A 43,708-nucleotide genomic window follows, 5' to 3' on the forward strand; every position below is an offset into this window, starting at 1 on the left:
AGGTCTCACCGGCGCTGTCGATCACCGGGCGACCGTCGCCGTCTCTGGCCTCAATGAATTGATCGGCATTCAGGGCGGCCTGAGCTCCCGCCGCAAGCTGCAGCAGCGCCGCGCCGCCGATCAGCAGCATGCGGCGCTTGCTGACGCGCGCCGGCGTCGCCGTGACGGACGCCCTGGCCGGGATTGTTCTTGATGCGGACTGCTTCATAACGATATTGTCCCTGTTACTTTGAGTACGGTTACCAGTCAGGTAACCCATTTTGGTGGCGTCGCCGCATGTGATGGCCGGCCGCAGGACTGGTGTTGAACTTGCCCCGATACGAGTATCTGACCGGATATCAGTTACTAAGGCGAAAACCCTTACGGCTGGCAGTCCAACAGATGACGGCATCGTTGCCTACGCATCCGATCGCGGTTTGCGTGCCGGCCGATCACTTCACGATTGCTAACGAAAAATTAGGCACTAAATGGGCCAATGTCAAGCCGGCGGGCCGAAGCAGGGCGGAAAGATCTCTATCGCGGTCACCATTGATCTCTTGGGCGCGGTGGGCCAGGGCCCGTAGGTTCTGAAGTCGCAGGCCAATCCAACAATGGAGAGCGATCTAGGCAGGCGCATTGCCGAAGCGAAAACACGTAATGTTTTTCTCACGCGCAGGACAAAACGACAACATTGGGAAAAAAAACGGCTAGTCGAAACGACAACACGAAGAGTGCTTTTATTGTAACTCTGTATGAATGAAGTTAACAGATCGCATGGGTTAGGCGTCAGCGTGCGTCACATGACGAACACCCAGGCGAGGTACCGCGTCTGAGTTCTGCTGATATTGTTATGGAAATGCTTGACGTCGGAGGGGCCGTGCGAGCATGACGGACGAGGTGGGCGCCGGCGGCCTTGACCATTATCCCGGCCACGCGGCATCGTAGGGTGGGCAAGCGCATCGTCGTCCACCAGCGGCGGAGCGGGATTCCGTGGACAGCGCTGACGCTTGCCCACGCTCCGGTCGGTGCGATGATCAAAGCCTAGGGGCCGGTCAACGGGGGTGGCGCAAGCGGCTGATACTGGGTTAACATCTTGTGCCTTCCGACTGGATAGCACCATTCTGACGGCGGCACTCGCTGTCAGGCGATGAGCCCCTACGGATACGCTTCGGAGCCGGTGACGTCGCTACGATTAATAAATCGGTGAATTAAATGCCAGAATTTGAATCCTTGCCGATCGTATTTTTGATCGGTGCCGGTAGATCGGGGACCACGTTACTCTATAAGACGATTTCACTCCATCGGGATGTCGCTTATTTGAGTAATTATCACAATAAGTATCGCGGCACGATACTGACATCCGGTATTGAGCGGGTTTTTCGGGGATACCCCGGCATCAAACTCAAGTCGTGGTTTAAAGATGACGGGACTGCGTACTTCAACCGCGCGCGCGAATTGTATATCAAAGCAATACCCCAGCCATCCGAGTGCGAGTCGGTCTACAGGCGCTGCGGCGCGCCGATTACACCGGCGGATCGTCAGGACGTGAGTGAGAAGTCACGGGAGTGCTTGCGGCGGACGTTCAGGGAGATCCTTCGTTATACCGGCGGCACGGTGTTGCTTTCCAAACGCACCGCGAATAATCGCAGGATCGGCTTTCTTCAATCGATTTTCCCGGAGGCGAAGTTCGTGCACCTGGTGAGGGACGGCCGCGGTGTCGCTTACTCATTGCTGCATGTGAATTGGTGGGCTGACCACATTCTCTTCTGGTCCGGCATGACCCCTTCGGAAATGCTTGCTCAGGGTCAGAATGCAATCGACTTGGCTGCTCGAAATTGGGTCGAGGAGATGGAATGTATCGAACAAGGCCTGGCGGGTGTCGATACGAGTAGGGTCTGCGAATTACGCTACGAGGATTTCCTGGCGCAGCCCTACGCGCAACTGAATAACCTACTGCGGTTTATGGGGGTCGAGCCCTCCGCCGATAGGCGCTATCGGGCGTGCGTTGACGCGCTGATGTTGAAGCCCGAGAAAGTGAAGTGGATGACCGCGTGGACGGACGAGCAGAAAGCGAAGGTGCTTTCGATACAGAAGGATACACTCGCGCGGACGGGATATCTTTGATGCCGAACAGTTGCGTCCCAGCTCCCTGACACAATCTCGCTCGTCTTTTCGCACGCCTTCCGCGTCGTGCCGACAGGAGCATAGCTGTGCTATGTCCAGTCGGCGTACCTTGAAGGCAGAGGAAAATCCATCGCGATCTGGTTTGGGAGTTTCCGGCAATCGCCTTAGCGAACACCACTTTCTTTCCACACGGCGGACACCGGGGTTCCCAACCCTTCGGGCGTCCGCCGCGCGGAACCCGTGCTTAGCGCCGAATCAACACTGCGGCGTCATAGGACGGCAGGGTGACCCGCGTGACGGCGGATCCGTCGTTTACCGCATCCTGACCGGTCCCGCGGATACGCTGGAAGGTGCCGCCGAGATCCACGGTTCTGGTTGTCGGGGTGGCATTGACAACGACAATCGCGTTGTCGAAGTCGCGCCGGAAAACACTGGCGTTCCCTTCAAACAAGTAGACTGAGTCAATCCAGACGTTGCTGCTTTCTTTGCCGACATTGAACTTCAGTTGGAAATTGCCGGTGCGCGATGCGGTGAAGGTCATCACCTGCCGACTCCATTTCGCCGGGATATGGTACTGCTGGGAGGCGGTGCCCATGACCACCTGGATGGAGCGTATCTTCTCAGCTTTCACGGCGAAAGCCAGGGTGTATTCAACTCCGGCCGTGAGTTGGACCGTTGGCCCGGTGGCGGTTGCATCGTAATAGGTCTCGGCGTAGTTCTGGTGCGTACCGATCGCCAGTGCGCCGGCGCCCTCGAGCCGGTTCGCCGCCGTGGTGTCTACCCTGACCGACACGTTGCTGCCTCGCCAGTTGCCCAGACCAGAGTCGAAAGTTCCGTCCGGCATCAGGTTGCGTGCCGGGGCGAAAGTCGCGTCATCATAGATACGGTAGCGCGGCCCCTGGGGAAATCCCATCCAGCCGCGGTGGCGTCGGATCAGCGCCTCGTTGTTTGGAGTGGAGGCGATCGCGCGGCCGTAGGTTGGCGAACCGGGTACGATGTCCACGGCATATTCGTCCCACCAGGGATCGCGTGTCGTCGTGTTGTTCTCCTGGCCGTAATAGCCGTCGTCCAGCAACGTCAGCCCGAAGCTGAAGCGGAAGGGCGCATTGCTGGTGCCGGGCGTGTTGTAAAACTGATAGATCCGGGTCGATACCCGGTTAATGATCTCCACGTAACGGGGGCCGACGTTGCCGTGGTGCATCTGGGCACTGTAGATCGACAGGCGGCCGTCGATTTCCCGATAGTCCGGCAACGCGGTCCCGATGTCACGCTGTGGCCATCCCTCAAAATCGCTTCCGTTCAATGAGGTGTAGCCGCGCGTCTCAATGACGCCCCCGACGATCAACGCGTTCGGGAGTCGTTCCCGTAAATTGGTGTAGAAGTCGTCGAGTCCCTCACCCCAGAAATTCTCGCCGGTCGGGGAGAAGCCATTGTCCTGCACCAAATCGTTATTGACATCCGGCTTCTTGTTATGGAAGGAGTCCTGAATGAAATGAAAATCCGCGTCGAACATGATGCCGTGGATCTTGGCTTTCGTCACCCCGCCATCTTTATCCTTGTTGTAGTTATTGGCCAGCCACTCGGCCATGATCACGTTCAGTTGCCGTCCACTGGAGTCCCGCGGACAGGTGGTGCTGTGATTGTAGGTCCAGATCTCGGCCTCCAAGGCGTCGCCATTGCCGATCACATGCTCTGCGACGATCGCGCCAACCGGATGGGCACGGGCAGTCGACTTCAGCCCACGGCTGCTCAGGGTCAGGGTGTTGGTGTCGGTATTCACGGCGGTGACCTTGGCGTGTTCCGCATTCTCGAAGGACCCCGCTCGTCCGTCGTAGATGACGACATAGCGACCGGGGTTGAAAAGGGTCGCGTCGATCACCTGTACGTTTGTCGTGTTAGCGGCAATGGCCCTGGACAGGGTCGTGCCGGCTGCGTAAAGCCAGTGACCGGCGAAGACGTTGCACCCGCTGGTGGCTGCTCCGGTCCCGCCGAAGGGCATGCCGCTGCCCGGTCCGCAGGGATCTTTTTCGGTATAGCCTTGGTAGCCGAAAGGTGAATGAATACGCAAACCTCTGGTGTCGGGGTTGACGGCTTGTATCGAGGCGAGCCAGTCGAAGCGGTGCGACTTGAGCGCGATCACGTCGTACTTGGAGAATTGCTCAGCCGAGCCGCTGACACGGATGGGGCCGGTGGCGATCCGCGGGAAGGGCCGGTCACCCAGGTCTGAGTCCGCGTTGCGCTCTATGCTGTCGCTGGTGTCCGCATCGTTGAGGTAGGCGTAGCCATTCGACACCGGGGGAGGAGTGTTGCCGCAGGCACCAAGGGTGGTGATGTCGACCGGAGTCTGCAATGTGGTGCGGTTCGGACCGGCGATCACCGCTCCACCCGCGGTCAGGCATCCTGTGGCACCTGAAGCCAGCGAGAAGTCGACTCCGTCCTCCCAATTCCGAGAGACGCCCAGCGTGTAGCCGACCCGACCCGGCACGGAGGTAGTGACCAGGTCGTTACCTTCCAGCATGACGCCCACAGCCGCCGTGAGCGGCCGTGAGGACACGATGCTTCCGGAATATTTGACCTCCGAGGAACTGATCCCGGCTGTCACTCGCAGGTGCCAGGCTCCGGTTTGGCAATTCTGCCAAAGGAATGTGCCACGATCGGTGGCGGGATTGTAGGCGGGGGCGCCGCAGGCCAAGGTCGCCGCCTCCACCTGGCAGACGAGTAGACCATGACCAATAAGAAGCGACCCAATGCCGAAGGCTGATTGCAGTCTGCGTCGGTGACTTTTCTTGTGAACGAGTGCAGTCTCGATAAACATGTTCGAAATACCCGGATTCGTGCGCCGCTAACGCGACGGAAAACCAATACTGGCAGCACGTCTTGGTGACGGCCAAATACTTGGTATTCGTCGATCGCCCCACGCGACACGACGTTGCGTCGTGCCTGCACCGGACAATCGGCGAATATGGCTAATATCCCTCTGTCCGGAATACTAACCTGATTTGCTGCTGGGCGGTAGGTTTTCGCCGACGAACGGTAGATCTATTTGTTACAGAATGGCCTGACCACGTTGACTATCGCAGGGATATTTTTTTGTAGACTTCAGTTATTTTTTTTGTTCACAGATCGTCCGCGCAACAAGGCCGCGACGATCTCTTTTTCCCGGTCGAGCAGCGGTGGTTTCACCAGCAACAGCAGACCATAAGTCACAGTGATGACCAAGGTCGTCAAGATGACGGACGTTGTGGTCTTCCACACCCACCAGCCGGCCACACCAGCGGTTGCCCCGTGTACAACGATCCAGGCGAAGAGTTTGAGGTTCACATCGTATCCATAGCCTTCCCGTCGGAGGCGCACGATCACGATCGTGTTGGCAACGACGGTGCCAAGGAAGTTGGCAATCACCAGACTCCAGACTCCAAGGATGGGGAGCAGTGGGAGCGCGATCAGCAGCGATGCCGACTGAATGACATTGGTCCAGAAAAAAATTGGGTTTTTCTCAAGAGCCTGCACCATCAACTCGACTAGGTTGCGGGTCCCTTCGGAGATCAGCACAATGAGGAACGCCATCAGCAGGTAAGCGGCGTTGCCGTATTTTCCGCCCGTTACCCAGTCCATGAGCGTCGGACCTTCCACTGCTAAGACGACTATCGGCAGGGTCAACAAGGTCACGTTGATGCGATAGACAAACTCGGAAAGTGCCGCAACCGCCCGGAAATCCCCCTCGGCGGCGAACCGCGCCATGGCGAGCGGCCGCACCATGCTCATCAGCATGCGGGTCGGCAGAAATCTGCGGACCAAATTCAACAGATTGTCCGCAACACCAAGCATAGCGACATCCGCCGTAGACAAAAAGTGCGCGGCGGCCAGCCGATTCGGGGCACTCCCGTAGAACAACGCGCTTTGACTGAGAAGGAATCCCCAGGCCCCGTATCTGAGAGCACGTGAACGATTGGCGCGCCACCACCCCGGATCGCCTACGCCGCGTTGTTTGTCACCTCGCCATTTGCGTAGCCATCCAATTAGCATGACTGTCAAGGATGTGGCCTCTCCGGCGGCCTCGGAGACGACCACGAGCGGTAGATCCAAGACTCCGAGAACCGCAAAACCCACCAGCAGCAGCGCCGCGACCGCACCGCCTAGCGCCAGGCTGTATTGGCTCTCTTTCTGCCATAAAAACGACTCGAGGCATTGCGAAAGCCACAGTGCGCTGAGTCGCAGGTAGCCGACGAGAAGATACCAGGGAAAAAGCCAAATCCAGTCCTCGAAATTGAATGTCCGGGCGATGGTTGGAGTGAGTGGTATGAGCGCGACAAACAGCAGGGAGACGACCAACGTACGGACCAGCATGCCGCCGAACAGCAAGCGATACGCGGCAAGGTTGTTGCCGGTGGCCCGCAATTCCGGTAAATAGCGGAACAGGACTTTTTGAATGCCGATCGCGGTAATGATGCCCACGATGGCAATCACAGCCTGAAAGGAGACGTAGGTCGCGTACTCATCCAGAGGCAGCACGCGCGCCAAGACGAAAAAAATGGTCAGGGATGACAGTATGCGAAAGGTCTTACCCAAGGCGAAATGGACCAGACTGCGGCGGATGACATTCCAGCCGTAATGCTTGCGATAATCTGATTGCACGAGTAGGCGCCTCTTGCGCGTTAACTGGCGGAGGATCTGAGCGGGTTGGGCCGGGATCCGTTGTGAATAGCGGGAGCGTTACTTGTGATGGGTGGAACCTGCACGCCGGCCTGCCGCTCCCAATAGGCGACGTAGCCGATGATGATCATCAGCAGTGTCTGATACGCGATGTCGAACACCAACACATTCTTGTGGGCAAGTGTGATAAGTATGATAACGGTGGCGGGACGAACCGCACGCAACACGGCAGCGCGCTCCGGTATGTCGGCGTACGCACGCTCAAGGCGACCGGCCGAACGATAAGTCGCCGCCAGCAGGCCCAGGATCAAAAGCAATCCGAGCAGGCCGGTCTCCCACAGCAGAGCCGTGACGGCCGTGTTACCGATATTCAGTTTGAGGTTGATGACCACCGGAATGCCGTCGGTCGTGGCGCTGGTGGTCTCGCGATAGGGCGTTTCGATCTCAGCCACGCGCGTGTAACCGATGCCGTGTCCGACCAGCGTGCCCGCGAGGTCGTTGAGTCCATGCCGCTCGATCCAGAACCGCAGGCCACCGAACCGCGACAGTTCATCGCCGACTTCTTCGTTTTCGATGTTGTATTCGTAAGTGAAGCGAATCAGGTCCGGAATGCTCTCCACGCGTGCTGTACTTGGAGCATGGAGGGCAAAGGATGTCATGAGGGCGATAAGTACCAGTGATACGGGAAGCAGCGCCAGCAGGAATCGCAGGGGGCGTTCTATCAAGTCCTTTCCAAATAACACCGCAAAGACCGCCAGTAGGTAGAATATGGAGACCTTCGCCTCGTTGACAAAGATGGGTAGGGTCAGCGGCGCGGAAAGCAGGAAGAGTCTAGTCGTTGAAATGACATTAAGTTGACGGGCGGCGATAACACCGGCGATGACCATCGCCAGAAAAGCATTCAGGACTGCGTTCGCCCCGCCACCTTGCATGCTGGCACCGAAACTCCCCGCCACGACATCGATTGGAACAATTCCGTTGCCAATGTGCACCCGAGCCGGAACGAGAAACAGATACTGGTGTAACACGAAAGGCAGTTGCAGGAAGGCGATCACGAGAAACACTCGCGGCAGCCGATCGATCACGTTGGCCGGCCAGGGGATGAAGGCCAGGGCGATCAACAGCCCCCAGACCTGAAAATAGCCTTTGAATCCAACCAGGAATCGACTCGGAAGAAACTCGGACAAGGCGCCGGCGAGAATGACGGCAGCGAAAAAGCCGAGTGCCCACCAGATCACGTTGGGGACCGGCCGCCAGCCGCGATTGGGGCCAAATCCCGGTGTCCCCCATATCGCGTACAAGGTGAGCAAGATGGCAATCGGCGGAAGTGCCCAGCGAACCATTTGCAACTGTGGCAGATACAGCCTGAACAGGCCGCTGATCACCAGTCCACCGAGGACGGCTCCCCACAGCAGCCACAGGGGGCGCGCGGCGAGAAAGAGTCCGAGCACCGCGGCCGCGGGTGCGATGGCAATCAAGGCGAGGCCCGGATCGCCTTGGGCAGCGAGCCAACCGATTGCTCCGGCAGCGGCCAGGCCCGCGGCGCCGATGCCAAGCCCGGTACCCAAGTCTCTGCCGACACGGCCGTAAACGCCCATGGTTATTCCCAGCGCAGTCGTCGCGCATCGGGGGAACCCGGACGAACCGGGCACCGAGCGCGGTGTACGAAATTAACGCCCGCTCCCGCGAGGACGTCGCGATCGGGGCGTCAGCCAATGCTAAACCGTGACCAGAGTGGGAAACGTAGTTTCTTGGAGACCGGTGCTTCCCAAAACTACGCATCTCGTCCTGGACGCGGTTTAGTATATCCCTGGCCGCAGCCCGACATAGCAAAAAACCGGCGGGCGGTCCAGGAATCGCATTTCCTGCACCACCAGCCGGTTTCAGTAGCGGCAGTTCTGGGCGTCCGCCGTGCGTCATGATCCAGTCCACCCCAAGCTCCAGCGGCTTGAGGTGGGTGGATCGACTGTGGTTACGGGATGGTGGAGCACGCGCCCAGGGTCGCCAGACTCACGGGGCTTGCAACCGTTGTTCGCAGCGCACCGACATAGATTGGTACGCCCGCGGGGGCGTCGACGGTGAAACAGGCATCCGCCGCGGCCGGGAGGGTGAAGTCAAAGCCATCCAAACCGGTCGGCGCCATCTTCAGCAGGAAGGAAACCCGCTTCGGGTCGGCTGTGAAGTTCAATACATCATCCGGCTCAATGCTGACCCCCGCCGGGCTGACCAAGTTCTGGTCGGCGATCATTGTCCCTTGGTAGGTTGCCGTGGCACCGCCCCCGGTCATCCGCCCACGCCACCGGCCGTTACTGCAATCTTTCCACAGGAACACGCCGCGTTCTGTCGTCTGGTCGTACGTCGGTTGGCCGCATGGAGAAGTCTCATTGTCGACGATCGTCGCTGTCGCAACGAGATTGCCCAGGACGCCGTTCGTCGGACTGCTCAACACCAGGTTGAAAGTCTCCGAACCCTCTGCGAGGGCATCGTCCACCAGCGGCACGTTCACGATCTTGCTGGTTTCGCCTGGTGCGAACGTGACGTTGCTCAGCGCCAATGTGCCGTAGTCGCTTGGTGCGGTTGCCGTGCCGTCAGCGGTCGCCACGTCCACACCTACGGTCGCGGTACTTGCCGGGGACAGGGTGAGCATGAAGGCCGCTACCCCGGTCGGGTCGTTCTCCGCGACGGTGACCGCAGCCACTGAGATGGTGGGCGGCAGCAACGAATCGCAGTTGCCTAAGGTGTCCAGGTTGAACGGCGTTGCGACCGGCATCTTGGATGGGCCGATGTAAACGGGAGTGCTCGCGGGTGCGTCAACGATAAAGCAGGCGGTCGCCGCCGTCGGGAAACTGAAGCCCATGCCGTCCTGTCCGGTGCCGCTGACGACCAACTGGTACGCGATCCGCGTCGGATCAGTCGTGGAATCCAGCACATCGTTGGCTTCGATACTGAAGCGGGTCACGCCGAGGAAATTCCCGTCGGTGAGCACTCGTCCCCGATAGGTCCTGGCGGTGGTTCCCCCGCCTGAGACGCGGGTTTGCCACACGCCGGTCGTGCAGTCTTTCCACATGAAAATGCCAGGTTCGGTTGCCGCGTTGTAGGTTGGCGCGCCGCAGGGCGAACCTTCGTCGTCGGTGATGGTGACCCTTGCCGAGGTATCGGCGACCAACGCATCGGCCGGGTTGGTGAGATTCAATGTAAAGAACTCGGAAATCTCCCGGTCCGGGTCGTTGCTGATCGGAACCTGCAGGGTTTGCGTGGTCTCGCCCGGCGCGAAGGTCACGGTGGTCAGCGGTAAAGCCGTGTAGTCGCTTGGGGCCGTCGCCGTGCCGTCGGCCGTTGCCACGTCCACGCTGACGTAGGACTCGCTCGCCTTCGACAAGTTGACCGTGAGGGTCGCCGCACCGCTCGGAGTGTCCTCTGCAACCGTGACGTCAGCCACCGAGATAAGGGTGCACGGACCCAGTGTCCGCGGGTCGAAGGGCGGGTAGACCGGAGTACGGTCATATCCAACGTACACGGGAACGCCGGACGGCGCGTCCAAGGTCAGGCAGGTCATGGCTGTCGCTGCCGGGATGAAGTCTAATCCGTCCTGCGCGGTGACGCCGACGTTGAGCGCATAGCTCACTTTCCTGGGGTCACTGGTGTAATCAAGAACATCAGTGGTCTCGATACTGAAACCCACTACGCCGCCAAGCGCCTGAGTCGACAGCACGCTGCCCTGATAATTGTTGATCCGGCTGCTTCCGAAGGTCCGCAGATGCCAGTTTTCCGTCGGGCAGTCCTGCCACAGGAAGATGCCCTCGTCGATGTTCGGGTCTAAGATGGGCGCCGCGCAGCTGGTTGGCACGGTGGACGGGGGCACCGTCTGGGGCAGGTTGACCTCCTCGACACCCCCGCCTTCAGTCAGGCGATACAGACGATCCGCGGCGAGCCCGGTATAGGTGTCAACCCGAACGCTTGGGCTGGGCCAGCGCACTTCGATGTCCACCGTCGTACTGGCGGCCAGGCCGAAATGAATCCGTTGGTGGTTCTGAGCCCAGCGATGATAGCCGCCGTTTTGCTCGCGCATCTGGGTCTTGCTGCTGGTCGTGGCGTACACGATGGCTCCGACCGCGTCGCGATTGGTGGTGGTTCCTACCAAGTCGAACTCGATCCAGTGGTTTCCGTTCCCCTGGTTCCTGAACATATAGTCAGCGCCGCCGGTGCTCGTTTCGACATCCGGAACAATCGCCAATCCGTTCGTTACGAAAAGGTCTAAGAAGCCGTCAACGTTATAGTCAGCGACGACAACGCCCTCTCCCAGCCCGACGCCGAGCCCGGTCGGACCCTCAGCACCGGTGTTTTGTACCAATTGAAAGGTGCCATTGCCCAGGTTGTCGTAATAGCGATCCGCGATGTTGGCGACCGCGTCACGACAAACAAGAAAAAGATCGACATCCCCATCGTTGTCGAAGTCTCCGGCAGCGCCGCTGACGCAGAGGATCGGCGTACCCAAGCCGGCCGCGGCGGCGCCGTCTCTGAAAGTACCGTCCTGATTGACATACAGGACGGGCGCCACCGGCAAATCGCCAGGCTGGCGACCGGTCACCTTTGAATCGGTAATGGGGGCAGTGCTGTTGATGTCCACATAGACATAATTCCAGCGTCCCCCAGGGGATACCTGCACTGACCAGGTCTTGGTCAGGGGCTCGAATCCGATGTAGATGCCTTTGTCGACGGCGGGGTCATGAGGTTGGATGCCGGCATTGGCAGGGTCTGTTGGGGAGAGCTGTGACACGATCGGCCCGCCGCCCGGCTGCGCTCCAAGGGCGTAGCCGGTCGCGCCGATGTGAACATCGAAAGGGTTACGCGCGTTCCAGGTGATCTGGAACGACAGGTCGCCGTCCGTGACGAAGCTGAATGCCTTCTCACGCGAGTTGTCCGTGATGATGTTGGCCTCGATGCGTTGGCTACCAGCACCGCTGATCAGTGCGCCGCTCGGGCGCTGAACCCCCCGGATCACGAGCAGGTCGGTCTGCAAGTCGCCGTTGAAATCCGCGACGACCGAGTCCGACGCCAAACTGGTCGGTGGCAGGATCGACGTCTTATCGGTGAAAGGCAGCGTCGTCATATCGTAGACTTTGTTCGGGAAGACATCCATCCCGGCACAAACGATCTCCAGCGCGCCATCACCGGTCAGGTCCGCCATCTGCACGTACTGATTGTTGGTGCACTGGTGACCCACGCTCGCATTCGAGCGGACCAGGGGCGATGCCGGTAATAGGCCGGGTTGCTGAATGAAAAACTGGGTCCGGCCAGCCCCGCTGGCGCCGCCATGCATGGCCATCACCCAGTCGAGGTGTCCGTCGTGAGTGAAGTCGGCCCACAGCGGCAGGCGGCCACCCCATGCGTACCCGGAGAGCCCGTATTCGACCATTTTATCCGATAGTATTTGGCCGTCGTTGACCAGGAACTGGGTCTTGTCGATCGCTCCGACCGACACGACGAGGTCCTGATCGCCATCATTGTCGAAATCGCTCCAGGCAGCGCCGTGCTGGTCAGCTTTCGGCAAGGTTCTCCAGATATCGACCTCATGCCAGCGATCTTCAAAACTGCCGTTGGCCAGGTTGATGTGGAGGCTGGGCCGGGCCCGATGGTGGTTGACGAAGAGGTCCGGCCAGCCGTCGCCGTTCTTGTCACCCCAGGATGCACCATAGGACTCCCCCTGGTACATGAGGTTCGTCTGCGCCGTCATGTCTTCAAACTGCACTTGGGCGGAAGCGGCCCCACCAAGGATCAGCAGGGAAAGCAGTGATGTCGCGGCGAGCATCGGGAACCGCGGGAGGTGTCCCGACATTGGAGCTTTCGGTATCATAAATTTTTTCTCTTCAACGACAATTGCGAAAATTCAGGTCCGATGTCCGTGAGGCGAAAGGTCCAGATCGCTGGGGGGACGGGTCGCTTACGGAGACCGGAGCGACCCGCGGCGGGACTTCGCTAAGCTTTGCGACTGGGTTGCTATCACGTTCGGTGCGGCCATCGCCACGCCAACAGCCTGGTTACGCTGGCGGATACGAAGCCGGCGGCCGTGCACTGAAACGCCGGCACGGGGCTGGGGATAATTTAATATAGGCAAAATATGGGCCAAAAGATGCTAGGCGAAGAACCGAGTGACGGGGACGCCGGCGACGCCCGTGCGGGCCTCAGAGCAACTGTAACTCTGTATCGCCAGTCAGGCAGTACGCTCGCGTCGTGTTCGCGACGCATCGGCATCGCGCAAGGCGTCAGCAGCAGTCGCTCACCTGCCGCGGCGCTGGTTTGTTGGTCCACTGGCGCTGGGCTTCGTTCCTGGCTTAACCGACGCGCGTTACGCAGCACTCCGAGCCTTCTGTGATGCACTATGATCGCACCCGTGGCTCTCGTCCGGAGTGCCGCGTTGTCCTCAAATTGCCTTGCGTTTTGGTACTGGAGTTCGATTATGCAACGATTTCCAAAAAGTCAGTCCTGGTGTTCGGTTGCATTCCTGGCTCTCGTGATGTACGCCGGAGTCGGTCTGGGGGATGACGACGCGGTGGACCCGGACGATCCGTTGGTTCAGCGCGGCCTTGTTTCGGTTAGTGCCTTCGGGGCTACGCCGAACGACAACACCGACGATACCGCGGCGATCCTCAAGGCTTTGGCGGCAGCGCGTGATGGCGGACTGGCAACCTATTTCCCGTCCGGCACTTTTTTGGTGTCGGACTCGCTCAAATGCTTTCAGCGTGCACGTGACAATGGTCGGCGACTCCAGATCGAGCGCCGTAAACCTTGCGTGCTTCTCGGTTCGGCCGTCGGTGATCGCTCAGTGCTGCGTTTGGTGCCAAGAGCCCCCGGCTTCGACGACGCAACGAACCCGAAGCCCGTGGTTTGGTTGTGGTCGCAATCTGACCGCGGACCCCTTGCGGGTAGCGAGAGCCCGCAAGACGGTGATCCAACCATTTCATTTAATCAGGTGATCAAGGGACTGGATATCGATCTGCGCGGCTCCGGACATGTTGGCGCTGTCGGTATCCGGCACGCCGGTTCCCAGGGATCGACCATCGAAGATGTCAGCGTCTTCGCGGACGGGGCCTTCGCCGGTCTTTACGACACCCCGGGGCAAGGTGGTGGCGTGTACGATTTTCGCGTCTATGGTGGTCGCTACGGTGTTTTCGCTACATCGGCGTCTCGCTATCCGCTCTTGGTGGGATGTCGGTTTATTCGGCAAGATCAGGCGGCGATCGAGTGGTCGGGACACGTCCTGTTCGCTTTAGTGGGTTTTGCAATCGAAAAGACATCGACTGGTCCCGCGATTACCGTGCAGCCGGGGGGGGCGATTTTCGGTCGGGGATTTGTGCTGGTTGACGGAACGATCGAGTCTGTCGGCCCGGTTGCCATCAATAACTCCGCAGGCAAGGCGCTAACCTTGTCGAACGTGTACTTCAGTCGCAGCGAAGCCAGTGTGCAAAGTGGTGATAAGCCGCCGCTACCGGTCGCGGGATCGGGGGCGCAGATGCTCGACTACACGTATACGGGCGTAGGCTATCTGTCACTGATCGAGGGCGAAACCAAGCCCGCCGGATTTGAGCGGGTACGCACCGCAGCGAGCGGGCCGCCTGAGGCCGATGCCTTGATTCGCCGTCATCTCTGGGACGCCGGTTTTCCTTCTTTTGACGACCCGGCGCTTGTGGATGTCCGCCGCTACGGTGCTCGACCGGATGATCAGGAGGATGATACCGACGCTATCCAGAAAGCCCTTGATAAAAATTCTAAAGTTTTAATTCCTAAGGGTGTTTTTCTCATCAGTCGGCCGCTTGTATTGGGGGCTACCAACGCCTTGGTCGGGGTCGCCAAGACCTATTCCGTCCTACGCGAGAATACGCGCTGGGATGGCGCTGCAGGTACTGCCCTGGTCACGACGGTCGCGGATGCCAAGGCCACTTCATCGCTGTCATTCGTCATGCTGGAAACACAATCCACTGGCCGTACAGCGCTGCACTGGCGTGCGGGCAAGGCGTCGATCGTACGTGATATCATGGTGGGTCCGGTTTCCGCTTTTTACGGGAAACGGATCAGCAATCCGGGACAGACCTTCCGGATTTCTGATTCGGGTGGCGGGCGTTGGTTCGCCGTTGCTGCCGAGTGGGGACATATACACGGTGCGACTTATGACCCTCGCTACTACCACCTTCTTGTCGAGGGTACGAACCAGCCGCTGGCATTCTACGGCCTGAATCTCGAGCGGGATGCCGTTTGGCCGCAGGCGATGATCCGCGACTCGGAAAATATCGACATATTCTATTTCAAGACCGAAGCGGACGAGTGGCAAGGCCGGGTACCGGCCGGGGTACTGCTGATGGAGCGCTCCCGAAAGATACGCCTGTTCGGAATGACCGGGAACGCTCATCCTCCCGGCTCGTCCCTGGTTACGGTGGACGGGGGGGATACGATCCAGCTTTCGCAGGTGGCCGGATTCAAGCTCAAGCATGACTTCGCGAATGTGGTGGAGATTCGATCCGGAGTCTCCCGACAAGTTGGCGGAGACACCCCGTTGGCGCTTTTCGAGCGTCAGTCAAACGGTGATGTACGGAAATGAAGGAGCACTTGCCAGCGACATGGATATAATATAGCCTATTGAAATTCCGGAGAAGCAGTTCGCACAAGCATTCCATTATTATTATTCTGCGATACGCAAATCGGTCGGGGCACTTACGACCGCAGTGCCCTGTTGTCAGGGCATTCGATGACCTAGATATCCCGATTCCCAACATATAGATACGGAGTCACCAGTTGTCAAACACGATGCTTGCTCGCAATTCCGGAGATGTCAACCGGGCTGACTTGACGGACGACGACGGCAACCCGCCGAAAACAGTGCCAACAGTTCGTATGCTTTACGTGGTCGGTGGCCCGGGTATGGCTGATCGGGTTGACGTATGTGACCTTTTCGCCGTGCGTCTCGCGCAAAAAGGATTTCAGATTCAGTGGGTTTTATATGATGCGCAGCCGGGGCCGAAATGGCGCAGCACCCGGTGGCACGGCGCCCCTGCGTTCGTCATCTATCAAAGTGGTCGGCGCGGGTTGGCCGGAAAAGTTCAGAACAAGTTGCGCAACCTGGTTGCCGATCTGCGGACCTTCCGGCTCGCCCTTACGGGTCGCTACGATATCGTGCAGGTGCGAGATGCATTCCTGGTTGCAGTGCTGGCGTTGCTGGCGACGCGATTGCGTGGCGGCAAATTTACTTACTGGGCGTCCTACCCGTTTGCTGAGTCTCGTGTCATCGATGCGCGGGAAGGGCGGGCGCGTATCCCGGCGCTAAGCCTCATTGGCGGGAAACTTTCGGCTTGGTTACAGTACAAGATTATCTTGCCGCATGCCGATCATATCTTTGTTCAGAGCCGACAGATGCTGGAGGATTTTCGGAAAGAGCAGGTGGCCGAGCAGTCGATGACGCCGGTTCCGATGGGGATCGGAGAGCATTTGCTCAATCATCCCCCATGTGAGGTGACACCCTACACTATTCTTTATCTTGGAACCTTGAATTCGGTCCGTCGGCTTGACACTTTGGTCGAGGCGCTCGCAATTGTGCGGCAGCAATTCCCCGAGAGTCGCTTGGTGTTTGTCGGGGAAGGTGAGTTTCCGGAGGATCGGCAATGCCTTGAACAGGCGATCAGCAAGTTTGGCCTTGCAGATGCCGTGGAGATTACCGGGTGGCTGCCGGCGGCCGAGGCGCATGATCGCGTATGTCGTGCCGCCGTGTGCGTCTCGCCCTATTATCCAATCCCGATTCTACTCTCGACGTCGCCGACGAAATTGATTGAATACATGGCGTTGCAGCGGCCTGTGGTGGCCAACAGACACCCGGAACAGTCCGAGATCATCGCTGAGAGTGGTGCGGGAATTTGCGTAGACTGGTCGGCTGAACAGTTTGCGGAGGCGATTTCAACCTTGTTCGCCGACCCGATTGCGGCTGAGGCAATGGGTCAGCGGGGGCGTGCCTATGTTCGAGACAAGCGGCTGTACTCAGGGATCGCTGAAGATGTCGCCGCAGAATATTTTCGGCTGCTTTCCGGCGACAAGGTGTAACTCTCGCGGGACAGCTGAAAGGGGGACGCAGGTCTCGCGTGCTTTCGGCGTGCGGCAGATAATGATACGTGGTTTTTTTCCCTGATTGTGCGATCGGAACAGGATGTTTGGCGCCCTCTGGATAGCGCCGCGGTGCTTGCTGGTGACTTTGGCGTGAAGATTGCTTAAAAAACTGTCGAGAACAGGCTGGAACAGCCCCCTCGCAATAACTCGGCAAGTCGTGTTCAGCCGGAGTGGCGCGTCTTGACGCCAACCGCTTTCGGCGACGAATGATGGAGATCCTTGTGGTGCAGGTTCCGAACGCTCAGGCGACTCTAATTGTGTTGGCGTTTCTTGCATCGCCGGGACTCTCGCTCGGTTGTAGCGACCCGGCGGTTCACCCCGAAATGGCCGAGTTCAACGCCTTGTTGGCGGCGCTTCCGCCGCAGTCTCCAGGTCCGGTGCAGGTGAAATACCGGATTGATGGAGATCGCCAGGTTGGCAATCCGCTGACAATCCGCATTGCATTCTGGCAAAAAGTACCTGCTAAAGGAACGTTTCTCTTAACGCCGAGTCAGGGAGTGGTGCTGGACGGGTCTCCGAACACTGGCGAAATTCCTTATCGGGCTTTCGTTGATGTGACTGTGCGGCCAGTGAAGAAGGGGTTTCATTATCTTAAGGTTGAGACGATGATTGATGTCGGTGGCGCCGAGTTGCGACGAACCGAACTGGTTGGTATTGCAATTGCGTTAGATGAGGTTGCAGTCGCTGAGAAGGGCGTTGCCGGCCGATTCGACTTTGCTGGTCCGAGGCTACGCCAAGTCCTGACTGAGACGCCGGAACGCAGCATTCCGTAACCGATGGCGAAAGAATGAGCGATGTTGCTTTTGAAATTTCGTCCCTTCGGTTTTACTGTATTGAGAACAAGGGTGTCATCAGCCGAACGATCGATTCGGTCCGTGGTCGACGAGAACATCATTGCCTGACTTCCGATTGTTGCTAGACATCGGCGTTCAAAGCGTCCGGAGATGTTGTCGCCAATCATGCGTCAGCCGTCATTACTCATCCTATACAGCATTTGCCGGTAGCCGGTTATCCTATGTGCAACACCCCTGGCCCACTCGCTTCAAACACCAGTGCCGATCGCCCCTCCAAGGCAGGGTTTGTGCCGGCCCTTTCCGCACCAATAATCTTTGTTACCGGTGCATCGCGCTCAGGGACGACGATGTTGGCGCGGATACTGGGTTCGCACAGCGGCATCTTGATGCTCAACGAAATGCACTATTTCGGTGCCGACTGGGATCCTTACGACGCTACGCGAGAGTTCTCAGAGCGGCGACTGGCGGACCTCGCGGGAGAACTGCTGGCTCGGCAAAATCACGGGTTGTGGCAGAATGGTCCTTCCGCCGATGAGTGCAATTGGGGGCAGCGTTTGGTAGCGGACTTACCCGAGCACGAGCGCGGGCCGGCGGAATTATTTGCGGCTGTCTTGAGTCGCCTTTCGGCGGATGCGGGAAAGACCTTTGCGTGCGAGCAGACGCCACGAAACATCTATTATGCCGCGCGTCTGTTGGAAATTTATCCCAATGCGCGCTTTGTGCATATTGTGCGCGATCCGCGGGCGGTCCTCGCCTCGCAAAAGAACCGCTGGCAGGTGAGGCGCCTCGGCGCCCCACATGTGCCGATCTCGGAGGTGTTGCGGATTCGCGTGAATTATCATCCATACACGATGACCAATCTGTGGGTGAAGGCCACCGATGAGGCGTTGCGTCTCGATGGCCATGCCCGTTTCAAGATGGTGCGTTTTGAAGATCTGGCGGCCGACGCAGAAGGAAGTATAAGGGATGTCTGTTCGTTTCTTAGTCTACAGTTTGAGCCGGGTATGCTCCAGATTCCGCATTGGGGTTCATCGAATGTCGTGAGCGATAGCAAGCAAAAGGGCGTGTCGGCGGAAGTCGTGGGCAAGTGGCGGGATAGCTTGTCACCCGGCGAGGTCAGGATCTGCGAAAAGACTGCCCGCAATCTGATGCAGAAGCTCGGCTATGCAACAGAGTCTCCCGATCGTGGCGGCACGTTGTCGTTGATCCCCAGTCTGTTGTCTTACCCTCTGCACTTGGTCGGTGTGGCAGCGTTCAATCCTGCTCGCGCCTGGATTCATGTCCGGGAGATGCTTCGGCGTGGTCGGACGACACAAGGTTCCTGAACCGGATATTTGCAGTCGTGGTTTGGTTTCTTGGGAAACCGGACCACGACGGCGGCCTGTCGCGCGCGTCACCAACTCGCCTCCGCAGTCATCCAGTGTGCACCGGGTGGGTCCGCATTTTTTTAGCGCAAGTGGGTCTGTCTTGCTTAGCGTTGGGGGCCAGCGGTGAATAGCGAAAAGCGAGTATGCTTTGCAATAGTCGCCGGACGGGTGCGCAGGTTCCGGTTGTGCCGGAGTTGACGGAGCGGCAGTCATAGGCTAGTCTGTTCAAGCTGGGATAAATCGACTGGCCTAAATCGCCAGTCGTGGTTGTGAAAGGCGATTGTGAGATGGTTGGCGAAGGGATAGATGGGGCTGGCCTTTGGGATGTATCCGGTCGCGTTGCGCAGCCCGCACAATCTTCAACAAAACCACATATCTTCAAACCTGACTGCGCGGCATTAGCCGAACGCAGGAGCTTCATAATGTTCGCGAAAAATGCTTTTTACTTTCTCGCGGGGCTCGGCTTCCTGGCGCTGGCGAAGGCCAAGCATACCGTTAAAGGGTACTCGTCGCCAAAACCATTCGATATGTCGCAGACGCAACGATGTATTGACTATGATATTAAGGTTGTAGATGAGTGGCTGTCGCATCTGCAACGTTATAGCGCAGACGAGAATCCCATTGTCGGAAAAAATGCGCTTGAATTAGGGCCGGGCTCCGACTTGGGAATCGGCATTTACCTGCTCTCGCTGGGATGCGCAAAGTATAACGCGTGCGACGTCAATGACCTCGTGAAGATCACTCCCGACATATTTTACGAAAAGCTTTTTGAGCATTTGGGGGCGCGCGGTGACGCGGCTAAGATCGATTTTCTGAGAGAGCAGCTAGCAAAAGCGAAGGCCGGTATTCCCGGTCAACTGAACTATGTTGTTCGTAAAGACTTCGATATTGTCGCGGCCTTCGGTAAGAACTCGATCGATCTGGTGTTCAGTCAAGCGGCTTTCGAGCATTTCGACGACGTTCATAAGACGGTGGAACAGCTCAGCGCGGTCTGCAAGCCAAATGCCGTCGTGGTGCTTGAGATCGATCTCAAGACACATTCTCGGTGGATACGCGACAACGATCCGAACAACATTTACCGCTATCCGAGTTGGCTGTATAACCTCTTCTGGTTTCGCGGTATCCCCAACCGGGTGCGGCCGTACCAGTATGTTGATGCGCTAAAGCGTTGTGGGTGGACAGATATCTCGCTGCGTCCTAGCGGTACCGTTAAGGATCCGGTGACCGCCTACTCAGGTCTGGCGAAGGTATTTTCCGACCACATGAATCAAATGGAAATGTTGACTATCACCTTGTGCGCAAGAAAATCTTAGCCGTATTATGCTGAACAGTTTCTTGATGACCAGGGCCAACTCCCTTCGTCGCACAAGGCGCTCCGCCGGAGTTGGCCGCTGATCGATGGACTAGGCTGTCAGTACGCGTTTTTGTGGACGAAACCGTGAATGAACGTCGCCAAAATGATCTGGATGTCGAGCCACAGCGACCAGTTTCTGATGTAATCCAGGTCGTAATCCACTCGCTTTCCCATTTTGTGAAGCGAATCGGTTTCACCGCGCCAGCCGTTGACTTGAGCCCATCCGGTGATGCCGGGTTTCACCTTGTGGCGGAGCATATAGCCGCCGATCAGGCCTCGGTAGTACTGATTGTGGGCGACGGCGTGAGGGCGTGGTCCGACGATCGACATTGAGCCTTGCACTACGTTGAAGAACTGGGGTAGCTCGTCTAATGACGTCCTGCGCAGGAAGCCTCCGAAGGGCGTCACTCTGAGATCTCCCTTGCACGCTTGTGTGACGGTACCATGATCCTCGCACACGCTCATGCTGCGAAACTTCCAGACCATGATCTCTTTGCCGTCGAGGCCGAAGCGGCGCTGCTTGAACAGCACCGGGCCGGGTCCGCTCATTTTGACACCGGCGGCGATGAATGCCATCGGCAACGCAAGGAGTAACACTGCGATGGTGCCGACTATCAGATCCTCAATACGTTTGACCATCGCATCGGGGCCATGGAACGGGCTTTCATAGACGCTCACCGCCTTGATGCCGTCCAAGTTCACGCACCGACGATGCAGCGCATCAATGCGACCAATGTCCGGCATGGACTGCAACGAACTCGTTGCCCCATCGATATTGCGGGAGCGCCGATCTTGCACCAGATATACCGAAGACGTGCTGTCTCCCAATCTCCGTATCAGCGACTCGATCTGTTGCTCGGCATGGTCCGGCGGCAAGGTAATGTAGACAACGTCTACATCGCCGCGACAGGCAAGTTCAACCATTCGATCAATGGATGCCGGAGCACTGGCGCCGGACGTTACGTGAGTGCCATCCGACGCCGCGTCGTCGAACAGGCCGACTATCCGAAATCCAAGCCAGTGGTTTTCGTTGGCCCACCGTGCGATATGCTGACCCAGGTCGCTATTTCCGGCAATCGCCAACCGTCGCGTGTTGTACCCATGCGCTCGCGCCCACCGCAGGGCGAAGCGGACACCGATCCGCGCGGCGACCAGCAGCACCGGAGTCCCGAACAGCCAGTAGAGGATGGTTTCCGGTGGGTAGCTGAGGGCATCGCGCTGCATGTAGAGTGCGACGAGGGATACCGCGGTGACGCCGAGCCACGATTCGGTGGTATCCCACACCTCAGTTGCCATCGACTCGGTACGCCAGGATCGGTAGAGGTTCTTAGCGCTGGCAAGGAAGTAGAATACCAGCACGCCAATCACGCCGGTCAGGGCCAGCGAGGACGACCATGGCAAGCCTGTCCACTCGCGGGCCAGGTAGAGGCTGGCCAGGATGATGAAGGCGTCCGCGACGCGGTGAACGATGGACAGAGTGCTTTGGTGGTATCGCAATCGTCCCCGGCTGGATTGCCGGACTAGGGCAGAATCGATGATGTTTGCAGTCGACATCGTGAGTTCCTCTATTCAAGTTCGGCCGACGGTTTCAAGTGCCGGTAGCTGCACTTCGCAGGAATCGGTAAGCCCTGTCCGGCGGTCGGACATCGCCGAGGACGGGCCAATTCTTATCATTGTTGCACGATCGAAAATCCGCTTTCTTGGCCGCCACGAGGGGCGGGTCACTCCCCTATTCGGAACTTCCTGTTGTACTCGGGCCAGATCCAGGTCTCGGGTCTAGCATAGGTTTACGAACGACAGATGCGAATCCTGTGCCACTCGATCCCCCGGATCTCGATCCCATGGTCAGCCACGAGAGCGCAATCGGAGCCCACGCGCACCAACCTAGAGCGTCTTGCCGTGCGACCTCTGGATGCGCTTAAACCGCCAACGCCTTCAATGCGGCCACCACGGCATTGCGGGCTGCGACGCGTACATCGCTCGCCGTCACATGGACCTGGGCCACTGGGGCTAAACCCCCGACTAACAGCTCGTCTCATGCCCGATCTCAGAAACGCGAAACCTGCATCGCAATTTGCGAAAACCGTCCTTAGCCCGTCGTTTCATTGCGGACAACTTCGGACCGAGGCTGGAACCTCCGCAGGACGATGTCAGTTGTCGCGTCTCGAGACTGAGTAGAAGTACCTTAGGAGAATTACTACGTGACATGCAAAAACGGTGCCAGCGATGGGTATCCTGCTCTTTGAACCCGCGCACGGTCACGGAGCCGATTCTCGCACTAAGATATGACGCTACAGAGTTGTGTAGTTGACTCATTGGCGTTACAACTATCGGCTGTTGGCAGGAGGGCTGAAGGGCTTGCAGGCGGCCTGGAGCCGGTGGAATCTGCGAAATCAGAGAGTGTTTGGTCCGTCCGCGGTGGGTCGAACAGGTGTCGGGTGGGCCTGGGGGTGAAGCGTCTACAGATGCGCCGGAGCCAACCCGCCAGGGCCGCAAATTTCCAGACCTGCTGTACACGAGTTCTCATCGTCTGACCTGCTGGACAGGTCGGAGCGGTGACCACAAAAACGCTTTATCGCGAGGGTATGCAATGATAGCCACGGAATCCCGAGCGCTTCTCTATCTCCGGCCGTCGGGTGCGGAGGATCCGTTTTCCGCTGATCTGAGTCTGCAGGGTTGGAGTGTCCATCCGGCCTCACATCCCGATGAGGCCCTTGAACTGATCAGTCAGCGTGACTTTCTCGTGGGCTTGGTCCACTGGGATGGGTCGCACGGCGACCAGCACGCCTTGGGCTCTGAACGAGAGCATGTGCTGCAGATGCTCGATGCGAACAGCCACATCAACTGGGTGGCATTGCTGGCCGATGCGGCGAGTACGTCGCGCCCCGTTTCACGGGTCATCACGACGCACTTCTACGATTACCACACATTGCCGCTGGATCCGGATCGGCTCCTGGTCACCTTGGGGCACGCCTACGGCATGGCCGAGATGGTGCGGTTTCACGCCGAGCCGAACGCATTTCATGCAATCCATCACGAGATTCTGGGACGCAGCCCGGCGATGCGTGCGCTGATCCAGAGCATTCAAAAGGTTGGGGCCATCGATCTGAATGTGCTGATTCGGGGCGAGAGTGGGACCGGTAAAGAATTGACCGCACGCGCCGTGCACAGCCTTTCGCACCGAAGCAATGGTCCGTTCGTTGCGGTGAACTGCGGGGCGCTTCCCAAAGATCTGATACAGGCGGAGCTGTTTGGACACGAGAAGGGGTCGTTTACCGGCGCTGACCGCCGTCGATTGGGGCGGATTGAATCGGCGCAACACGGGACGCTGTTCCTGGACGAGATCGGCGATCTGCCGATCGAGTTGCAGGTCAATCTACTGAGGTTCCTGCAAGAAAAAACGATTGACCGGATTGGTGGGGCCAGCGAGATCCCGGTCGATGTGCGGGTGATTGCTGCAACCAATGTCAATCTTGAGAAGGCCGTGGAGGAGGGACGCTTTCGTGAAGACCTGTATTACCGGCTGAATGTGTTGCATCTTGACATGCCGCCATTGCGCGAGCGCGGGGAGGATGTCGAGTTGCTGGCGGGACACTTTTTCCGGGAGTTCGCTAACAAGATCAACCCGAATCTCAAAGGGCTCAGTCAACAGTCGATCGATGCGATCAACGCCTACCCATGGCCCGGAAACGTTCGGGAAATGATCAACCGAATCCAGCGGGCGGTGGTGATGTGCGAGGGACGATTGATCAGTCCGCGTGATCTCGGCCTGGATCAGGACGCGCCGAACTGTTCTCTCATGACCTTGGCCGAAGCCCGGGCGAAGGCGGAAAAGGAGGCGATCGAGACCACGCTCAGTGCGGTGCGTAACAATGTGTCCAAGGCGGCGCGGCGTTTGGATATCTCGCGGGTGACTCTCTATCGACTGTTGGAGCAGCACGCGATCGACTGGCAGCGCGATCGAAATACGTAAGAATCTGCCGATGTGGAGGGGCGACTGAAGTCGCCCCTACAGTCGCCCCTATAGCCCCTGCGGATCTTGCAGGCATGCGCGGTCGGGGTGTTTGTTCCTGGGAATCACCTGAGGTCAATCAGCCTGGCGGCGCAGGAAGGCCGGGATATCGAGATAGTCGAGATCGTTATCGACCGCCTCGGCGGTGTTGCCGCCCGCGGTTGCCCCCTTGCGGTAGATTGCCGGACGCCGGTCCAACTCGGCGTAGTCCGGTCGGCTGTCGTCGCTATCCGCGGGCACCAGTCGCATGTGCGGCTCGTCGCCGCTCTGCCGCATGATGGAGATGCGGCGCGCGCCCAGGCCGGTGGCGACAACGGTGACGCGCAGTTCGTCATCCAGGTCATGGTCGATGACGGTGCCGAGGACGACGGTCGCATCGTCGTCGGCGAAGTCGCGAACGGTGTTGCCGACCTCGTCAAACTCACCCATGGTCAGACTTGCGCCGGCGGTGATGTTGACCAGAATGCCCTTGGCGCCCGCCAGATCGATGTCCTCCAGCAGGGGACAGCGGATGGCGGCCTCCGCGGCCTCCCGGGCCCGATGCTCGCCGCTGGCGGCGCCGGTCCCCATCATGGCGACGCCCATCTCGGACATGACGGTCTTCACATCGGCGAAGTCGACGTTGATGAGCCCGGGACGGGTAATCAACTCGGCGATACCGCGCGTGGCATTGAGCAGCACGTCGTTCGCCGATTTGAAGGCCCCCAGCAAGGTCATGTCCTTACCGAGCACCGCGAGCAGTTTCTCGTTCGGGATCGTGATCAGCGAGTCGACATGCTTAGCCAGATCGGTGATGCCGTCCTCGGCAATCCGCCGCCGCTTGCTGCCCTCGAACGGGAAGGGCTTGGTCACCACGGCGACGGTGAGGATGCCCAGTTCTTTGGCGACCTCGGCAACCACGGGGGCCGCCCCGGTGCCGGTGCCCCCGCCCATGCCGGCGGTGATGAAGACCATATCCGCACCCGCCAGGACCTCGGCGATGCGCTCACGATCCTCAAGCGCGGCTTGCTTGCCGACCTCCGGGTTGGCGCCGGCCCCCAGACCCTTGGTGATCCCCGAGCCCAGTTGCAGGATGGTCTTGACCTTCAGGCCCTTGAGTGCCTGGGCATCGGTGTTGGCGCAGATGAAGTCCACCCCCTCGATGGTGGACTCGACCATATGATTGACGGCGTTGCCCCCGCCCCCGCCGACGCCGATGACCTTAATCACCGCATTTTGGCTATGGGTATCCATCAGTTCGAACATCGTTGCATCTCCCCTAAGTGTTGAAGGTAACCGAAAAAACCTGAAACCCCGTTCGTTCCCGCCCATGGCGGGACCGCCCCCCCGACTCGGCACGGGCGCCCGCACCTCGTGCCACGGGGCCGCAGTTCGCGGCCCCTCAACTGATCGTTCCCGCATGTGTCAGCCGCCAGCATCAGTGCATCGCCGGTACCGCCCGCTCGCGTCCGACAGGGTGTATCCGCGTTCGTCAACCCGGTCGCAACGGCTGGCGGCTGGGCAGGGCTCACGGCTAGAAATTGCCCCGGAACCAACTGCCCATGCGCGACCAAACGCCCTTGATGCCCCCGCCGGCACTGAGGTCGGGACGCTTGGCGAAGCGGTTCTGGCGCGCATAGATCAGCAGACCGACGCTGGTGGCGAATACCGGGTTGCGCATCACCTCATCCATGCCGATGACGTACTGTGGTGTGCCCAGGCGGACGGGCATGTGAAAGACTTCCTCCGCCAGTTCGATCAGCCCCTGCATCTTGGCGCTGCCGCCGGTGAGCACGACGCCGCCGGCGACCAGGTCCTCAAAACCGCTGCGACGCAACTCATTGCGCAGCAGGGTGAGCAACTCCTCGTAACGTGGCTCCACCACCTCCGAGAGGGTCTGGCGCGAGAGCCGCCGCGGCGGGCGATCGCCGATACTCGGGACTTCGATGGTCTCACTGCCGGCAGCGAGTTGGGTCAGAGCACAGGCGTGCCGGATTTTGATCTGCTCCGCGTGCTGCGTGGGTGTACGCAACGCGACCGCGATGTCGTTGGTGACCTGATCGCCGGCGATCGGGATCACCGCCGTGTGACGGATGGCGCCATCGGTGAAAACGGCCATATCGGTGGTGCCGCCGCCGATGTCGACCAGGCACACCCCCAACTCCTTCTCATCCTCGCCGAGCACAGAATAGGAGGCGCTGAGTTGTTCCAGGACCAGATCGTCGACTTCCAGGCCGCAGCGGCGAATGCACTTCAGGATATTCTGGGCCGCGCTGACCGCACCGGTGACCATGTGCACCCGCGCCTCCAGGCGCACGCCGCACATGCCGATCGGTTCGCGGATGCCCTCCTGGTCATCGATGATGAATTCCTGGGGGAGGATGTGGAGCAGTTGCTGGTCGGCCGGGATGGCGACAGCCCGCGCGGAGTCGAGCACCCGATCCACATCCGCCTGGGTGACTTCACGATCCTTGATCGGCGTGGTGCCGTGAGAATTGAGGCTGCGGATATGGCTGCCGGCGATCCCCGCGTGGACCGAGTGGATCTCGCACCCGGCCATCAGTTCGGCCTCTTCCACCGCGCGCTGAATGGACGCGACGGTGGACTCGATGTCCACCACCACGCCTTTTTTCAGACCGCGGGACGGATGGGTCCCGACCCCGATGATCTCGATCTGGTCATCGTCTTTCAGTTCGCCGACCAGGGCGGCGATCTTGGAGGTGCCGATGTCCAGGCCCACCAGCAGGTTCCTGTCGTTACGTCGTGACATGCCGTTGTTAACCCCGTTTGCCTGTTCGCTCTTGCGGCGTCGCCCCCGGGCGTGCGGGACCCACCTGTGTTAATGCCGGCGACGCCGTCCGGGTCGCTGCCCGCGCGGCCGGCTGGGTCGGTGTCGATACTCTTGGTTTGGTTGTTGTTCCGGATCTTGGCTTGACCGCGCCTGCCTTTGGCTCGGCGGTCGGCGCGCGCGCCTTCGGCGCGGTCGGTGTCTGCGCCTTGGCACGTGCCGCCGGTTTCGGTTGAGACTTCGCCCGCTGTTGTCCCTTGGGCTGGACCCGCGCCTTCGCCTGCGACTTTTGCCGGCTCGGGGTCTTGGTCTGCACCGGTGTTTCCGTTGGCGTCTCCAGCGCCGCTTGGCGCGCCCATCGCACCGCGAATCCGTTGCTGTAGCGCAGGTCCACGACCTCCGCCCGGCCGGCCGCATCCAGTTGCGGTGCCGCGCCGATGAAGCGCGCAAGACGTTCTTCGATAGCGCTGTTGCCCAGTTCGAGGCGCGCTCTGGAGACCAGTCCGACGCGCCAGGCCCCGCGGGCGTCCACCGTCAGGGTGTCGATCAGGTGACCCGCCAACATCAGTTGGTCGCGCCACTGGAGGTAGCGCTGGACCAGTTCGGGGGCGCGCTGCTCGTCGCCTTCAAGCATCGGTAATCCGGCCGGGATCGTGCCGGTACTGGGCCGAAACACCACGCCATCAGCGGTGACCAGTCCGTCGCCTTTCCAGCGTGCAACCGGTTTGTGTTCGTTGACTCGTACTTGGAGCCGGTCGGGCCAGACCCGGCGGATGCTCGCTCCGCCCACCCAGGCCAGTTCCTCGGCGGCGCGTTTGAGATCCGCCAGATCGGCGGTCAGGAAGCCGCCATTCAGCCGCTTGACCAAGGTCTCACGTAATTGCTGCGACGAGTGATGGTGCAATTCGCCCTGCACCTCGATCATGCGCACCGGCAGCAGTCGTGGTTCCCAATAGCCGAAGGCCCAGACGCCGCCGGCCATGACCGCCAGCAGGAGGACGCCGGTCAGGGCGCGCAGCCGCGTCGGCCGGGTGGCCGGCGGCGTCGGTTCCTGGAGATTCGGGAGGATGGCGGCGACAGACTCAGACACGGTTCAGACTCGTCTCCAGAATGCGGATCACCAGCGATTCGAAGTCGATTCCCGCGGCGCGCGCGGCCATCGGCACCAGGCTGTGATCGGTCATCCCGGGCACCGTATTGATCTCCAGCAAGTAGGCGCGGCCCGCGTCGTCCACCATCAGGTCGACGCGACCCCAGCCGCTCGCGCCGACCGTATCGAAAGCATCCAGGGCCAATTGCCGCAACGCCTGTTCTTGCGCTGTCGGCAGTCCGCAAGGACAGTGGTAGCAGGTATTATCGGCCCGGTATTTGGCGTCGTAATCGTAGAAAGCGTGCGGTGTTTCCAACCGGATCAACGGCAGTGCCTCACGCCCGAGGATCGCACAGGTGTACTCGGCGCCCGCAATCCAGCGCTCCGCGAGCACCAGCGAGTCATAGGTCCGTGCCAGTTCCCAGGCCGCCGCCAGGGTCGCGGCGTCCGTCACCCGCGCCATGCCGATACTGGAGCCTTCGCGCGCGGGCTTGACCATCAGCGGGAAGCCGATGGCCGCGGCCGCCGCCAGGTCCGCATCCGTGCGCAGCAGGACCGATTCCGCCGTCGGGAGTCCGGCACCTGCCCAGGCGAGCTTGGTCCGGTATTTGTCCATCCCGAGCGCGGAGCCCAACACGCCGGAGCCGGTGTAGGGCAGCGCGATGGTCTCCAGAAAACCCTGGATCACCCCATCCTCACCGCCGCGTCCGTGCAGGATGATGAAGGCGCGGTCATAGTCCCCCGCGCGCAGTTGCTCCAGGACGGTGTCGTCCGGGTCGAGCGGATGCGCGTCCACCCCGCGGGCGCGCAGGGCGTTGAGCACCGCGTTCCCGCTGTTCAGAGAGATCTCACGCTCGGCGGCCCGGCCGCCCAGCAGGACGGCCACCTTGCCGAAAGGCTGCGGTTGCGCTGTCATCACAGTCCCCCCTCGATGCCGATCCGCTCCGGGCGCCGCGGGCGATCGACGAGCCCAGTGTCTTCGCGCGAGGCGTTGCCGGTGTTGTTCATTAGGAGTCCGGGCAGGCGGGCCGCCAGGCTGCCGATGTCACCGGCGCCCATCAGCAACACCAGGTCGCCGTCCTGAAGGAGATTGCCGAGCAGTGTCGGAACCTCGCTGAGGTCCTGCGCGAAGACCGGGTCGAGGACGCCGCGGGTGCGGATGGCGCGACTCAGTGAGCGGCCGTCGGCACCGGCGATCGGCGCCTCTCCGGCCGGATAGACGTCACCCAGGATCAACAGATCCGGCGTGGAAAGGATCTGCGCGAAATCATCGAACTGCTCCTGGGTGCGCGTATACCGGTGCGGCTGGAACACCAGTACCAGACGGCGGTCGGGCCAGCCCCCGCGCGCTGCGGCCAGGGTGGCGGCCACCTCGCGCGGGTGGTGACCATAGTCGTCCACCAGTGTCAGGCGGCGGCCCATGGCATCCCGCACCTCAGTCACGACGAAACGGCGGCCGACCCCCTGGAATCCGGCCAGCGCCCGGCCGATGGCGCCTTCGTCCACGCCCAGTTCCAGTGCCACGGCGATGGCCGCCAGAGCGTTCAGGACGTTGTGACGGCCGGGCAGGTTCAACTCCACGGGGAAGGGGGCCGCGAGGCTCGCGCTATGCACCTCAAAGTACATCCGCAACCCATCCTGCCGGATGTTTTCGGCACGCACATCCGCTTCGGGGCGGGTCCCGTAGGTCCGCACCGGGCGCGGCACCTGCGGCTCCAGTGCGCGCACCTCGTCATCGTCGATACACAACACCGCCAGTCCATAGAAGGGCAGGTGGTGCAGGAACTCCATGAAGGTATTACGTAACCGATTGAAGTCGTTGCCGTAGGTCACCATGTGGTCGGCATCGATGTTGGTGACGATCGACACCATGGGTTGGAGATACAAAAACGACGCGTCGCTCTCATCGGCCTCCGCCACCAGATATTTGCTGGTGCCGAGCTTGGCATTGGCCCCCGCGCTGTTGAGCCGGCCGCCGATCACGAAGGTGGGGTCGAGCCCGCCCTCGGCCAGGATGCTGGCCACCAGGCTGGTGGTCGTGGTCTTGCCGTGGGTGCCGGCCACGGCCACGCCGTAATAGAAACGCATCAGTTCGGCGAGCATCTCGGCGCGGCGCACCAGCGGGATGCGGCGCGCGCGCGCCGCGATGATCTCCGGGTTGGATTCATCAATGGCGCTGGACACCACCACCGCATCCGCGTGCGTGACCTGCTCGGCGCGATGGCCGATGAAGACCGCGATACCCAGACGGCGCAGGCGTGTGGTGGTCTCACTCTCGCGCTGATCCGAGCCCGTGACCTCGTAACCCAGGTTAGCCGTCAGTTCGGCGATTCCGCTCATTCCGGATCCGCCCACGCCGATGAAATGCAGGCGACGGACCCGGCCCATGTTGGCGGCAGTGTGGTGCAGATGACGGTTCATAAACGGGCGAACTCCAGGCAGGCGGCGGCGATCTGTTCCACAGCGGCCGGCGTGGCACGGGTGCGCGCCGCTTCGGCCATCGTGAGCAGCCGCGAGCGGTCGGCGAGTAATGTCTCAAGGGTCATGGCGAGTCCGGCCGGGTCGAGGTCGCGCTGGATAATCAGGAGGGCCGCGCCGACCTCGGTCAGATAATGGGCGTTGCTGACTTGATGGTCGTCGACTGCATGGGGGTAGGGCACCAGGATCGCGCCCAACCCCGCCGCCGCCAGCTCCGAGACCGTCAGCGCCCCGGCGCGGCACACCACCAGATCGGCCCAGGCGTAGGCCTGCGCCATGTCGTTGATAAAGGCGGTGACCTCTGCCGCAACTCCCGCCTGGCGATAGGCGGCTTGAGCCGCCTCCAGGGTCCGCTCACCGGCCTGATGCCGCACCATTGGGCGGCTCGCCTCCGGCAGCCGGGCCAGCGCCAGCGGCAGGATCTCGTTGAGCACCTGGGCGCCCAGCGAGCCGCCCACCACCAGCACATGTGCCGGGCCGGTGCGGCCGGCGAAGCGCTCACGCGGCGGCGGCAGCGCGGCGATCACGGGGCGCACCGGATTGCCGGTCGCGATGGCGTTGCGGGCCTGGGGGAAGCTGCCGGGGAAGGCTTCGAACACCCGGCTGGCGATGCGGGCCAGCCACTGGTTGGTCAGGCCCGGAATCGCGTTTTGTTCATGGATCACCAGGGGTATCCCCAGCACGCGGGCGGCCAATCCGCCGGGTCCGGAAACGAATCCGCCCATTCCAAGGATGACCGCGGGGCGGCGGCGGCGCAGGATGGTCCAGGCCTGTCGCAGTGCGCCGAGCAATTTGAACGGACCGCTCAGGACCGCCCCGAGCCCTTTCCCGCGCAGGCCGGCGATCTCCACCCACTCCAGGTCGAACCCATGGTCGGGGACCAGGCGCGACTCCATCCCGCGGCGCGTGCCGATCCAAAAGACCTCCGCGCCGCTGGCGCGCAGTGCCTCGGCGACCGCCAGGGCCGGGAAAACGTGGCCGCCGGTGCCCCCGGCCATGACGCCTATGCGCGGAGCCATGGCATCCCCCGCGGCAGCGTGGTCTCCGACGCCTCCTGGCGGACGGTCGCGTCGATGCGCAGCAGGATCGCGATGGCTACACAGGCTACGATGAGACTGTTGCTGCCATAGCTCAAAAAGGGCAGCGTCAGCCCCTTGGTCGGCAGCATGCCGGAGTTGACCCCGATGTTCACGAAGGCTTGGAGGCCGAGCCACAAGCCGATGCCCTGCGCCGTGTAACCCGCGAACCGCTGACCCACGGCCTCCGCGCGGGCGCCGATACTGAAAGCGCGCCAGGAGATGAAGGCAAAGGCACCGATGATGGTCAGCATCCCGACCAGACCCAGTTCCTCCGCGATCACCGAGGCCAGAAAGTCGGTGTGTGCCTCGGGCAGGAAATATTGCTTCTGGATACCGTTGCCGAGCCCGACACCCAGCCACTCCCCCCGTCCAAAGCCGATCAGCGCCTGACTGAGCTGGTAGCCCGAGGCGAAGGGGTCTTCCCAGGGGTTGAGGAAGGACAGGATGCGGCGCATCCGGTACTCGGAAGTCAGGACCAGGAAGGCGAGCCCGGTGATGACCGTACCGAACAGCACGGCGAAGGGCATGACGCTGACCCCGCCGAGAAACAGCATCCCCATGACCGTCGCCAGCATCACGGCCGTGGTGCCGAAGTCCGGTTGTTTCAAAATCAGGGCGGCGGCGATCCCGATCAAAATCATCGGACGGATGAAGCCGGCCAGTTCGGTGGTGACCGACTGCGCGTGGCGCACCAGATAGCCGGCGATGTAAAGCACCGCGAACAGCTTGACGAATTCGGAAGGTTGCAGGTTCAACGGACCCAGCGGGATCCACCGGTTGGCCCCATTGACACTATGGCCCACCCCGGGGAGCAGGAGCAGGATCAGTGAAGCGACCCCGAGCAGGAACAGCCAGACCCCGGAGCGTTCCCACCAACTGACCGGGACGGTGAAGGCGAGGACCGCCGCGCTCAGGGCCAGTCCCAGGGCGATGGCCTGACGGACCACGAAAAAGAAGGGGTCTTTGCAGCAGGTGTCGCCGACGGTCATCGAGGCCGATGCCACCATGATGAACCCGAACGACAGGAGTCCCAGCACGACCACCAGCAGCGGGAAGTCGAACGCCGCCGGGCGCTCGCGCCGCCGCCTGCCGGCAACGCCCCAGCGCTTGGTCTGACGGGTGGCCGCGGTCATCGCGCCAACCGCCGCACCGCGTCGGCGAAGACCCGACCGCGATGCTCATAGTTGTCGAACATGTCGAAGCTGGCGCAGGCGGGTGAGAGCAGGACGGCATCACCGGGTTGCGCCAGGCCGGCGGCCTGGCGGACGGCGTCCGCCATGTCCGTCGCCTGGACCAGCGGCGCCAGGCCGTTGATCACCTGCCTGATCAGCGGGGCGTCGCGTCCGATCAACACCACGGCGCGGGCGGCGCGGGCGACCGCCGGCGCCAGCGGCGCAAAGTCCGCGCCCTTGCCGTCGCCGCCCGCGATCAACACGACCCGGCGGTGACTGCCCGGCGTCACCAGTCCATCCAGCGCGGCCACCGTGGCGCCGGGGTTGGTCCCCTTGGAGTCGTCAACCCAGCGCACCCCGGCGTGGGTGCAGACCAACTGACTGCGATGGGCCAGTCCGGCGAAGGTCCGCAGGACCTCCAGGCAGGGTGCGAGCGGCAGGTCGCAGGCCTCGGCCAGGGCCAGCGCGGCCAGGGCATTGGCCAGGTTGTGCCGGCCCGTGATCAGGACCTCATCCGCGCGCAGCAGACGCGCGTCGCCCCGGCACAGCCAGTGCGCGCCGTCGACCTCGCACAACCCGTAGTCACCGGCGGTCGGCGTGCCCAGGGTGAAACCGAGTTCGCGCGCGCTGGTGCGCGCCATTGCCACGACCCGCGGGTCATCCCGATTGACGACCGCCACCAGGGCGCGGTCATAGATACGCGCCTTGGCCGCCGCGTAGGCGGCGAAATCCGGATAGCGATCCAGATGATCGGCCGAGAGATTGAGCACCACGGCCGCCTGGGCGCAGAGTCCGTGCGTGGTCTCGAGCTGGAAGCTCGACAACTCCAGCACATAGAGCTCCGCCGTGTCGTCCTGCAGGTCCAGGACCGGTTCGCCGAGATTGCCGCCGACCGGCGCGCGCCGCCCGGCGCGCTGCGCCATCAGCCCCAGGAGTGTCGTGACCGTGCTCTTGCCGTTGGAGCCGGTGATGGCGCAGATCGGTGCCTGGGCCGTCCGGACGAACAGCTCCACGTCGCCGATCACCGGTACCCCGCGGGCCAGTGCCTGCTGGATCAGCGGTTCGGCGACCGGGACGCCGGGGCTCACCACCAGTTGCTCGGCGGCGGCGAAGGCCGCCGGGTCAAAGCCGCCGACGAAGACCGCCACCTCGGGGAATGCTTCGCGGATTTCGGCGAGTCCGGGCGGGTTGGGTCGGGTGTCGGTCACCGCCACCCACAGGCCCCGGGCACGCAGGAAGCGGACGCAGGAGACGCCGGTTTTGCCCAGACCGACCACCAGCGTCTTTCCCGCGGGAAGTGGCGCGTGCTTCATCAGCGGATCTTCAGGCTGGCGAGCCCGACCAGGACCAGCACCACGGTCACGATCCAGAAACGGACGATGACGCGCGGCTCGGGCCAGCCCTGAAGCTCGAAATGGTGGTGCAAGGGGGCCATACGGAAGATGCGCCGGCCGGTCAGCTTGAACGACAGCACCTGCAACATCACGGAGACGGTCTCCGCGACGAAGATACCGCCCATGATGAACAGCACCAACTCCTGGCGCACCGCGACCGCCACCACACCCAAGGCCGCGCCCAGGGCCAGCGCGCCGACGTCGCCCATGAAGACCTGGGCCGGATACGCATTGAACCAGAGGAAGCCGAGCCCGGCGCCGACCAGTGCGCCACAGAAGATAAACAGTTCGCCGACCTCTTTGATATGGGGAATGCGCAGGTAGTTGGCGATCTCGAAGTGCCCGGCGGCATAGACGAAGATCGCGAGTGCCCCGGCCACCAGGACGGTCGGCATGGTGGCGAGCCCGTCGAGGCCGTCGGTCAGGTTCACCGCGTTGCTGGACCCGACAATGACAAAATAGGCCAGCAGAATGAACCAGGGGCCGAGCTGGAGCGACACGTTCTTCAGATAGGGAATGAGCAGCGCGGTCTCCGCGGGGGTGACCGCCGTGACATAGAGTGCGACCGCCGCGATCAGGCCGAAGACGGTCTGCCACAGATACTTCCAGCGCGCGGCCAGGCCGCGCGGGTTCTTGAGAACCAGTTTCTTGTAATCGTCGACGAGGCCGACGGCACCGAAGGCCAGGGTGGTCAGCAACACGATCCAGACGTAGCGGTTATGCAGGTCCGCCCACAGCAGGGTGCTGACCCCCACCGCCACCAGAATCAGTGCACCGCCCATGGTCGGCGTGCCGGACTTGGCCAGATGACTCTGGGGCCCGTCGTCGCGGACCGTCTGGCCGATCTTGTAGGCGCGCAGGCGCCGGATCATGGGCCGGCCGACCATCAGCGAGATCGCCAGGGCGGTCAGGGTGCCCAGGATCCCGCGCAGGGTCAGGTAGCGGAAGACCGCGAATCCGCTTTCATAACGCGTCAGCCATTCAGTCAGAAAAAGCAGCACTCTAGACCTCTTTATGCGCCGCAGAGGGCGGTGACGATCCGTTCCATGCGCGCGGTACGGGAACCCTTGACCAGGATCAGGTCATCAGGACGCACTACGGTTTGCAGATGGGCGATCAGCGCGCCCTGATCAGTAAAATGCCGCGCGCCCGGACCGAAGGCGGCGCTCGCCGCGGCGCTCTCGGTGCCGACCGAGACCAGGCGCTCGACCCCGGCGGCCAGGGCCGCGGTGCCGATCTCGCGGTGCAGCTCCAGCGATTGCGGTCCCAACTCGCCCAGATCGCCCAACACCAGCCAGCGACGCCCGGGCAGGCTCATCAGCACCGCGATGGCGGCGCTCAGCGAATCCGGGTTGGCGTTATAGGTATCATCAATAACTCTGACCCCGTTGCCGAGACGCGGACACAGGCGTCCCGCGACCGGGGTCAACGCGAGCAGGCCGGCCCGCACGGCCGCGAATCCCACTCCCATGGCCAGGGCCGCGGCCGTTGCGGCCAGCGCGTTCAACACGTTGTGGACGCCGGTCAGGCGTAACTCAAGCGGGTACTCGGCGCCGTCCTGGACCGCCACGAAGCTGGTCCGGAATCCATCCGCATCCCAGCGTACCTGGACCGACGCGCGCGCTGCACTGAGGTCAGCCGGTGCGTCCAGGGCGAAGGTGCGCAGGGTGCGGCCGGCCGCCAGATCCCGCCAGAGGGGGGTGTAGGGCGAGTCTCCGGGGACCACGAAGACCCCGTCATCGGCCAGTCCACCGGCAATCTCGCCCTTGGCGCGGGCCACTCCGGCCACGCTGCCGAAGCCTTCCAGATGGGCGCGTCCGGCGTTGGTGATCAGTGCCACGTCCGGCCGGCCGATGGCGGTCATATAGGCGATCTCGCCCGCGTGGTTGGCGCCCATCTCCAGCACCAGATACGCCTCGTCGCGGGCAGCCAGCAGAGTCAGCGGCATCCCGATGTCGTTGTTCAGGTTGCCCTGGGTGGCGCGGGTCGGGCCGGCCTGGGACAGCATGGCCGCGAGCATCTCCTTGACCGTGGTCTTGCCGTTGCTGCCGGTGACCGCGGCCACCCGGCCCGGGAAGCGGTCGCGCCAGGCCGCGGCGAGCCGTCCGAGACCGGCGCGCGTGTCGTCCACGATCCACTGGGGCAGGTCGAGCGCCAGCGGGTGATCGACCATGGCCGCGGCGGCGCCCTGGTCGCGCGCGGCCGCCACGTAGGCGTGACCATCGAAGCGCTCGCCGCGCAAGGCCACGAACAGTTGCCCGGTGCAGTCGCGGCGACTGTCGGTCCCGACGCTGCTGAAGGCGGCGTCGGCCCCCGGGGTTGCCCCCCCGGCGTGTGCGGCGGCCTGCGTCAGCGTCCACATCGACGCGGTCGTCATGGGTCAGCCCGGCCGCCGGCCAGGAGCATGGATGGCGTGGGGTCATCCGGGGGCACGTTGAAGAGTCGCAGGGCCCCTTCCATGACCTTCGCGAAGATCGGGGCCGCCACCACGCCGCCGTAGTAGGCGCCGCCGTGCGGTTCGTCGATCATGACCACCATCACCAGGCGTGGATTTCCGGCGGGGGCCATCCCGGCGAAGACCGCCTGGTAACGGCCGGCGGCATAGCCGCGACTGCCGGACGCCTTCTTGGCGGTGCCCGTCTTGCCGGCGACCCGATAGCCCGGGACGCTGGCGCGCTTGGCCGTGCCCTTGTCCGACACCACGGTCTCCATCATCACCCGCACCGCACGTGCCGTCTTGGCGCTCAGTACGCGCGTTCCTTCGGGTGCGTGATCGCGCCGGATCAGGGTGATCGGGCGCTTGACGCCATCGGCGGCCAGCACCGCGTAGGCTTGGGCCAACTGGACGGCGGTGACCGACACGCTGTAGCCGAAGGCCATGGTGGCATGATCGAACGGCCGCCAACGGGTGTGGTGACGCAGGACGCCGCGGGTTTCGGCCGGGAACTCGACCCCGGTCGGGTGTCCGAACCCCAGTTGGTCATAGGCTTTCCAGAGCGAAGCGTAATCCATCATCTGGGCGAGCTTGACCACGCCGACGTTGCTCGACTTGGTGATGATTCCGGTCACGTCCAGAGTGCCGTAGCTGTGCACGTCGCGCACGATGCCGCCGGCGACGGCATAGGTGCCGCCAGCCGTGTTGACCCGGGTGGTCGGAGTCACCAGGCCGCGCTCCAGTACCGCTGCGACCACCAGCGGCTTGACCGTGGAACCCGGCTCCATGACGTCGGTCAGGGCGCGGTTACGGCGTCGTTCGGCGTCGCGCCCGCTCAACGCATTGGGGTTATAACCAGGCTGGTTGACCATCGCCAGCACTTCGCCCGTGGTCACATCCAGCACCACCGCGGTGCCGCCGACCGCCTTGTTCTCGGCCACCGCGGCCTTGAGTTCGCGGTAGGCGAGGAATTGCAGCCGCCGGTCCAGGCTCAAGACCAAGTCCTTGCCGGGGCGGGGCGGGCGGATCTGCTCGACCTCCTGCACGATGCGCTGCCGTCCGTCCTGAATCACCCGCCGCAGACCGGGTTCGGCGCGCAGCAAGCTGTCATAGACGGATTCCATCCCCTCCTGGCCGCGGTCTTCCACATCCGTGAAGCCGAGAACGTGACCGAAGACCTCCACGCCGGGGTAGAAGCGCCGGTATTCGGTTTCGAAGTCCACACCGTCGATGCCGCGGCGTTTGATCAGTTCGCGCAGCGCGCCGGTTTCCTCAAGGCTGACCCTTCGCTTCAGATAGATAAAGCCACGCTTGGCGTTCGCTTGCACGCGCTCGCGCAGTTCAGCCGGCTTGAGCCCCAGGCACCGGGCGAGTTCGGGAAGGACCTCGAGTTGGGTCACGAGTTTGCGCGGATCGGCCCAAATGGTCTCGACCGGGGTGCTGGCGGCCAGCGGCTCCCCGTTGCGGTCCAGGATCATGCCGCGGCGGGCCGGGATCTCACCCACGCGCAGGTAGCGCCGCTCACCCTCGCCGCGCAGGAACTCGGTTTCCACCACCTGACGGTAGAACACCGCGGACGCGACCATGACGAAGGCGAACGCCAGGCCGCCCAGCAGGACGCGGCGACGCACCCGGGGGTTGGGCGTGACCGGGTCGCGCGTGCTTCGACCGCCGTGTTTGATCCGCCGTTTAGGGAGCGCCATGGCCTGCCTCTTCAATCAGCATTACGTCATCGACGCGGGGTAGATACATGCCCAGTTGATCGCGCGCCTTGCGTTCCACCCGGACGTCGGTGGACAAAGCGGCCTCTTCCAGGCGTAACCGATTCCACTCCACGTCCAAAGCGTCTCGTTGGGCGCGAAGGTCCTGCAATTGAGCGAAATGGATGCGTGTCAGGTATTTGGTATGCACGACCCAGACCCCGGATGCGGTGATCAGGCCGAGCAACAGGAGCACCGCGACGGCGCCGGTGCGCTTCATCAACGGATGACGCGCCGGCTTCATGCGCAACGCTCCGCAACCCGCAGGATGGCGCTGCGCGCCCGCGGATTGCCTGCCGTTTCCGCCGGACCCGGACGCACCGGCTTGCCCAGCGCGCGCAGGCGTCCCTGCGTCTCGGCCGCAGTCACCGGGAGCCCCTTGGGGAACTGCGGGCCGCGTGCTTCGTCGCGGATGAAGCGCTTGACGATGCGATCCTCCAGCGAGTGGAAGCTGATGACCACCAGGCGTCCGGCGACCGCGAGCAGGTCGCACACCTGGGCCAGCGCGCGCGTCAGCTCGCCGAGTTCGTCGTTGACCTGAATGCGCAGAGCCTGGAAGGTGCGGGTGGCGGGGTGCTTTCCCGGCTCCCGGGTCGGGGCCGCACGCGCCACCAGGTCGGCGAGCTGGCGGGTGGTCTGGATGGGGGAGTGCACGCGCGTCGTGACGATCGCGCGGGCAATGCGCCCGGCAAACCGCTCTTCCCCGAAGTCGCGCAGCACCGCGGCGATCACGCCTTGTTCGGCGTGGGCCAGCCAGACGGCGGCGGACGCACCGCGGCTTGGGTCCATGCGCATATCGAGCGGACCGTCGGTCATGAAACTGAAGCCGCGCTCGGCGGTGTCGAGTTGCGGCGAGGAGACTCCCAAATCCAACAAGATACCCTGCACGCCTCCGGCGACGCCGACACGTGAGACGGCCGCGGCCAGTTCGCCGAAGGGGGACTGGACGGCGGTCAGGCGGGGGTCGGTCGCGGCCAGAACACCCGCGGCCATGATGGCCTCCGGGTCCCGATCGATGGCGATCAGACGCCCGGCGCTCCCCAGTCGCGCGAGAATCGCGCGCGCATGGCCGCCGCGGCCGAAGGTGCCGTCGACGTAGACGCCGTTGGGATCAATCGCCAGAGCCTGCACGCTGTCCTCCAATAAGACCGGTCGATGGGTCGCGTCCGTCACGGCGCGTGTTAAAACTTCAGTTTGCCGAGCGCGGACGACATGGCCATCTCGCCGATGTTCCGGTCGTCCAGATCCGCCAGGGTCTTGTCCTTCCATCGCTGCTCGTCCCATATCTCGAACTTCCCGCCCTGACCGACCAGGGCGACACGCTTATCTAAATAGGCAAATTCACGCAGGTGCTGGGGCAGCAGGATGCGCCCCTGAGCGTCCATCTCGACTTCTTCCGCGTGACCCAGATAGAGCCTCAGTACGGAACGGGCGACCTCATCGAAGGCGGGCAAGTCGGCAAAGTCACGCTCGATCACCTCCCAGGTTTTTACCGGGAAGAGCAACAGGCAACGTGCCCGGTCCACCGTCAGGATCAGGTTCGCATCGCCCGCGGCCAGCAGCCGCTCGCGCGGCTTGGCCGGGATCGCGAGGCGCCCCTTGGCATCAAGGCTGAGATAGGTGGAACCGCGAAACACTCCTCTCCCCCGGGCGCGCTCTTTATCCCGTTTTTCCCACTTTCCCCCACTTTGCGCCCATATTAGCCAGCGACCTCGCGAGCGTCAAGTTTGTCTGGTCAGGTTTTTTGTTAATGCTCAGCGACTTAAAAGTAAGTCGCAACGCGTCATCCGAAGTCGGACAAAAGCGCGTCAGCTCAGTAGGATGAGCTTGATTACCGTGGAATCGGCCCGGCTAAGGGATGGCTGTTGCAGGTGCGCGCCGCCGCTGGGGGCGGGCGTCACCGGTGAGGGGGAGGGAGTCGGCCTGTAAGCCGGGTTCTGTCGAGGACAGCCATTCATCTGGGACGCATGTCGCCATACGCCTCGAGCGACCTACCCGGGGACACGCGCGGGCCGCGCGTCGCAGCCCGTGGGCTGCCCGTCCCCCTATTTGGTCTTGCTCCGGGTGGGGTTTACCCTGCCGTCGACGTTGCCGCCGGCGCGGTGCGCTCTTACCGCACCATTTCACCCTTACCATTCGTGTTCCGACAGTCGCCGGAACACGGATTGGCGGTATATTTTCTGTGGCACTTTCCGTGGGCTCGCGCCCCCCAGGCGTTACCTGGCACCCTGCCCTATGGAGCCCGGACTTTCCTCCCCGCCCGCAAGCGGGCGGAGCGGCTGTCCGGCCGACTCCCAGCCGGTAGTCTAGCCGATCAGGGGTCGGTCGGTGTCATGAGTTATCCCGCGTCAGCATTTCCCCGCGCTCCTGGCTGGATGTTGGCAGGGTTCCAGCGGTCCACAGCGAGAATTGCGTGCTGCTCTAGGGGTCCAGAATTTTGCTGTTATCATAGTTAAGATTGACGATCCGCCCTGGGTTTCCCACGACGAGTGACACGGGTGGAACATCCTGAACAGCGACACATCCCGCGCCGAGGGTGGCGTTATTCCCCACCCGGAGTGGCCCGTCGACTGTGGCGAGGGGTCCGAACCAGACGCGATCCCCAACCGTGGGTCCGTCACCGCCATGCGCGGCCGGCCCCAAATAGACCTCCTGAAAAATCGAGCAATGTGCACCCAGGCGGCAGTGACTGAGATGGATTCCTCCAAAATGACCGATGAAGAGTCCGGGACCGATTTCGGCGGTGGAGTCCAAGTGAATATCGTACATCGTCCGGACGTATCCGGTCAGTAGCCAATAAAGCGGCTTCAAGGTCGCGACCACGGGAAAAAAAATGACCCGACGCTGGTGTTGGCGCACCCAGCGACCGAGTCGATAAGCGAACAGTGCCATCGGTCCGGGTTTACGCAATAGATGAAATATCCGCCGTCCAGTGAGAGGCTTCTTGCGCTTGTTGAACCGTACGATATCGGCGTAAAGATCATTCCACATGTTGGTTCTCTGATTATCGCGTTCGCGCCCTTGCCGACTCAAACCAAACGTCGGTATTAAACGCGCCGGCGATCTATCGCTGGGCGCGGTATCTGGAATCTTGCTGCATTCCGTCATAGGCTCCGTCGGATACCAGCGCACTGAAGGCTTTGCGTCGGTGAGCGGTCGCTCAAGAAACCGTTATCTGATCGGGCAGAAAGGAAGATGCATCCGGATTGCTGGAAGCGCGCAGCCTACTATTGTCGAAGTCATTACATATCACCCTCGCCGGATTACCCTGAAGGACGATGCCTGTTGCCGGAACGCTTTTGCTCAACACGGTTCCCGGGAGAATCGTGACGCCATCAGCGATCTGGATACCTCCATAGATCAAGCAGTTGGAGCCGATCCAGACATTGGAGCCGATTCGCGGTAGGTGGCCTTTATTGCTGTGAGCCATGCCGATCGTGACGCGCTTGTGAATGACGCATCCATGTCCCAGGGAGAAGGCACCGATGATCATGTGGCCGCTGTCCGATAGCCAGATATCCGTACCGATCTGCGTGTCCGGCGTAATGTAGATCTTGGCGATGGCGCGCGGGAGCTTAAGCTGAAGCCACCGGACCGGCCCTAACCATAATAGCCTGATCCAGCGAACAGCCCCGCGCGCTGGTGTCTGCATTCCATAGCGCGTCAACCGATGTAGCACGAGCGTTATAAAACCCGGAGAGCCGAAGAGAATTCGCAAGGTTGACCGGACGCCGACGCAGCGCCCAGGGTACCGGTTGCCGTGGTAGCGCTGGAAATCTCTGATAAAGATCTCGCGCAGCGATTGCGTCATCATGATGGTTGCTCCGGCGAACCGCCTCGCGGCAAATGTTGTGCTTAGGATATGGGTACGGTGGTTGGACCTGGAACGGGCTCCTTGAGCAATGGCGCCCACCGAAGCGCATAGCGCAAATCGCGAGGTTTATCCTCGGCACAAGATAGCAAATACTTTGGGAAAGACCAGTCAGGAAAACGACTAAGCACTCTCAAGGTGTGTCATAACAAACCGGAGCGCTTTGCCCCCAGACCGAGTTCCAGCCCCAGCCTGTAGAGATCGTTTTTCCGGGCGCCGGTGAGCTGTGCGGCCAGGCCCGCGGCCTGGCGCAGGGGGAGTTCGGCGGCCAGGACGCGCAGCACCCGGCCTTGCTCCGCCTCGTCAGCGGTCTGCGGCGAGCGGTTACCCTCCACCAGAATCACCAGTTCGCCGAGTTGCTGCTCCGCATCGGTCGCCATCCGTTGGGCCAGTGCGTCCGCCGAGCCGCTGAGAAAGGTCTCGAAGCGCTTGGTCAGTTCGCGGGCGACCACGACGCGCCGGTCTTGTCCCAGGATTGCGGCCAGATCGGTCAGGGTCTCAATGGCGCGTCGCCCGCTCTCGTAGAGAATCAGGGTCGCTTGCTCGCGCGCGAGTGGCGCGAACCAGGCCCGTCGTTGGGCGCTGGTGCGCGGCGGAAACCCGAGAAACAGGAAGCGGTCGCTGGGCAGGCCCGCGGCACAGAGCGCGCAGATTGCTGCATTGGCCCCTGGGATCGGCACCACCGCGAGCCCCCGCGCCCGCGCGGTCGCCACCAATTCATAGCCCGGATCGCTGATCAGTGGTGTGCCGGCATCGGAAACCAGGGCCAGGTTCAGACCCGACTCCAGTGATTCGATCAGGCGTGCGGCGGCCTTGGACTCGTTGTGATCATGGTAAGCGATGAGTCGGGTATTGATGCCGCAATGGGCGAGCAGGTGCCGGGTCTCCCGCGTATCCTCGGCGGCGATCAGGTCCACGTCGGTCAACACCTTACGGGCGCGCTCCGTCAGATCACCCAGATTGCCGATCGGTGTTGCTACCACGTATAGTATGCCGCGTTTTCCTTCCACTCCATCGCCCTCACACTGCACCAGGGGTCATATTATGCACCATGATTGGTCCGTTGCCCCAAATTCGGCCGGCAGCAACCGCGCAGCAGTTCCAAATTTGGGTGGCCGCCGCCAACAGCGTGTCGGCAGCGAGGCCGATGGTGGATGCGCTGCGCTTATCCACCCTACGAAACCGGCTCCGTTGTAGGGTGGATAAGGCGCGCCGCTCGGTCTCAGGGACTCGG

Annotated in this window: 30 protein-coding genes, 1 other RNA gene and 1 pseudogene; 7 read left to right on the plus strand and 25 right to left on the minus strand. The window is 61.9% G+C overall.

Annotation, left to right across the window (positions count from 1 at the left end; all coding sequences use genetic code 11):
* Positions 1-208 (minus strand): hypothetical protein (locus QZY03_RS05410; protein WP_295578823.1); only part of this gene is annotated, 208 nt, incomplete at its 3' end.
* A 983-nt stretch (positions 209-1,191) separates the two neighbouring features.
* Here QZY03_RS05410 and QZY03_RS05415 point away from each other — a divergent pair.
* Positions 1,192-2,103, plus strand: coding sequence for a sulfotransferase (locus QZY03_RS05415; RefSeq protein WP_295578825.1), 912 nt, complete (start codon positions 1,192-1,194; stop codon positions 2,101-2,103).
* 244 nt (positions 2,104-2,347) lie between these two features.
* Here QZY03_RS05415 and QZY03_RS05420 read toward each other — a convergent pair whose 3' ends face one another.
* The 4 genes from QZY03_RS05420 to QZY03_RS05435 all read right to left on the minus strand — a co-directional run bounded on the left by QZY03_RS05420 (position 2,348) and on the right by QZY03_RS05435 (position 12,565).
* Entirely contained in the window at positions 2,348-4,810 is a 2,463-nt protein-coding gene (locus QZY03_RS05420; RefSeq protein ID WP_295578827.1) for a putative glycoside hydrolase, read from the minus strand.
* Between the two features lie 392 nt (positions 4,811-5,202).
* Positions 5,203-6,738, minus strand: a complete 1,536-nt coding sequence (locus tag QZY03_RS05425) for a lipopolysaccharide biosynthesis protein (RefSeq protein ID WP_295578829.1) — start codon at positions 6,736-6,738, stop codon at positions 5,203-5,205.
* A 20-nt stretch (positions 6,739-6,758) separates the two neighbouring features.
* Positions 6,759-8,354: a hypothetical protein gene (locus QZY03_RS05430; RefSeq protein WP_295578830.1), complete on the minus strand. Its 1,596-nt coding sequence runs from the start codon at positions 8,352-8,354 to the stop codon at positions 6,759-6,761.
* 374 nt (positions 8,355-8,728) lie between these two features.
* Positions 8,729-12,565: a Calx-beta domain-containing protein gene (locus QZY03_RS05435; RefSeq protein ID WP_295578832.1), complete on the minus strand. Its 3,837-nt coding sequence runs from the start codon at positions 12,563-12,565 to the stop codon at positions 8,729-8,731.
* 648 nt (positions 12,566-13,213) lie between these two features.
* Between QZY03_RS05435 and QZY03_RS05440 the strand changes: the two genes are divergently transcribed.
* From QZY03_RS05440 to QZY03_RS05460, 5 genes are all read left to right on the plus strand, one after another.
* Entirely contained in the window at positions 13,214-15,349 is a 2,136-nt protein-coding gene (locus QZY03_RS05440) for a glycosyl hydrolase family 28-related protein (protein ID WP_295578834.1), read from the plus strand.
* Between the two features lie 194 nt (positions 15,350-15,543).
* Positions 15,544-16,839, plus strand: coding sequence for a glycosyltransferase (locus QZY03_RS05445; protein ID WP_295578836.1), 1,296 nt, complete (start codon positions 15,544-15,546; stop codon positions 16,837-16,839).
* A gap of 269 nt (positions 16,840-17,108) precedes the next feature.
* Positions 17,109-17,675: a hypothetical protein gene (locus QZY03_RS05450; protein ID WP_295578838.1), complete on the plus strand. Its 567-nt coding sequence runs from the start codon at positions 17,109-17,111 to the stop codon at positions 17,673-17,675.
* A 242-nt stretch (positions 17,676-17,917) separates the two neighbouring features.
* Positions 17,918-19,021 carry a sulfotransferase gene (locus QZY03_RS05455; protein WP_295578840.1) on the plus strand — a complete coding sequence of 368 codons (1,104 nt, stop codon included), beginning with the start codon at positions 17,918-17,920 and terminating at the stop codon, positions 19,019-19,021.
* Positions 19,022-19,485: 464 nt separating this feature from the next.
* On the plus strand, positions 19,486-20,376 hold the full coding sequence (locus tag QZY03_RS05460; protein WP_295578842.1) for a methyltransferase domain-containing protein: 891 nt from the start codon (positions 19,486-19,488) through the stop codon (positions 20,374-20,376).
* Between the two features lie 98 nt (positions 20,377-20,474).
* On the opposite strand, the gene QZY03_RS05465 is transcribed toward QZY03_RS05460, so the two are convergent.
* Complete coding sequence (locus tag QZY03_RS05465; RefSeq protein ID WP_295578844.1) at positions 20,475-21,971, minus strand: sugar transferase; 1,497 nt, start codon at positions 21,969-21,971, stop codon at positions 20,475-20,477.
* A gap of 1,036 nt (positions 21,972-23,007) precedes the next feature.
* On the opposite strand from QZY03_RS05465, the gene QZY03_RS05470 reads away from it, so the two are divergent.
* Positions 23,008-24,390: a sigma-54 dependent transcriptional regulator gene (locus QZY03_RS05470; protein ID WP_295578877.1), complete on the plus strand. Its 1,383-nt coding sequence runs from the start codon at positions 23,008-23,010 to the stop codon at positions 24,388-24,390.
* A gap of 114 nt (positions 24,391-24,504) precedes the next feature.
* Here the strand turns inward: QZY03_RS05470 and ftsZ are convergent, their stop codons facing one another.
* The 19 genes and pseudogenes from ftsZ to QZY03_RS05565 form a co-directional block, all read right to left on the minus strand.
* Complete coding sequence (ftsZ, locus tag QZY03_RS05475; protein ID WP_295578845.1) at positions 24,505-25,674, minus strand: cell division protein FtsZ; 1,170 nt, start codon at positions 25,672-25,674, stop codon at positions 24,505-24,507.
* 268 nt (positions 25,675-25,942) lie between these two features.
* Entirely contained in the window at positions 25,943-27,178 is a 1,236-nt protein-coding gene (ftsA, locus tag QZY03_RS05480) for a cell division protein FtsA (protein WP_295578848.1), read from the minus strand.
* A 7-nt stretch (positions 27,179-27,185) separates the two neighbouring features.
* The gene (locus QZY03_RS05485; RefSeq protein ID WP_295578850.1) at positions 27,186-28,286 is read right to left on the minus strand and encodes a cell division protein FtsQ/DivIB; all 1,101 of its coding nucleotides are present in this window, start codon (positions 28,284-28,286) and stop codon (positions 27,186-27,188) included.
* A complete protein-coding gene (locus tag QZY03_RS05490; RefSeq protein ID WP_295578852.1) occupies positions 28,279-29,202 on the minus strand; it encodes a D-alanine--D-alanine ligase in 924 nt (307 codons plus the stop codon). The genes QZY03_RS05485 and QZY03_RS05490 overlap by 8 nt, the downstream gene beginning before the upstream one ends.
* Entirely contained in the window at positions 29,202-30,707 is a 1,506-nt protein-coding gene (gene murC, locus QZY03_RS05495; protein WP_295578853.1) for a UDP-N-acetylmuramate--L-alanine ligase, read from the minus strand. Before murC ends, QZY03_RS05490 begins: the two co-directional genes overlap by 1 nt.
* On the minus strand, positions 30,704-31,783 hold the full coding sequence (gene murG, locus QZY03_RS05500) for an undecaprenyldiphospho-muramoylpentapeptide beta-N-acetylglucosaminyltransferase (RefSeq protein ID WP_295578855.1): 1,080 nt from the start codon (positions 31,781-31,783) through the stop codon (positions 30,704-30,706). Before murG ends, murC begins: the two co-directional genes overlap by 4 nt.
* Positions 31,768-32,976 carry a putative lipid II flippase FtsW gene (gene ftsW / locus QZY03_RS05505; protein WP_295578857.1) on the minus strand — a complete coding sequence of 403 codons (1,209 nt, stop codon included), beginning with the start codon at positions 32,974-32,976 and terminating at the stop codon, positions 31,768-31,770. Before ftsW ends, murG begins: the two co-directional genes overlap by 16 nt.
* Positions 32,973-34,328 (minus strand): UDP-N-acetylmuramoyl-L-alanine--D-glutamate ligase, encoded by a 1,356-nt coding sequence (gene murD, locus QZY03_RS05510; protein ID WP_295578860.1) that lies wholly within the window; start codon positions 34,326-34,328, stop codon positions 32,973-32,975. Before murD ends, ftsW begins: the two co-directional genes overlap by 4 nt.
* Positions 34,328-35,410: a phospho-N-acetylmuramoyl-pentapeptide-transferase gene (gene mraY / locus QZY03_RS05515; RefSeq protein WP_295578862.1), complete on the minus strand. Its 1,083-nt coding sequence runs from the start codon at positions 35,408-35,410 to the stop codon at positions 34,328-34,330. Before mraY ends, murD begins: the two co-directional genes overlap by 1 nt.
* Positions 35,411-35,421: 11 nt before the next feature.
* Positions 35,422-36,771, minus strand: a complete 1,350-nt coding sequence (gene murF, locus QZY03_RS05520) for a UDP-N-acetylmuramoyl-tripeptide--D-alanyl-D-alanine ligase (RefSeq protein ID WP_295578879.1) — start codon at positions 36,769-36,771, stop codon at positions 35,422-35,424.
* Between the two features lie 11 nt (positions 36,772-36,782).
* The gene (locus QZY03_RS05525) at positions 36,783-38,546 is read right to left on the minus strand and encodes a penicillin-binding protein 2 (protein ID WP_295578863.1); all 1,764 of its coding nucleotides are present in this window, start codon (positions 38,544-38,546) and stop codon (positions 36,783-36,785) included.
* Positions 38,533-38,847, minus strand: a complete 315-nt coding sequence (gene ftsL / locus QZY03_RS05530; RefSeq protein ID WP_020508357.1) for a cell division protein FtsL — start codon at positions 38,845-38,847, stop codon at positions 38,533-38,535. The genes QZY03_RS05525 and ftsL overlap by 14 nt, the downstream gene beginning before the upstream one ends.
* Positions 38,844-39,776, minus strand: coding sequence for a 16S rRNA (cytosine(1402)-N(4))-methyltransferase RsmH (gene rsmH, locus QZY03_RS05535; RefSeq protein ID WP_295578866.1), 933 nt, complete (start codon positions 39,774-39,776; stop codon positions 38,844-38,846). Before rsmH ends, ftsL begins: the two co-directional genes overlap by 4 nt.
* 8 nt (positions 39,777-39,784) lie before the next feature.
* Complete coding sequence (gene mraZ, locus QZY03_RS05540) at positions 39,785-40,240, minus strand: division/cell wall cluster transcriptional repressor MraZ (RefSeq protein ID WP_295578868.1); 456 nt, start codon at positions 40,238-40,240, stop codon at positions 39,785-39,787.
* 273 nt (positions 40,241-40,513) lie between these two features.
* Positions 40,514-40,898: RNase P RNA component class A (gene rnpB, locus QZY03_RS05545), an RNA gene on the minus strand.
* A 126-nt stretch (positions 40,899-41,024) separates the two neighbouring features.
* Positions 41,025-41,711, minus strand: coding sequence for a hypothetical protein (locus QZY03_RS05550; protein WP_295578871.1), 687 nt, complete (start codon positions 41,709-41,711; stop codon positions 41,025-41,027).
* Between the two features lie 52 nt (positions 41,712-41,763).
* Positions 41,764-42,417, minus strand: coding sequence for a hypothetical protein (locus tag QZY03_RS05555; RefSeq protein WP_295578873.1), 654 nt, complete (start codon positions 42,415-42,417; stop codon positions 41,764-41,766).
* A gap of 200 nt (positions 42,418-42,617) precedes the next feature.
* A complete protein-coding gene (gene rsmI / locus QZY03_RS05560; RefSeq protein ID WP_295578875.1) occupies positions 42,618-43,484 on the minus strand; it encodes a 16S rRNA (cytidine(1402)-2'-O)-methyltransferase in 867 nt (288 codons plus the stop codon).
* A gap of 10 nt (positions 43,485-43,494) precedes the next feature.
* A pseudogene (locus QZY03_RS05565) lies at positions 43,495-43,708 on the minus strand (hypothetical protein); the annotation flags it as partial.

The sequence above is a fragment of the uncultured Lamprocystis sp. genome, from assembly GCF_903933125.1.
In the GTDB taxonomy this organism is placed as follows: Bacteria; Pseudomonadota; Gammaproteobacteria; order Chromatiales; family Chromatiaceae; genus Thiodictyon.

Coding starts and splice junctions, on each gene's coding strand:
- QZY03_RS05415 (WP_295578825.1), top strand. CDS start 1,192: ATGCCAGAATTTGAATCCTTGCCGATCGTATTTTTGATCGGTGCCGGT.
- QZY03_RS05430 (WP_295578830.1), bottom strand. CDS start 8,354: ATGGGCGTTTACGGCCGTGTCGGCAGAGACTTGGGTACCGGGCTTGGC.
- QZY03_RS05435 (WP_295578832.1), bottom strand. CDS start 12,565: ATGCTCGCCGCGACATCACTGCTTTCCCTGCTGATCCTTGGTGGGGCC.
- QZY03_RS05440 (WP_295578834.1), top strand. CDS start 13,214: ATGCAACGATTTCCAAAAAGTCAGTCCTGGTGTTCGGTTGCATTCCTG.
- QZY03_RS05450 (WP_295578838.1), top strand. CDS start 17,109: ATGATGGAGATCCTTGTGGTGCAGGTTCCGAACGCTCAGGCGACTCTA.
- QZY03_RS05455 (WP_295578840.1), top strand. CDS start 17,918: ATGTGCAACACCCCTGGCCCACTCGCTTCAAACACCAGTGCCGATCGC.
- QZY03_RS05460 (WP_295578842.1), top strand. CDS start 19,486: ATGTTCGCGAAAAATGCTTTTTACTTTCTCGCGGGGCTCGGCTTCCTG.
- QZY03_RS05465 (WP_295578844.1), bottom strand. CDS start 21,971: ATGTCGACTGCAAACATCATCGATTCTGCCCTAGTCCGGCAATCCAGC.
- QZY03_RS05470 (WP_295578877.1), top strand. CDS start 23,008: ATGATAGCCACGGAATCCCGAGCGCTTCTCTATCTCCGGCCGTCGGGT.
- ftsZ (WP_295578845.1), bottom strand. CDS start 25,674: ATGTTCGAACTGATGGATACCCATAGCCAAAATGCGGTGATTAAGGTC.
- ftsA (WP_295578848.1), bottom strand. CDS start 27,178: ATGTCACGACGTAACGACAGGAACCTGCTGGTGGGCCTGGACATCGGC.
- QZY03_RS05490 (WP_295578852.1), bottom strand. CDS start 29,202: ATGACAGCGCAACCGCAGCCTTTCGGCAAGGTGGCCGTCCTGCTGGGC.
- murC (WP_295578853.1), bottom strand. CDS start 30,707: ATGAACCGTCATCTGCACCACACTGCCGCCAACATGGGCCGGGTCCGT.
- murG (WP_295578855.1), bottom strand. CDS start 31,783: ATGGCTCCGCGCATAGGCGTCATGGCCGGGGGCACCGGCGGCCACGTT.
- ftsW (WP_295578857.1), bottom strand. CDS start 32,976: ATGACCGCGGCCACCCGTCAGACCAAGCGCTGGGGCGTTGCCGGCAGG.
- murD (WP_295578860.1), bottom strand. CDS start 34,328: ATGAAGCACGCGCCACTTCCCGCGGGAAAGACGCTGGTGGTCGGTCTG.
- murF (WP_295578879.1), bottom strand. CDS start 36,771: ATGTGGACGCTGACGCAGGCCGCCGCACACGCCGGGGGGGCAACCCCG.
- QZY03_RS05525 (WP_295578863.1), bottom strand. CDS start 38,546: ATGGCGCTCCCTAAACGGCGGATCAAACACGGCGGTCGAAGCACGCGC.
- ftsL (WP_020508357.1), bottom strand. CDS start 38,847: ATGAAGCCGGCGCGTCATCCGTTGATGAAGCGCACCGGCGCCGTCGCG.
- QZY03_RS05550 (WP_295578871.1), bottom strand. CDS start 41,711: ATGACGGAATGCAGCAAGATTCCAGATACCGCGCCCAGCGATAGATCG.
- QZY03_RS05555 (WP_295578873.1), bottom strand. CDS start 42,417: ATGATGACGCAATCGCTGCGCGAGATCTTTATCAGAGATTTCCAGCGC.